The organism is Pseudomonas sp. R19M (assembly GCF_050312585.1).
Lineage (GTDB): Bacteria > Pseudomonadota > Gammaproteobacteria > Pseudomonadales > Pseudomonadaceae > Aquipseudomonas > Aquipseudomonas palleroniana.
This window is the reverse complement of the sequence record NZ_JBNPJV010000059.1, coordinates 1-57,671: the sequence shown is the minus strand read 5'-3', so window position 1 is coordinate 57,671 and position 57,671 is coordinate 1. Positions and strand designations below refer to the sequence as shown.

At 60.2% G+C, this 57,671-nt stretch carries 48 protein-coding genes and 1 tRNA gene (1 of these 49 running past the window's edge); 28 read left to right on the top strand and 21 right to left on the bottom strand.

Annotated features, from left to right (window positions below; genetic code table 11):
- The 8 genes from rpe to ACQRBT_RS11965 form a co-directional block, all read right to left on the bottom strand.
- On the bottom strand, positions 1-179 hold the 5' end (the start) of the coding sequence (rpe, locus tag ACQRBT_RS12000) for a ribulose-phosphate 3-epimerase (RefSeq protein ID WP_025857056.1). It extends 496 nt beyond the left edge of the window; the window shows 179 of its 675 coding nt (coding positions 1-179); it begins with the start codon at positions 177-179; the stop codon falls past the left edge of the window.
- An 83-nt stretch (positions 180-262) separates the two neighbouring features.
- Positions 263-1,411 (bottom strand): iron-containing alcohol dehydrogenase, encoded by a 1,149-nt coding sequence (locus ACQRBT_RS11995; RefSeq protein ID WP_060757294.1) that lies wholly within the window; start codon positions 1,409-1,411, stop codon positions 263-265.
- 85 nt (positions 1,412-1,496) lie between these two features.
- Positions 1,497-2,321 (bottom strand): ABC transporter permease, encoded by an 825-nt coding sequence (locus tag ACQRBT_RS11990; RefSeq protein WP_060757293.1) that lies wholly within the window; start codon positions 2,319-2,321, stop codon positions 1,497-1,499.
- 12 nt (positions 2,322-2,333) lie between these two features.
- Positions 2,334-3,566 carry an ABC transporter permease gene (locus tag ACQRBT_RS11985; RefSeq protein ID WP_090368513.1) on the bottom strand — a complete coding sequence of 411 codons (1,233 nt, stop codon included), beginning with the start codon at positions 3,564-3,566 and terminating at the stop codon, positions 2,334-2,336.
- A gap of 78 nt (positions 3,567-3,644) precedes the next feature.
- Positions 3,645-4,685: an ABC transporter substrate-binding protein gene (locus tag ACQRBT_RS11980; protein WP_161548728.1), complete on the bottom strand. Its 1,041-nt coding sequence runs from the start codon at positions 4,683-4,685 to the stop codon at positions 3,645-3,647.
- Between the two features lie 43 nt (positions 4,686-4,728).
- Positions 4,729-5,841: an ABC transporter ATP-binding protein gene (locus tag ACQRBT_RS11975; RefSeq protein WP_060757290.1), complete on the bottom strand. Its 1,113-nt coding sequence runs from the start codon at positions 5,839-5,841 to the stop codon at positions 4,729-4,731.
- A 226-nt stretch (positions 5,842-6,067) separates the two neighbouring features.
- Positions 6,068-6,697: a response regulator gene (locus ACQRBT_RS11970; protein ID WP_198763265.1), complete on the bottom strand. Its 630-nt coding sequence runs from the start codon at positions 6,695-6,697 to the stop codon at positions 6,068-6,070.
- 18 nt (positions 6,698-6,715) lie between these two features.
- Entirely contained in the window at positions 6,716-8,710 is a 1,995-nt protein-coding gene (locus ACQRBT_RS11965; protein ID WP_412047498.1) for a sensor histidine kinase, read from the bottom strand.
- A 77-nt stretch (positions 8,711-8,787) separates the two neighbouring features.
- Between ACQRBT_RS11965 and ACQRBT_RS11960 the strand changes: the two genes are divergently transcribed.
- Positions 8,788-9,759, top strand: coding sequence for an alpha/beta hydrolase family protein (locus ACQRBT_RS11960; RefSeq protein ID WP_060757287.1), 972 nt, complete (start codon positions 8,788-8,790; stop codon positions 9,757-9,759).
- Between the two features lie 3 nt (positions 9,760-9,762).
- Here ACQRBT_RS11960 and ACQRBT_RS11955 read toward each other — a convergent pair whose 3' ends face one another.
- From ACQRBT_RS11955 to ACQRBT_RS11945, 3 genes are read right to left on the bottom strand one after another with little or no spacing between them, the layout of a single operon-like run.
- Complete coding sequence (locus ACQRBT_RS11955) at positions 9,763-10,530, bottom strand: TerB family tellurite resistance protein (RefSeq protein WP_412047497.1); 768 nt, start codon at positions 10,528-10,530, stop codon at positions 9,763-9,765.
- Position 10,531: 1 nt separating this feature from the next.
- A complete protein-coding gene (gene murU, locus ACQRBT_RS11950; protein WP_090368505.1) occupies positions 10,532-11,206 on the bottom strand; it encodes an N-acetylmuramate alpha-1-phosphate uridylyltransferase MurU in 675 nt (224 codons plus the stop codon).
- Entirely contained in the window at positions 11,203-12,228 is a 1,026-nt protein-coding gene (locus ACQRBT_RS11945) for an aminoglycoside phosphotransferase family protein (protein ID WP_412047496.1), read from the bottom strand. The genes murU and ACQRBT_RS11945 overlap by 4 nt, the downstream gene beginning before the upstream one ends.
- A gap of 130 nt (positions 12,229-12,358) precedes the next feature.
- Here ACQRBT_RS11945 and ACQRBT_RS11940 point away from each other — a divergent pair, with 130 nt between their 5' ends.
- From ACQRBT_RS11940 to ACQRBT_RS11890, 11 genes are all read left to right on the top strand, one after another.
- Positions 12,359-15,172 (top strand): LPS-assembly protein LptD, encoded by a 2,814-nt coding sequence (locus ACQRBT_RS11940; RefSeq protein WP_412047495.1) that lies wholly within the window; start codon positions 12,359-12,361, stop codon positions 15,170-15,172.
- Entirely contained in the window at positions 15,147-16,487 is a 1,341-nt protein-coding gene (locus ACQRBT_RS11935; RefSeq protein WP_081087108.1) for a peptidylprolyl isomerase, read from the top strand. The genes ACQRBT_RS11940 and ACQRBT_RS11935 overlap by 26 nt, the downstream gene beginning before the upstream one ends.
- On the top strand, positions 16,484-17,473 hold the full coding sequence (gene pdxA, locus ACQRBT_RS11930; protein WP_244384990.1) for a 4-hydroxythreonine-4-phosphate dehydrogenase PdxA: 990 nt from the start codon (positions 16,484-16,486) through the stop codon (positions 17,471-17,473). Before ACQRBT_RS11935 ends, pdxA begins: the two co-directional genes overlap by 4 nt.
- A complete protein-coding gene (gene rsmA / locus ACQRBT_RS11925) occupies positions 17,470-18,282 on the top strand; it encodes a 16S rRNA (adenine(1518)-N(6)/adenine(1519)-N(6))-dimethyltransferase RsmA (RefSeq protein ID WP_412047494.1) in 813 nt (270 codons plus the stop codon). Before pdxA ends, rsmA begins: the two co-directional genes overlap by 4 nt.
- 129 nt (positions 18,283-18,411) lie before the next feature.
- Positions 18,412-18,792: a Co2+/Mg2+ efflux protein ApaG gene (apaG, locus tag ACQRBT_RS11920; RefSeq protein ID WP_060757279.1), complete on the top strand. Its 381-nt coding sequence runs from the start codon at positions 18,412-18,414 to the stop codon at positions 18,790-18,792.
- Positions 18,792-19,643 (top strand): symmetrical bis(5'-nucleosyl)-tetraphosphatase, encoded by an 852-nt coding sequence (locus ACQRBT_RS11915; protein ID WP_060757278.1) that lies wholly within the window; start codon positions 18,792-18,794, stop codon positions 19,641-19,643. The genes apaG and ACQRBT_RS11915 overlap by 1 nt, the downstream gene beginning before the upstream one ends.
- Before the next feature lie 9 nt (positions 19,644-19,652).
- A complete protein-coding gene (glpE, locus tag ACQRBT_RS11910) occupies positions 19,653-19,982 on the top strand; it encodes a thiosulfate sulfurtransferase GlpE (protein WP_090368494.1) in 330 nt (109 codons plus the stop codon).
- Between the two features lie 284 nt (positions 19,983-20,266).
- Entirely contained in the window at positions 20,267-22,189 is a 1,923-nt protein-coding gene (locus ACQRBT_RS11905) for a PrkA family serine protein kinase (RefSeq protein WP_104994845.1), read from the top strand.
- Between the two features lie 113 nt (positions 22,190-22,302).
- On the top strand, positions 22,303-23,574 hold the full coding sequence (locus tag ACQRBT_RS11900; protein ID WP_060757275.1) for a YeaH/YhbH family protein: 1,272 nt from the start codon (positions 22,303-22,305) through the stop codon (positions 23,572-23,574).
- The gene (locus tag ACQRBT_RS11895) at positions 23,571-25,136 is read left to right on the top strand and encodes a SpoVR family protein (RefSeq protein ID WP_060757274.1); all 1,566 of its coding nucleotides are present in this window, start codon (positions 23,571-23,573) and stop codon (positions 25,134-25,136) included. The genes ACQRBT_RS11900 and ACQRBT_RS11895 overlap by 4 nt, the downstream gene beginning before the upstream one ends.
- A gap of 63 nt (positions 25,137-25,199) precedes the next feature.
- On the top strand, positions 25,200-26,429 hold the full coding sequence (locus ACQRBT_RS11890; protein ID WP_412047493.1) for a multifunctional CCA addition/repair protein: 1,230 nt from the start codon (positions 25,200-25,202) through the stop codon (positions 26,427-26,429).
- A 75-nt stretch (positions 26,430-26,504) separates the two neighbouring features.
- Here the strand turns inward: ACQRBT_RS11890 and folK are convergent, their stop codons facing one another.
- On the bottom strand, positions 26,505-27,023 hold the full coding sequence (gene folK / locus ACQRBT_RS11885; protein WP_412047492.1) for a 2-amino-4-hydroxy-6-hydroxymethyldihydropteridine diphosphokinase: 519 nt from the start codon (positions 27,021-27,023) through the stop codon (positions 26,505-26,507).
- Positions 27,014-27,367 (bottom strand): dihydroneopterin aldolase, encoded by a 354-nt coding sequence (folB, locus tag ACQRBT_RS11880; RefSeq protein WP_244384987.1) that lies wholly within the window; start codon positions 27,365-27,367, stop codon positions 27,014-27,016. Before folB ends, folK begins: the two co-directional genes overlap by 10 nt.
- Positions 27,368-27,441: 74 nt before the next feature.
- On the opposite strand from folB, the gene plsY reads away from it, so the two are divergent.
- Positions 27,442-28,011, top strand: a complete 570-nt coding sequence (gene plsY, locus ACQRBT_RS11875; protein WP_060757270.1) for a glycerol-3-phosphate 1-O-acyltransferase PlsY — start codon at positions 27,442-27,444, stop codon at positions 28,009-28,011.
- 33 nt (positions 28,012-28,044) lie between these two features.
- Here plsY and tsaD read toward each other — a convergent pair whose 3' ends face one another.
- Positions 28,045-29,070: a tRNA (adenosine(37)-N6)-threonylcarbamoyltransferase complex transferase subunit TsaD gene (gene tsaD, locus ACQRBT_RS11870; protein WP_060757269.1), complete on the bottom strand. Its 1,026-nt coding sequence runs from the start codon at positions 29,068-29,070 to the stop codon at positions 28,045-28,047.
- 202 nt (positions 29,071-29,272) lie between these two features.
- Here tsaD and rpsU point away from each other — a divergent pair, with 202 nt between their 5' ends.
- The 14 genes from rpsU to pqqE all read left to right on the top strand — a co-directional run bounded on the left by rpsU (position 29,273) and on the right by pqqE (position 46,854).
- The gene (rpsU, locus tag ACQRBT_RS11865; protein ID WP_002551877.1) at positions 29,273-29,488 is read left to right on the top strand and encodes a 30S ribosomal protein S21; all 216 of its coding nucleotides are present in this window, start codon (positions 29,273-29,275) and stop codon (positions 29,486-29,488) included.
- A gap of 436 nt (positions 29,489-29,924) precedes the next feature.
- Positions 29,925-31,898: a DNA primase gene (gene dnaG / locus ACQRBT_RS11860; RefSeq protein WP_104994848.1), complete on the top strand. Its 1,974-nt coding sequence runs from the start codon at positions 29,925-29,927 to the stop codon at positions 31,896-31,898.
- Between the two features lie 67 nt (positions 31,899-31,965).
- Positions 31,966-33,813, top strand: coding sequence for an RNA polymerase sigma factor RpoD (gene rpoD / locus ACQRBT_RS11855; protein ID WP_060757267.1), 1,848 nt, complete (start codon positions 31,966-31,968; stop codon positions 33,811-33,813).
- 121 nt (positions 33,814-33,934) lie between these two features.
- Positions 33,935-37,675: an EAL domain-containing protein gene (locus ACQRBT_RS11850; RefSeq protein WP_412047491.1), complete on the top strand. Its 3,741-nt coding sequence runs from the start codon at positions 33,935-33,937 to the stop codon at positions 37,673-37,675.
- Between the two features lie 15 nt (positions 37,676-37,690).
- A tRNA-Ile gene (locus ACQRBT_RS11845) sits at positions 37,691-37,767 on the top strand.
- A gap of 86 nt (positions 37,768-37,853) precedes the next feature.
- Positions 37,854-38,300, top strand: coding sequence for an Lrp/AsnC family transcriptional regulator (locus ACQRBT_RS11840; RefSeq protein ID WP_161548719.1), 447 nt, complete (start codon positions 37,854-37,856; stop codon positions 38,298-38,300).
- A 146-nt stretch (positions 38,301-38,446) separates the two neighbouring features.
- Complete coding sequence (locus tag ACQRBT_RS11835; RefSeq protein ID WP_104994850.1) at positions 38,447-40,153, top strand: flavin monoamine oxidase family protein; 1,707 nt, start codon at positions 38,447-38,449, stop codon at positions 40,151-40,153.
- A gap of 10 nt (positions 40,154-40,163) precedes the next feature.
- Complete coding sequence (locus tag ACQRBT_RS11830; protein WP_060757263.1) at positions 40,164-40,958, top strand: carbon-nitrogen hydrolase family protein; 795 nt, start codon at positions 40,164-40,166, stop codon at positions 40,956-40,958.
- A 59-nt stretch (positions 40,959-41,017) separates the two neighbouring features.
- Positions 41,018-43,387: a pyrroloquinoline quinone biosynthesis protein PqqF gene (gene pqqF, locus ACQRBT_RS11825; RefSeq protein ID WP_412047503.1), complete on the top strand. Its 2,370-nt coding sequence runs from the start codon at positions 41,018-41,020 to the stop codon at positions 43,385-43,387.
- 158 nt (positions 43,388-43,545) lie between these two features.
- Positions 43,546-43,620, top strand: coding sequence for a pyrroloquinoline quinone precursor peptide PqqA (gene pqqA, locus ACQRBT_RS11820; RefSeq protein WP_003194766.1), 75 nt, complete (start codon positions 43,546-43,548; stop codon positions 43,618-43,620).
- Positions 43,621-43,690: 70 nt separating this feature from the next.
- On the top strand, positions 43,691-44,602 hold the full coding sequence (pqqB, locus tag ACQRBT_RS11815) for a pyrroloquinoline quinone biosynthesis protein PqqB (protein WP_244384971.1): 912 nt from the start codon (positions 43,691-43,693) through the stop codon (positions 44,600-44,602).
- A gap of 104 nt (positions 44,603-44,706) precedes the next feature.
- Complete coding sequence (gene pqqC, locus ACQRBT_RS11810) at positions 44,707-45,459, top strand: pyrroloquinoline-quinone synthase PqqC (protein ID WP_060757260.1); 753 nt, start codon at positions 44,707-44,709, stop codon at positions 45,457-45,459.
- Positions 45,456-45,731, top strand: a complete 276-nt coding sequence (gene pqqD, locus ACQRBT_RS11805; RefSeq protein WP_060757259.1) for a pyrroloquinoline quinone biosynthesis peptide chaperone PqqD — start codon at positions 45,456-45,458, stop codon at positions 45,729-45,731. The genes pqqC and pqqD overlap by 4 nt, the downstream gene beginning before the upstream one ends.
- Complete coding sequence (pqqE, locus tag ACQRBT_RS11800; RefSeq protein WP_060757258.1) at positions 45,724-46,854, top strand: pyrroloquinoline quinone biosynthesis protein PqqE; 1,131 nt, start codon at positions 45,724-45,726, stop codon at positions 46,852-46,854. Before pqqD ends, pqqE begins: the two co-directional genes overlap by 8 nt.
- Positions 46,855-46,859: 5 nt before the next feature.
- Here the strand turns inward: pqqE and ACQRBT_RS11795 are convergent, their stop codons facing one another.
- The 3 genes from ACQRBT_RS11795 to ACQRBT_RS11785 all read right to left on the bottom strand — a co-directional run bounded on the left by ACQRBT_RS11795 (position 46,860) and on the right by ACQRBT_RS11785 (position 48,986).
- Positions 46,860-47,018 carry a YqaE/Pmp3 family membrane protein gene (locus ACQRBT_RS11795; protein ID WP_003228885.1) on the bottom strand — a complete coding sequence of 53 codons (159 nt, stop codon included), beginning with the start codon at positions 47,016-47,018 and terminating at the stop codon, positions 46,860-46,862.
- 95 nt (positions 47,019-47,113) lie between these two features.
- On the bottom strand, positions 47,114-47,434 hold the full coding sequence (locus tag ACQRBT_RS11790) for a helix-turn-helix domain-containing protein (RefSeq protein ID WP_060757257.1): 321 nt from the start codon (positions 47,432-47,434) through the stop codon (positions 47,114-47,116).
- Positions 47,435-47,723: 289 nt separating this feature from the next.
- Positions 47,724-48,986 carry an aspartate aminotransferase family protein gene (locus tag ACQRBT_RS11785; RefSeq protein ID WP_412047490.1) on the bottom strand — a complete coding sequence of 421 codons (1,263 nt, stop codon included), beginning with the start codon at positions 48,984-48,986 and terminating at the stop codon, positions 47,724-47,726.
- A 209-nt stretch (positions 48,987-49,195) separates the two neighbouring features.
- On the opposite strand from ACQRBT_RS11785, the gene ACQRBT_RS11780 reads away from it, so the two are divergent.
- A complete protein-coding gene (locus ACQRBT_RS11780) occupies positions 49,196-50,095 on the top strand; it encodes a LysR family transcriptional regulator (RefSeq protein ID WP_090368407.1) in 900 nt (299 codons plus the stop codon).
- A 226-nt stretch (positions 50,096-50,321) separates the two neighbouring features.
- On the opposite strand, the gene ACQRBT_RS11775 is transcribed toward ACQRBT_RS11780, so the two are convergent.
- From ACQRBT_RS11775 to ACQRBT_RS11760, 4 genes are all read right to left on the bottom strand, one after another.
- Entirely contained in the window at positions 50,322-52,100 is a 1,779-nt protein-coding gene (locus ACQRBT_RS11775) for an acyl-CoA dehydrogenase C-terminal domain-containing protein (protein ID WP_244700816.1), read from the bottom strand.
- Positions 52,101-52,220: 120 nt separating this feature from the next.
- On the bottom strand, positions 52,221-53,993 hold the full coding sequence (locus tag ACQRBT_RS11770) for an acyl-CoA dehydrogenase C-terminal domain-containing protein (RefSeq protein ID WP_412047489.1): 1,773 nt from the start codon (positions 53,991-53,993) through the stop codon (positions 52,221-52,223).
- Between the two features lie 90 nt (positions 53,994-54,083).
- The gene (locus ACQRBT_RS11765; protein WP_412047488.1) at positions 54,084-55,373 is read right to left on the bottom strand and encodes a GGDEF domain-containing protein; all 1,290 of its coding nucleotides are present in this window, start codon (positions 55,371-55,373) and stop codon (positions 54,084-54,086) included.
- Positions 55,374-55,579: 206 nt separating this feature from the next.
- Positions 55,580-57,385, bottom strand: a complete 1,806-nt coding sequence (locus ACQRBT_RS11760; protein ID WP_060757251.1) for a phenylacyl-CoA dehydrogenase — start codon at positions 57,383-57,385, stop codon at positions 55,580-55,582.
- Between the last annotated feature and the right edge of the window lie 286 nt (positions 57,386-57,671).

The window sequence follows — 57,671 nt, the reverse complement described above, 5'->3', positions numbered from 1 at the left end:
CCGTACTTGCGCAACGCCGCGCAGACCATCGGCCCGATAGTCAGGTTGGGTACGTAGTGGTTATCCATGACATCGAAGTGCACGAAGTCCGCACCGGCGGCCAATACCTTGTCCACTTCCTCACCCAGGCGGGCAAAGTCGGCGGAGAGAATCGATGGAGCAATGACGAAGGGCTGCATGACGCACCTTTTTGAGCTAAATCACGATGGCGCGCATTGTATACCTCATGCTTTGTCGCGCGCACCGTGACCTGGCTCAATGGCTAGTACGCTGCGCGGTAGATTTTCTCGATATCCGCTGTGCTGAGCTGGCGCGGGTTGTTGCGCATCAGGCGTTCAATGCCTGCAGCTTCGGCAGCCATGGCCGGAATCGCGTCTTCGGGAATCCCGAAGCTGCGCAGGCCCGTGGGGATTTCCACGGCCGCGCACAGTCGTGTCATCGCCGCGACGGCCTGGTCGGCCGCGTCAACCAGACTCAAGCCGGTGACATTCACACCCATGGCCTCGGCAATGTCGCGCATGCGTTCGACACACGCCAGCTTGTTCCACTGCATCACATAGGGCAGCAACAGAGAGTTGCTCACGCCATGCCCGATATGAAAACGACCGCCCAACGGATACGCCAACGCATGCACGGCGCCCACCCCGGCGTTACCGAACGCCATGCCCGCCATCAGGCTGGCGGTGGCCATGTCGTCACGGGCCTGCAGATGCCCCGGGTTGGCGTACGCCTTGGGCAGTGCGTTGGCTATCAACTTGACCGCGCCTATGGCCAGGGCATCGGTAATCGGCGACGCGTTCAGCGACAGGTAGGCTTCAATGGCATGCACCAACGCATCCACACCGCTGGCGGCTGTCACGCTGCGCGGGCACGTGAGGGTCATTTGCGGGCTCATCAGTGCAACATCCGGCAGCAAGTAATCGCTGACGATGCCTTTTTTCAATTGCGCGACCTTGTCGGAAAGGATCGCCACATTGGTCACCTCCGAGCCGGTACCGGCCGTGGTCGGGATCGCGATCAACGGCGGCCCCTTGCGTGGCACCTGGTCGATGCCGAACAGATCGGCCAGCGCACCGTGGTAGCCGGCATACGCGCCGACGCATTTCGCGATATCGATGGAACTGCCCCCGCCGACACCAATCAAGCCATCATGCCCGCCGTCGCGGTAGGCCTGCATGCAGTCTTCGACGATGGCAATTTCCGGGTCGGGCTGCACTCGGTCGAAGATTTCATAGTCGCGCTCGCCCAAATGCTCGAGCGCCAGCGCCACGGTGCCGGACTTGACCAACGCCGCATCGGTGACGATCAGCGGGTTATCCACATCGAGGCGTGTGAGTTCGGCGGCCAGTTGCTCGATGGCACCTGCGCCGGTGAGCAACTTGTGGGCGATCTTGAATGAGGAAGTACTCATGTGCGCGGCCTCTTATTGAAGGATGGGCTGGCACAAGAGTAGCTCTCTATACGGGGTTGTCAGCCATTCAGCAGCTGAATGGTCATCATACCTGCGCAGTGCGCAGCTTCTCGCTACGCCCGCGCAACCATTCCAGAGTGAGCAACAGCAGCACCGAGAAGGCAATCAGCAAGGTGGCGGCAGCGGCAATGGTCGGGCTGAGGTTCTCGCGGATGCCGCTGAACATCTGGCGCGGCAGGGTCGCTTGCTCGGGGCCGGCGAGGAACAGCGTCACCACCACTTCATCGAACGAGGTGGCAAAGGCAAACAGCGCCCCGGAAATCACCCCCGGCGCGATCAACGGCAAGGTCACCCGGCGAAACGCGATCAATGGCGAAGCGCCCAGGCTCGCCGCCGCCCGCACCAGGTTATGGTTGAAACCCTGCAAGGTCGCCGACACGGTAATGATCACAAACGGCACACCCAGCACCGCATGCACAACGATCAGCGAGAAGAAGCTGTTGCCCAGGCCCAGTGGCGCAAAAAACAGGTAACTCGCCACGCCGATAATCACCACCGGCACCACCATCGGCGAAATCACCAGGGCCATCACCAGCGCCTTGCCGGGGAAATTGCCGCGCGTGAGGCCTATCGCGGCCAAGGTGCCGAATACCATGGCCAGCACCGTGGCGGCCGGCGCGACGATAATGCTGTTCTTCAACGCACGCATCCATTCGGCCGAGGCGAAGAAATCCTGGTACCAATGCAGCGAAAAACCTTGCAGCGGGTACACCAGGAAACTGCCGCTGTTGAACGACAGCGGGATGATCACTAGCACAGGCAATATCAGGAACAACAGGATCAAGCCGCACAGGATCCGCAGGCTGTAGAACCACAGGCGTTCGACGGGCGACATATAAGGGCTCAGCATCGCAAGGTCTCCTCAGCTCAGGCGCAGGCGGCTGGCGCCTACCAGCCGGTTGTAGATCAGGTACAGCAACACCGTCGCCAGCAGCAGCAAGCCGCCCAGCGCCGTGGCCATGCCCCAGTTGATGCTGGTGTTGGTGTAGAACGCCACGAAGTAGCTGACCATCTGGTCGTTCGGGCTGCCGAGCAGCGCCGGGGTGATGTAGTAACCAATCGCCAGGATGAACACCAACAGGCAGCCGGCGCCGACGCCGGCGTAGGTCTGCGGGAAATACACGCGCCAGAAGCTGGCGAACGGGTGGCAGCCCAGGGAAATCGCTGCACGCATATAGGTGGGTGAGATGCCTTTCATCACGCTGTAGATCGGCAGAATCATGAACGGCAACAGGATGTGCACCATGGAGATGTAGACCCCGGTACGGTTGAACACCAGCTCCAGGGGTTTGTCGATCAAGCCCATGCTCATCAAGGCGCTGTTGATCAGGCCACCGGATTGCAGCAGCACGATCCACGCGGCGACCCGCACCAGGATCGAGGTCCAGAACGGCAGCAGCACCAGAATCATCAGCAGGTTGCTTTTGCGCGCCGGCAGGTTGGCCAGCAGGTACGCCAAGGGATACGCCAGCAGCAGGCAGATGAAGGTAATCACCAGGCCCATCCAGAAGGTACGCGCGAAAATGTCCAGGTAAATGGCCTGGTCCGGCGTAGCCGGGGCCAGTTCGCCCAGGTCATTGATACGGTGGTCGACAGCCGCCAGCAGGTAGAACGGTGTGAGGCTGCTGGTATTGCGCCGGATCGCCTGCCAGTACGCCGGGTCGCCCCAACGTTCATCAAGGCTTTCCAACGCTTCTTTGTAAGAGCCGGGCGCCTCGGTAAAGGGCAGCGCCCGCGCGGTTTTGGTCAGCAGGCTGCGATAGCCGGCCAACTCCATATTCAAGCGCTTGGACAAGTCGCCCAGCGTCTGGTTTTTGCGCGCTTCGCCCAAGTCTTCGCTCAGCGCCTGATACACCGGTTCGCCGGGCAGGCCACGGCCATCCCAGGCCTTGACCGCCACCACGGTACGCGGCAAACCGCCCACCACTTCCTCGTTGCCGACGCTTTTGTAGAGCAGCGCAATGATTGGCACCAGGAACACCAGCAGCAAAAACAGCACCAGCGGTGCAATCAATGCCTGGGCCTTCCAGCGGTTGAGCCGTTCGGCACGCGCCAGGCGCTGCTTGAGGGTGGGGCTGGGAATGGCGATAGCCATGGCTGACTCCGGATCTTGAAAGGAAATGCAGAACCCTGGTGGGAGAGAGCAACGCCTCTCCCACTAGGGTAAGCGGTGTTATTTGGCAGCCCAGGAATTGAAGCGCTGCTCCAACTGCTCGCCGTTATCCGCCCAGAAGCTCACATCGATCTGCACCTGGTTGGCGATGTTTTCCGGGGTGGTCGGCATATCCTTGAGGATGTCCTTGGCCAGCAACGGAACCGCTTGGGTGTTGGCCGGGCCGTAGGCGATGTTTTCCGAGTAGGTCTTCTGCTGCTGCGGCTGTACCGAGAAGGCGATGAATTTCTTCGCGGCTTCGGCACGGTCTTTCGACAGGCCTTTAGGAATGGCCCATGCGTCAAAGTCGTAGATGCCGCCGTTCCACACCACCTTGAGGTTGCTTTCTTTCTGCACGGCGGCGATACGGCCGTTGTAGGCCGAACTCATCACGACATCACCCGAGGCCAGGTACTGTGGCGGTTGGGCGCCCGCTTCCCACCACTGGATCGACGGCTTGAGTTCGTCGAGCTTCTTGAATGCACGGTCCTGGCCATCTTTGCCGGCCAACACTTTGTAAACGTCCTTGGGCGCTACGCCGTCGGCCATCAGGGCGAATTCCAGGGTGTACTTGGCACCTTTACGCAGGCCGCGTTTGCCGGGGAATTTCTTGGTATCCCAGAAATCCGCCCAGCTGGTTGGCGCGGAAGCCAATTTGTCGGCGTTGTAGGCCAACACCGTGGACCACACGAAGAAACCCACGCCGCACGGCTGGATCGCGCCTTTTACGTAGTCCGCAGCATTACCGAACAGCTTGGGGTCCAGCGGTTCGAACATATCTTCGTCACACCCCCGGGACAACTCCGGCGATTCCACTTCCACCAGGTCCCAGGACACACTCTTGGTGTCGACCATGGCCTTGACCTTGGCCATTTCACCGTTGTACTCGCCGGCGACGATCTTGCCGTTGCCCGCGCTTTCCCACGGTGCGTAAAACGCCTTGACCTGAGCGGCCTTGTTCGCGCCACCAAAGGACACGACGGTCAGGTCCGGGCCGGCCATGGCCTGGGTCGCGCCGAACAAGCCGATAACCAGCGCTGAATACTTAAGGGATCTCAACATTGTTGTGCTCTCCACGTGCAGGGTTGGTGAAGCCATGGGGCGATCAATTCGCCTCTAGAAGTGGGTCGAGTGCGCGAACGTGCTCGACTTGCCAGCCAATCGGTACCACGTCGCCGACCGCCAGGGCCGGGTCCAGCTCGGCGATCGGTTGTTTCACAAAAAAATCGGTCTTGCCGCAAACTTCCAGACGCACGCGCACGTGGTCGCCCAGGTAGATGAATTCCGCCACCCGCCCCGAAAAACGATTGATGCAGCTTTCGCTGGAACCATTGAGGCTGACCCGCTCCGGACGCACCGACAGCGTGACCGGCCCGCCGACCTGACCCACGTTCACCGCCAGCGCCTCGACCTTCTCGCCGCGCGCCAGCTCCACGACGCAGCGCTCGCCGGTGTGGCTGTGCAAGCGGCCGTTGAGACGGTTGTTCTCGCCGATGAAGTTGGCGACGAAGGTATTTTTCGGTTCTTCATACAAGGTCCGCGGCGCAGCAATCTGCTGGATCTCGCCCTGATGAAACACCGCCACGCGGTCGGACATGGTCAAGGCCTCGCCCTGATCGTGGGTCACGTACACCACGGTCACGCCGAGACGCTGATGCAGGTGCTTGATCTCCATCTGCATGTGTTCACGCAGTTGCTTGTCGAGAGCACCGAGGGGTTCGTCCATCAACACCAGTTGCGGTTCGAACACCAGCGCACGGGCCAGGGCCACGCGCTGTTGCTGACCACCGGAAAGTTGCGCCGGGTAGCGTTGGGCGAAGGCGTCGAGCTGGACCATGCTCAGCACGCGCTTGACCCGCTCACTGATGTCGGTCTTGCTTAACGAGCGCACCGAGAGCGGGAACGCCAGGTTCTCGGCAACCGTCATGTGCGGGAACAGCGCGTAGTTCTGGAACACCATGCCGATATCGCGCTTGTGCGGCGGCACGTTATTGATGGAACGCCCGGCCAGGAGGATTTCACCGGCGGTCGGTGTCTCAAAGCCGGCGAGCATCATCAGGCTGGTCGTCTTGCCGGAACCCGACGGCCCAAGCAGTGTGAGGAACTCGCCCTTGCGAATCTCCAGGTTGAGGTCTTTGACGATCAGGTTCTCGCCGTCGTAGCTCTTCTGCACGCCACGAAAGCTGACCAGCACATCATTTGTATCCGCCTCGCTCATACCCGCACCTTTGTGTTTTGGACCGCAATGGAACAAGCGTAGTCCAGGCGCAAGCCCCCGGAAATCGGGGGCTGGGAGAGAATTGCATCAGCCGGTTGGAAGGTTGGGGGTAGGGATCGCCCTACAGCGATGGCGGGCACAGGACGGTGCAACTACAAGGGGTGAGCTGCAAGCGGCAAGAATGGGCTCGGTGATGTTTTACAGGGTGTCGCTAATGGGCATGTCGTCAGAGCAGCCTGTGCTCCATGGCGTACTTCACCAGTTCCGCCAGCGAAGTGATATTGAGCTTTTGCATCAACCGCGCCTTATGCGTGCTGATGGTCTTGCTGCTCAGCGCCAGTTGCTGGGCAATATCATTGACGTTGGCCCCCTGGGCCAGGCGTTCGAACACCGAGAACTCGCGCTCCGACAGCAACGAATGCAGCGGCCGCGTATCGGTCAGGCCGACTTCGAAGACCATACGGTCGGCCAGGTCGGGGTCGATGTATCGCCCACCCGCTGCGACCTTGCGAATAGCGGTCAGCAACAGCGCCGGGTCGCTGTCCTTGGTGGCATAACCCGCCGCGCCGACCTTGAGGGCGCGGGCAGCCATTTGCGCTTCATCATGCATCGACAACACCAGAATCGCCGGCGGATTGCCCAACGCCCGGATGCGCGCAATGGCCTCCAGGCCGTTCACGCCCGGCATCGAGATATCCAGCAGCACCACCTCGCACGCCACATGGCGCAAGGTTTCCAGCAACTGCTCGCCATTACTGGCTTCACCGACCACCTGCAGGTCTTTGGCCAGGCCGATCAATTGCTTGATGCCCTCTCGGACGATGGTGTGGTCTTCGGCTACCAATACGCGGATCACAGGCTTTTCCTCTTGTTGTCAGGCATCCAACGGCACCGTGACGCTCAGGGTGGTGCCTTCCCCCACTTCGCTCTGCAGGCTCAGTTGCCCGCCCATCATCAGCACTCGCTCGCGCATACCGACCACGCCGAAAGAAACAGGGCGGCCGGGGGTTTCGACGAAACCGACGCCATCATCGCTGATGGTCAACCGCAGGTCTGCCCCCTCAATCACCAGGGTCAGCTCAACGGTATGCGCCTGGGCATGGCGCATCACATTGGTCAGTGCCTCCTGCAGGACCCTGAACAAACCAATGGCCTTGGCGTCGCTCAGGGCCGGCAGGTTATCCGGAACCTGTACCAGGCAGGGGATTTGCGTGCGGGCTTCGAAGCGCCGGGCCTGCCATTCGATGGCCGAGGCGATGCCGGCGTCGAGGATCGGCGGGCGCAGCGCGGTGGCCACATCGCGTACCAGTTGGAACAGCTGGGCGATCAGGCGCTTCATGCTGTTGAGCCGTTCATTCAGGCCGTGGTCGAGCTGCGCATAGGCCAATTCGCACATCGAGGTTTCCAGCTTGAGCACCGTGAGCATCTGGCCCAACTCATCGTGTACCTCGCGGGCGATGCGGGCTTTTTCTTCTTCGCGCACGGTTTCCAGGTGGGCGGACAATTCGCGCAACTGCGCTTCGCTTTGCAACAAGGCGGCCACGTAACGGCGGCGTTCGGTGACATCGTTGAGGTACACCACCAGGTATTCGCCCTGAGCAAAACGCAGGAAACTCAAAGACACATCGGCGGGCAGGATACTGCCGTCGGCGCGCACGCAATCGGTGGCGAAGGTTTGCCCGCCCTCCTCGCTGGCGCGGGCGCGTCGCCACAGGTTGAGCCAGCGATCCATGTTCAAGGTCGGGTCGACCTCGACCAGCGGCCGCTCGATCAGCGCGCCCGGGGCGTAGCCGAGCATGCTTTCTGCCGCACGATTGGCGTAACGCACATGGCTGTCCCAATTGACCCACAGGATGCCGACCGTACTTTGATCGATGGAAAACTGCGTCAACCGCAGGGCTTCGGCACCGGCAGCGCGGGCGGCGCTTTCTTCCCGTGCCGCCAGCAAGTCGTGTTCCAGGCCGCGTTGCTGGCGACGCTGCCAGGCCACCATCGCGAGGCAGGCCAGCAGGCAGATTCCCAGCAACAGGCTGAGGTTCTTCCAGAAACCCGGGAATTCCGACAATCGCGGGTACTGGGGTTGCAGCCAGCGATTGTGCAACTGGTCCAAGTCTCGCGCGGGTATCGCCCGCAAGGCGCTCTGCATGAGGGTTGCCAGTTCCGGCCAGTCGCGACGCGTGCCCACCCGCAGCAACTGTGGCAAGCCGATATCACCGACCACCGCCAGCCCCGCAAATTCTGCTTCGCCGGACAAGCGGCTCAGTTGCGCCTCATCCACCACGGCATACCGCGCTTGTTGGCTTACCAGCAGCTGCAGGGCCTGGCGCTCCATGGGCACCCCTTGCAGGTTGAGGTTGGGATAGGTGCTGCGCAGGTAATCGGCCACAGCGCTGGGCATGCGCACGGCAATGCGCGATTGTTCGTCGAGTTTCTCCAGCTCCACTGCGCCGCCGCCTTCGCGGACGCCGACAATATGCTGGGGCACGCGCATGTAAGGGTCGGTGAATAACCACAGGCGCAAACCCGCCGGGGTTTGCTGCAGGCCGGGCGCAATATCCACTTCGCCGTCGCGCACAGCGGCCTCCAACTGCTCCTGATCGGGAAAATTGCGCCACAACAGTTCGATATTCAGCGCCTTGGCCAGCCACTGCATCAACTCCACATTGGCCCCGGACAAGCGTTGCAGGCGCCGATCGTATTGCGCGTAAGGCGCCTGCAGCACCAGCCCCACGCGCAGCTCCGGATGCAGGCTCAGCCACTCACGCTGCTGCGCATTGAGCTGTGCTTTCGGCGCAACGGGCGCAGGCGCGGCCGTTGCCATCAAGGCACAGCACAAACCGCCGATAATCAGCAGACAGCGAAAACCCATGATCCACGTCTCACATCACTGACAAATACTGACCAACCCATTAGGCTGCTGGAATCACTTCTGGCCGGGAATTAACGATGCCCTTTCACCACCGTTCGGCACTGCCAGCATTGTGCCTGTCGCTGCTATTTACCAGCGCCTTTTCTGTTCAGGCCGCTGACGCCCCCGCGCCCGCCGCCGAAAAACCTGCGGAGCGCCAAGCGCTGCCCGAGCGCAGCCAGGAAGAGGCCAGCGCGCTGGAGCGCAATATCCCACAACACGAGCAACAACAATTGCAGGCCGGCACCGATTCGTTCCTGGCCTTATGGAAACCCGCCAACAGTGCAGAACCGGAAGGGGTGGTGATTATCGTCCCCGGCGCCGGCGAAAATGCCGACTGGCCGCAAGCAATCGGCCCGTTGCGCCGCAAATTGCCGGATGCCAACTGGGGCAGCCTCAGCCTGTCGCTGCCGGACGTGAGCATGGACACCCTGCCGCCACGGGTGATCGAAGCGCCCAAGGCAACCGTCGACACCAGCAGCAAAGACGGCAGCACGGCCGCCAAGCCCATCGAACAAGCCGCCAGCGCCGAAGCCGAAGGCACCGACCCGGCGGTAGTGCCGGGTGCGGATGAACAGGACAAGACCGACGCCAAGCGTATTTTCGACCGGATCGACGCAGCCGTGGCCTTTGCCCAGACCCAGAGCGCGCGCAGTGTGGTGCTGCTCGGCCACGGTACTGGCGCCTGGTGGGCTGCACGTTACCTGAGCGAAAAGCAACCGGCGCAGGTTCAGAAGCTGGTGCTGGTGGCCGGCAAAACCCCGGTGGGCCGCCAACCGGATCTGCAACAAGTGGCCCCGGCCTTGAAAGTGCCGACGGCGGATATCTTCTATCAGGACAATGCCCTGGACCGTAAAAACGCCCTGGCGCGGCTTCAGGCGGCCAAGCGAGGGAAGAATGAAGGCTATAAGCAGGTGTCACTCAAGACCTTGCCCGGCAACAGCTCGGCCGAGCAGGAGCAGCTGTATCGGCGGGTTCGCGGCTGGTTGAGCCCGCAAACCGTCGACTGAGGCTTACCGGAAATCGCGCCGTTCGCGAATCAACGCATAGGCGTTGTGCAACTCGCGGGTTCGCTCGGTTGCCTCGCGCACTTGCGCGGGGCTGGCGCCGGTGCCGGCAATCTTGTCCGGATGGTGACGGCTGAGCAGGCGGCGATAGGCACGCTTGATCACGGACGGCTCCGTAGTTGCGGTTACCCCCAGGATTCGCAACGCCTCCTGATAGGCCCCCCCTCGGTTCACCAGCGGCTTGCGCTCGGGGGTGTAATCGGACGCCAGTGCGTGCAGTTGTTGCGGTGTCCAACCCAGCCACCTGCCCCACTGGTCAATCAGGTCGCGCTCGGCGTCATCCGCTCTGCCATCGGCCCAGGCCATACGCCAGCAGGCGCGCAGTACGCCCTCTGCCGCATGGGGCTGCGCCTTGAGCACGCGCAGATAGCTACGCACCCGATCACTGCCGGACTTGCCCCGGTTGAACGCCGTGATAGCGCGGCGCTGGGCGGGTTCGTTCATGTCCAGTGCACGCATTTCCAGGCGCGCCTGCTGGATATGCCCATCCACCACCCGGCCATTGCTTTTGGCCAGTCGGCCCAGCAGCACAAACAGCAATTCGTCATTGCGCAGCGCCGGCCGGCCGCCCAGACGTTCGCGCAATTGCGCCCAACTCTGCAGCTGTAAGCGGCGATCCAGCGCCTGCCCCAACAATGCCCCCAACAAAGCCCCCGGAATGCTGGCAATGGCAAAGCCAGCCCCGGCGCCGATCAGCGTCCCTGGCCACAACATCTTATCGCTCCGCAGTCAGCAGGGTTTCGACCTGCGCCAGGCGCTCCAATGTCCCCACATCAATCCAGCGTCCCGCCATGTGCTCCCCCGTTACCAGACCTTTGCTCATGGCCGCCCGCAGCAGCGGCGCCAATTTGAAGGCACCGGCACTGCAACCCGCGAACAGCTGGGGGTCGAGTACCGAAATGCCACTGAAGGTCAGGTTATCGGCACCGGGCGCGGCATCATGAAGCAAACCCTGGTCCAGGTAGAAATCACCACCCGAAGGGTGATGCGCCGGGTTATCCACCATCACCAGGTGGGCCAGGCCCTGAAGCGGCTGACGTAGCCGGGTGAAGTCGTAATCGGTCCAGATATCACCATTGACCACCAGGAACGGCTCATCCCCCAGCAACGGCAAGGCCTGGAAAATCCCGCCTCCGGTTTCCAGCGGTTCTCCTTCGGCCGAATACTGGATGCGCAGGCCAAACTGCGCGCCGTCACCCAGATAACTTTCGATCTGCTGACCGAGCCACGCATGGTTGATCACAATCTCGGTGAAACCGGCCTTCGCCAGTGCCTCCAGGTGATACTCGATCAGGCGCTTGCCGCCCGCTTGCACCAGCGGCTTGGGCGTATGCAGCGTCAGCGGGCGCATGCGCTCGCCTTTGCCGGCGGCCAGGATCATCGCCTTCATAGGCTCGCCTCGACCGGCTCGCGCAGGCTGGCAAGCAACTCACCCAGTTCGCGCAGTTCGGGCCGGTCTGCAAGCACCGCTTCTATATAAGCAAAGAAGCGCGGCACATCCGCCAGATAGCGCGGCTTGCCGTCGCGGTGGCAAATGCGCGCAAAGATGCCGATGACCTTGAGGTGGCGCTGCACGCCCATCAGGTCGCTGGCACGCAGGAAAGCCTCGAAATCGGCGTGCACGGGAATGCCCAACTGCACGGCACGCTCCCAGTAGCCGCGCAGCCATTCGCGCACGCGCGCCTGGGGCCAACTGAGGAATGCATCCTTGAACAGACAGGTGATGTCGTAGGTCACCGGGCCGTAGACCGCATCCTGGAAATCCAGCACGCCAGGGTTGGGCTCGCTGATCATCAGGTTGCGCGGCATGTAGTCGCGGTGTACCAGCACCTTTGGCTGGGCCAGGGCGCTGTCGATCAGTTGCTCGCTGACGCGTTGCCAAAGATCGCGCTGGCGAGTATCGAACTCGATACCCAGGTGCCGGCGAACGTACCACTCAGGAAACAATTCCAGCTCGCGACGCAGCAAGGCAACGTCATAGCTGGGCAGTGGCGCATCCATCGGCAACTGCTGAAAAGCCAGCAGCGCATCGATGGCATCGGTAAACAATTGATCGGCGTTGTCAGCGTCAATCACGTCCAGATAGGTTTTTCTGCCCAGGTCATTGAGCAAAAGGAAGCCGCGTGGCAAATCTTCTGCATAAATTTTGGGTACGTTTATCCCCGATTTCGCCAGTAGATGCGCAATTTCGACGAAAGGTTTGCAGTTTTCCTGGGGCGGTGGCGCGTCCATGACCACGAACGTATGCGCCCCTCCCTCCCAGCGGAAATAACGCCTGAAACTCGCGTCGCTACTGGCCGCGGTCAATGTGGCCGGGGGTACGGCACCCCAACCCTGGGCATTGAAAAGGATTGGCAATTGCTCATCCAGCCAGACTTCCAGCTGTTGTAAACGTAGATCTTGCTCGGGCATTACAAGGGTCTCCGACGGCGCTAGCCGTCAAGCGGGGCATGCTTTATTATCACGCATCTTTTTCAGACCATCGAGAGGCGTGCGGCCCAAACCGCGGGCAGATGGCACGCAGGAAGCCCGGACTAATAAGATGGCATTGAAATCCCCCGCGTTTCGTAGAAAATTTCCGTTGCTGGTAACCGGCAGTCTGCTGGCCATGCAACCTTTCGCCACCTCATTCGTGGTCGCCGCGGAACAGTATGACTGCTCAGTCTCTGCTTCGGGTGCCTGGGATTGCGCGCCGAAAACCGCCGCAGCCCCATTGCCGCCACGCCCGGTGCATGATGGCTCTGCCGTCAGCTCGGCAAACGGTACGCCACAAGGCGAAACCGGCGGCAGCGCCGACGCCGAACCCAAGACCATGCTGGTCACCGAAGCCAAGGGCCGTGGCCTGCGTTCGCGCAGCGCCGACTACAGCCACCTGGACTGGGTGCCTCGCGAGAAGCTGACCGCAGCCCAGTTGGCCGAAACCGGCCCTTATTGCGGCGGTGCGTACATCGAGCCGATGCGTCCAGGCATGAACGACAAGACAGCCAAGAGCGACGCACCGACGTTCATCGGCGCCAAGGCTTCTCGTTACGAGCAGGAACAACAGATCGCGACCTTGGCCGGTGACGTCGTCATGCGCCAGGGCAGCATGCAGATGGAAGCCCAGGAAGCCAGCCTGTATCAGGCCGAGAACCGTGGCGAGCTGAACGGCAACGTTCGCCTGCGCGACAACGGCGCCCTGATCGTGGGTGACCATGCCCAGGTACAGCTCGATACCGGTGCGGCTCAGATCGACAACGCCGAATACGTGATGCACAAATCGCGCATCCGCGGTAACGCCCTGTACGCCAAGCGCGCCGAAAACGCGATCATCCGTCTCAAGGACGGTACGTACACCACCTGCGAGCCAGACAGCAACGCCTGGCAGCTCAAGGGCAACAACATCACGTTGAACCCTGCCACCGGTTTCGGTACGGCAACCAACGCGACGTTGCGGGTCAAGAACATCCCGATCCTCTACACCCCTTACATTTATTTCCCGATCGACAACCGTCGTCAATCCGGCTTCCTGCCGCCGAGCTTCAGCACGGGTGGCGAGACTGGCTTTACCCTGGTTACGCCGTACTACTTCAACCTGGCACCGAACTACGACGCCACGTTGTACCCGCAATACATGACCAAGCGCGGCCTGTTGATGGAAGGCGAATTCCGCTACCTCACCAAGTCCAGTGAAGGTCAGTTCGGCGGCGCGTACCTGAACGATGACAGCGACGAGCGGAAAAATCAGACCGACTACGAAAAAACTCGCTATATGCTCAATTGGCAGCATAAAGGTGGGTTGGATTCACGCCTGACGTCCCAGGTCGACTACACGAAGATCAGCGACCCTTACTACTTCCAGGATCTCAAGACCTATGAAGAAGGGGTTCAGAACCGTGACTTCCTTAACCAGCAAGGCTCCCTGACGTACCGGGGCGACTCGTACCAGGCCCGCCTGAACGTTCAAGCCTACCAATTGGCGACGATTTCCCAGATCACGCCGTATGATCGACTACCGCAAATCACCTTCAACGGTATGTTGCCGTATCATCCGGGCGGATTGAATTTCACCTATGAGACGGAAGCTGCCCGGTTTGAGCGGAGCCTTGAAAATGGCACGTTCACCGATGAAAACGGCGTCGTATCACCGCGACTGGATACTTATGTTACAGGCCTGACCCGTGCTAACGGCACACGCCTGAACGTTGCGCCAGCCGTAGAGTACCCAATGAACTGGACCTACGGTTTCATTACGCCGAAGCTCAAGTACGTTTATACCAAGTACGATCTTGATCTGGATGGCACGGGTAAAAACCAGATCATCGCTGCGCAAGCTGCCGCAGCGGCTACTGGCACCCAATATGCCGGTGGCGAATACAAGAGCTCCCAGGACCGTGCAATTCCGGTCGCAAGTATCGACAGTGGCCTGTACTTCGATCGCAATACCAATTGGTTCGGCAAAGATTATCGCCAGACCCTGGAACCGCGTGCGTACTACCTTTATGTTCCCAACAAGGACCAGAGCGATATCCCAGTATTCGATACCAGCGAATACTCGTTCAGCTATGCCTCGCTGTTCCGCGACAACCGCTTCAGCGGCAATGATCGGGTCGGCGATGAGAACAAGCTCTCCCTGGGTGTGACCAGCCGCTGGATCGAAGAAAACGGCTTCGAACGTCAACGTGTGTCCGTGGGCCAAGCGTTGTATTTCAAGGACCGTGAAGTCCAACTGCCCGGCGTCTTGGCTGCCGACCGTGCCGACGCACAGTCGAACGTATCGCCTATCGCTCTGGACTATGAGTTCCGCTTCAATCGCGATTGGCGTGCGACTGCCGACTACAACTGGGACCCTGACAGCCACAGCCCTCGCTCCGGTAGCGCCATGTTCCACTACCAACCGGAAGACAACCCGAACAAGGTCGTCAACCTGGGTTATCGCTATCGCAACGACCAGGTGGTGTACAACCAGCTGACCGGCAAATGGCAGTTCGGTGGTGACTACGGGCAGCCAGGCGACCCGAATTTCGTGAAGGATTACTACAAAATCCAGCAACACGACTTCTCGATGATGTGGCCGATCGTTCCGCAGTGGAACCTGATCACCCGCTGGCAGTATGACTACGCCCGCAACCGTACCCTGGAAGCCTTCGGTGGTTTCGAGTACGACAACTGCTGCTGGAAACTGCGCGTTATCAATCGTTACTGGGTTTCCAACGACGAATATACCCAGATCGCCCCCCTTAACGAAAAGGGTGACCACGGGCTCTTCTTCCAGATCGTCCTTAAAGGACTCGGCGGCCTGACCGGCTCCAAGGTAGAGAGCTTCCTCGACAAAGGCATTCAAGGTTATCGTGAACGTGAAGATCAAGCTTTCTGATTGTCTGCGCCCGCTCGTGCTGGGCGCGCTGTTCCTGGGTACCGTATCGGCACACGCGGCCGTTCAACAGCTGGACAAAGTTGCGGCCATTGTCGATAACGACGTGATCATGCAGAGCCAGCTGGACCAACGGGTCAAGGAAGTGCAGCAAACCATCGCCAAGCGTGGCGGCGGTGTGCCACCGACCAGCGTTCTGGAGCCTCAGGTGCTGGAGCGCCTGATCGTCGAAAACCTGCAACTGCAGATCGGCGAACGTTCCGGCATCCGTATTTCGGATGAAGAGTTGAACCAGGCCGTCGGCACCATCGCTCAGCGCAACAACATGAGCATCGATCAGTTTCGCGCCGCCCTGGCTCACGATGGCCTGTCCTATGAGGACGCTCGTGACCAGATCAAGCGTGAAATGATCATCAGCCGTGTGCGTCAGCGTCGTGTGGCGGAGCGGGTCCAGGTTTCCGAACAGGAAGTGAAGAACTTCCTGGCTTCGGACCTGGGCAAGATGCAGCTCTCCGAGGAACTGCACCTGGCCAATATCCTGATCCCGACGCCGGACAGCGCCAACGCTGAGCAACTCAATGCCGCCGCGGCAAAAACCCAGGCCGTTTACGACCGCCTGAAGGCTGGCGCTGACTTTTCCCAGACCGCCATCGCCGTATCCGGCAGCGATAACGCCCTGGACGGTGGTGACATGGGCTGGCGTAAAGCCGCTCAGTTGCCGCCGCCGTTCGACCGCGAACTCAGCGCAATGCAAGTGGGTGATATCACCCAGCCTGCCCGTACGCCAGGCGGCTTCATCATCCTCAAGCTGTTGGGCAAGCGTGGCGGCGAGACCTCGCTGAAAGACGAAGTCCATGTTCGTCACATCCTGGTCAAGCCAAGTGAAATCCGCACCGAGGCACAAACCAAGGAGCTGGCGCAGAAGATCTATGACCGCATCGAAGGCGGTGAAGACTTCGCCACCCTGGCCAAGAGCTTCTCGGAAGACCCGGGTTCGGCGCTCAACGGCGGCGACCTGAACTGGATCGACCCGAAAGCCCTGGTGCCGGAGTTCCAGGACGTGATGGCCAAGACCCCGCAAGGCGTGCTGTCCAAGCCGTTCAAGACCCAATATGGCTGGCATGTACTGGAAGTCCTGGGCCGTCGCGCCACCGACAACACCACCCAGGCTCGCGAGCAACAAGCCCTGACCGTGCTGCGTAACCGCAAATACGACGAAGAGCTGCAAACCTGGCTGCGCCAGATCCGTGACGAAGCCTACGTTGAGAACAAGCTGCCAGGCGCCGAGCAAACAGGCACCAACCAGGCAAGCCAGTGAAACCCCAACGTTTTGCAGTCACACCCGGCGAGCCGGCCGGCATTGGTCCAGACCTCTGCCTGCTGCTCGCCTCGCAGCCCCAGCCACACCCCCTGATTGCCATTACCAACCGCGACCTGCTCCTTGAGCGGGCTGCGCAGTTGGGCGTGGCCGTCAACCTGCTGGACGTGGCGCCGGGCAACTGGCCTGATGTGCCGGCCCCCAAAGACAGCCTGTATGTATGGGATACCCCGTTGCCGGCCAAGGTGGTTGCCGGGCAACTGAACAAGGCCAACGCGGCCTTTGTGCTGGAAACACTGACCCGCGCCGGGCAAGGCTGCATGAACGGTGACTTCGCCGGCATGATCACCGCCCCTGTACACAAGGGTGTGATCAACGAGTCCGGCATCGCCTTCTCGGGCCATACCGAATTCCTCGCCGAACTGACCCACACCGCTCAAGTCGTGATGATGCTGGCGACTCGCGGCCTGCGCGTTGCCTTGGTGACGACGCATCTGCCGCTGCGTGAGATTGCAGACGCCATCACCGCCGAACGGGTGGAGCGTGTCACACGCATCCTGCACGCCGACCTGCAACAGAAATTCGGCATCGCCCAACCGCGCATCCTGGTCTGCGGGCTCAACCCCCACGCCGGTGAAGGCGGCCACTTGGGCCATGAAGAAATCGACATCATTGAACCGACATTAGAGCGCCTGCGCCAAGAAGGCATGGACCTGCGTGGCCCACTGCCTGCGGACACTCTGTTTACCCCCAAATATCTGGAGCACTGCGATGCAGTGCTGGCGATGTACCATGACCAAGGGCTGCCCGTGCTGAAATACAAAGGCTTCGGCGCCGCAGTCAACGTGACATTGGGCCTGCCGATCATCCGTACCTCCGTCGACCATGGCACCGCCCTGGACCTGGCAGGCAGCGGCAAGATCGATACCGGCAGCCTGCACGTGGCCCTGGAAACCGCCTATCAGATGGCCGAGACCCGTATATGACTGAGCATTACCAACACCGGGCGCGCAAGCGCTTCGGGCAAAACTTCCTGCACGACGCCGGCGTGATCGACCGCATCCTGCGCTCCATCCATGCCAAACCCGACGACCGCCTGCTGGAAATCGGTCCGGGCCAGGGCGCACTGACCCAGGGCCTGTTGGCCAGCGGCGCTCAACTGGACGTGGTTGAGCTGGACAAGGACCTGATCCCGATCCTCAACCAGCAGTTTGCCGGCAAGTCCAACTTCAACCTGCACCAGGGCGACGCCCTCAAGTTCGACTTCAACAGCCTCAATGCCGCGCCTAACAGCCTGCGTGTGGTCGGCAACCTGCCGTACAACATTTCCACACCGCTGATTTTCCATCTGCTGAACAACGCAGGGATCATCCGCGACATGCACTTCATGCTGCAAAAGGAAGTGGTTGAGCGTCTGGCAGCAGGTCCGGGTGGGGGTGATTGGGGTCGCCTGTCGATCATGGTCCAGTATCACTGCCGCGTGGAGCACTTGTTCAACGTCGGCCCTGGGGCGTTCAATCCGCCACCGAAGGTTGACTCGGCCATTGTGCGGCTGGTGCCTCACGCCGTACTGCCGCATCCCGCCAAGGACCATCGGTTGCTGGAGCGCGTGGTGCGTGAAGCATTCAACCAACGTCGCAAGACCTTGCGTAACACGCTCAAGGCGCTGCTGAGCAACGCCGAGATCGAAGCCGCCGGCGTCGATGGCGGCCTGCGCCCGGAGCAACTGGACCTGGCTGCGTTCGTGCGCCTGGCCGACCAGCTTGCCATCCAACCGCCGCTCGCCGCAGACTGAAGCCTGCCTCTGTGGGAGCCGGTTTACCCGCTCCCGCAGACAGCGAGTCTGGCCTAGTGCCCGCCTCATGGCCTAGACTGATCCGCATCTGCTGTCCTCCGCTTTTGCTTTTAAGGTAAGGCCTCTCGCATGTCCGATCCTCGCTACCAGATCGACGTCAGCGTCGTCACCCGCTTCCTCGCGGACCAATCGCAACCTGAACACAACCGTTTCGCCTTCGCCTATACCGTCACGGTGAAGAACAACGGGCTGGTGCCGGCCAAGCTGCTGTCGCGCCACTGGGTCATCACCGACGGTGACGGCCAGGTAGAGGAAGTACGCGGCGCGGGCGTTGTCGGCCAACAACCATTGATCGACAGCGGCGCCAGCCACACTTATAGCAGCGGCACGGTCATGACCTCCAAGGTCGGCACCATGCAAGGCTCGTATCAAATGAAGGCCACCGATGGGAAGTTGTTCGACGCCATCATTGCGCCCTTTCGCCTCGCGGTGCCGGGAGCCCTGCACTGATGGCGACCTACGCGGTCGGCGACCTGCAAGGCTGCCTGGAGCCTCTCAAGTGCCTGCTTGAACAAGTGGGCTTCGACCCGGTGAATGATCGCCTGTGGTTGGTGGGTGATCTGGTCAACCGTGGCCCACAGTCACTGGAAACCCTGCGCTACCTCTATCGTTTGCGCGACTCACTGGTGTGCGTACTGGGCAACCACGACCTGCACCTGCTGGCGGCGGGCAATAACATCGAGCGCCTGAAAAAGAGCGACACCCTGCGGGAAATTCTCGAAGCGCCCGATCGTGTCGAACTGCTCGATTGGCTCCGCCGACAAAAGCTCATGCATTATGACGAAGCCCGCAACACGGCCTTGGTCCACGCTGGCATCGCGCCGCAGTGGTCACTGAAGAAAGCCCTCAAGTGTGCCGCCGAAGTAGAAGCGGCGCTGGCCGATGACAACCTCTACACCGCCTATCTCGATGGCATGTACGGCAACGAGCCGGTGAAGTGGGACAACGACCTCAGCGGCGTCACCCGCCTGCGAGTGATCACCAACTACTTCACGCGCATGCGCTTCTGCACCGCCGAGGGCAAGCTGGACCTCAAAAGCAAGGAAGGCGTCGATACCGCGCTGCCTGGGTACAAGCCCTGGTTTGCCCATAAGGAGCGCAAGACCCGCGACACGAAGATCGTCTTCGGTCACTGGGCAGCCCTGGAAGGCAAGTGCGAAGAACCTGGCGTGTATGCCCTCGACACCGGTTGCGTGTGGGGCGGCGCCATGACCCTGATGAACATCGACACCGGCGAGCGCCTGAGCTGCCAGTGCCCACCCCCCGTGCCCGTCACACAGCCGACCGCCGCCAAGCCATAGGAGCCCGCCATGAGCGAATTCAAACGTATCCCCCCCGAACAAGCCCAGGCGTTGCGCGAGCAGGCCGCAGTGGTCGTGGATATCCGTGATCCCCAGGCGTACGCCGCGGGTCATATCAAGGGCGCCCAACACCTGGACAACCACAACATCGCCGATTTCATCCGTGCGGCCGACCTCGACGCGCCGGTGATCGTGGCCTGCTACCACGGCAATTCCAGCCAGAGTGCCGCCGCCTACCTGATCAGCCAGGGCTTCTCCGACGTCTATAGCCTGGACGGTGGCTTCGAGCTGTGGCGTACGACCTATCCTGCGGAAATTTCCTCAGGCGATTCGCAATAATTTTTTTCACACCCCGCTACCCCGCGTGACGCTTGGGCTCGCGCCGTTTCTGACGAACGGCGCAGCCAAACTAATTGCGCATCTCACCTTGACCTCCCGGATTCCGAACTATCCTTAAGCGCAGGCCATCCAAATCAGGGGAGAGCCGGTACACCGGCGTGCGGGTCATCGGTAGCGTTTCAGGGTGTTCTGGGGGGAAACAGTCATTGGCGTCCGCCAATGTCTGCCAGCATCGACTGATTGATCCGGCGTCGGCTCCACGTATCGAGCGAGGTGACGACGTCATGAGTATTTTTAGCCACTTCCAACAACGCTTCGAGTCCACACGGCAAGAAGAACTCACGCTGCAAGAGTATCTCGAGCTGTGCAAACAGGACCGCAGTGCCTATGCATCCGCCTCCGAGCGCCTGCTCTTGGCGATTGGCGAGCCGCAATTGATAGACACCTCAAGCAATTCACGCCTGTCGCGAATATTCTCCAACAAGGTGATCCGGCGCTACCCGGCCTTTGAAGACTTCCATGGCATGGAAGAATGCATCGACCAGATCGTCTCTTACTTCCGCCATGCCGCCCAAGGCCTGGAAGAGAAGAAACAGATCCTCTATCTGCTGGGTCCCGTCGGCGGCGGCAAGTCTTCCCTGGCGGAAAAACTCAAACAACTGATCGAGAAGGTGCCCTTCTACGCCATCAAGGGTTCGCCGGTCTTCGAGTCGCCTTTGGGCCTGTTCAACGCCACGGAAGATGGCGCGATCCTCGAAGAGGACTTTGGCATCCCTCGTCGCTATCTCAACACCATCATGTCGCCTTGGGCCACCAAGCGCCTGTCCGAGTTTGGCGGGGACATCAGCCAGTTCCGCGTGGTGAAACTCTACCCGTCGATCCTCAACCAGATCGGCGTAGCGAAAACCGAGCCAGGGGATGAGAACAACCAGGACATTTCCGCGCTGGTGGGTAAAGTCGATATCCGTAAACTCGAAGAATTCCCGCAGAACGACGCCGACGCCTACAGCTACTCGGGCGCCCTGTGCCGGGCCAACCAGGGCCTGATGGAGTTCGTGGAGATGTTCAAGGCACCGATCAAGGTGCTGCACCCACTGCTGACCGCCACCCAGGAAGGCAACTACAACAGCACCGAAGGCCTGGGCGCGATTCCGTTCAACGGTATCCTGCTGGCCCACTCCAACGAATCGGAATGGCACACCTTCCGCAACAACAAGAACAACGAAGCCTTCATCGACCGTATCTATATCGTCAAGGTGCCTTACTGCCTGCGGGTCAGCGATGAAATCAAGATTTACGACAAACTGCTGTTCAACAGTTCGCTGGCCAAGGCCCACTGCGCGCCCGACACCTTGAAGATGCTGGCGCAGTTCACCGTACTGTCACGTCTCAAGGAGCCGGAAAACTCGAATATCTATTCGAAGATGCGCGTATACGACGGCGAAAACCTCAAGGACACCGACCCCAAGGCCAAGTCGATCCAGGAGTACCGCGATACTGCAGGCGTGGACGAAGGCATGAACGGCCTGTCGACACGCTTTGCGTTCAAGATCCTCTCCAAGGTCTTCAACTTCGACCCTCACGAGATCGCCGCCAACCCGGTGCACCTGCTCTACGTCCTCGAACAGCAGATCGAACAGGAACAATTCCAGGCGGAAACCCGCGAACGCTACCTGCGCTTCCTCAAGGAATACCTGGCGCCGCGCTACATCGAGTTCATCGGCAAGGAAATCCAGACCGCCTATCTGGAGTCCTACAGCGAATACGGCCAGAACATCTTCGACCGCTACGTGCTGTACGCCGACTTCTGGATCCAGGACCAGGAATACCGCGACCCGGAAACCGGCGAGATCCTCAACCGCGTGGCTCTCAACGAAGAACTGGAGAAGATCGAAAAACCGGCCGGCATCAGCAATCCGAAGGATTTCCGCAACGAAATCGTCAACTTCGTGCTGCGCGCACGCGCCAACAACAATGGCAAGAACCCAACCTGGCTCAGCTACGAGAAGCTGCGGGTGGTCATCGAGAAGAAAATGTTCTCCAACACCGAGGATCTGCTGCCGGTCATCAGCTTCAATGCCAAGGCCAGCAAGGAGGATCAGCAAAAACACAACGATTTCGTCACACGAATGGTCGAGCGTGGCTACACCGACAAACAGGTGCGACTGCTCTCCGAGTGGTACCTGCGGGTTCGCAAATCGCAGTAAGGCAGCGACGGGCGCACACTGCCAGGCCTTTGGCCTGGCAGCTGACCGCTTGTCTCTAAGCTTCCAGCTCGCGGCTTGAAGCTTGTAACGTGAAGCTGCCCGGAGGGCTCCCCATGAGCTATGTGATCGACCGACGCCTCAATGGCAAGAACAAAAGCACGGTAAACCGCCAACGTTTCCTGCGGCGTTACCGTGACCACATCAAAAAGGCCGTTGAAGAGGCCGTCAGCCGTCGCTCCATCACCGACATGGAGCATGGTGAACAAATCAGCATTCCCGGACGGGACATCGACGAACCGGTGCTGCACCACGGTCGTGGCGGCAAGCAGACCGTGGTTCACCCCGGCAACAAGGAATTCACCACCGGCGAACATATCCAGCGCCCCCAGGGCGGAGGCGGCGGCAAGGGGCCGGGCAAAGCTGGTAACTCCGGCGAAGGCATGGATGAGTTCGTGTTCCAGATCACCCAGGAAGAATTCCTCGAATTCATGTTCGAAGACCTGGAACTGCCTAACCTGGTCAAACGCAACCTGACCGGCACCGACACCTTCAAGACCGTGCGTGCCGGCGTCAGTAACGAAGGTAACCCGTCCCGCATCAATATCATTCGCACCCTGCGCTCGGCGCATGCCCGGCGTATTGCCCTGTCGGGCAGCAGTCGCGCAAAACTGAAGGAAGCCAAGGAAGAACTGGCCCGTCTTAAACGTGAAGAGCCAGACAACTTCGGCGATATTCAGGAAATCGAGGCGGAAATCGAGAAACTCAGCGCGCGTATTCACCGTGTGCCGTTTCTCGATACCTTCGACCTCAAATACAACCTGCTGGTGAAGCAGCCCAACCCCAGTTCCAAGGCCGTGATGTTCTGCCTGATGGACGTGTCCGGCTCCATGACCCAGGCCACCAAGGACATCGCCAAACGTTTCTTCATCCTGCTGTACCTGTTTCTCAAGCGGAACTACGACAAGATCGACGTAGTGTTCATTCGACATCACACCAGCGCGCGGGAAGTGGACGAAGAAGAGTTTTTCTATTCGCGGGAAACCGGCGGCACCATCGTGTCCAGCGCCTTGAAACTGATGCAGGAGATCATGGCCGAGCGCTATCCAGCCAATGAGTGGAACATCTACGCCGCCCAAGCCTCCGACGGTGACAACTGGAATGACGACTCGCCAATCTGCCGCGACATCCTGATCAACCAGATCATGCCGTTCGTGCAGTACTACACTTATGTTGAAATCACCCCCCGTGAGCATCAGGCCCTGTGGTTCGAATACGAACGCATCGGCGAAGCCTTTGCCGACACTTTCGCCCAGCAGCAACTGGTCTCGGCCGGCGATATCTACCCGGTCTTCCGTGAACTCTTCCAGCGCAGGTTAGTGACATGACCGCCAAAAAAGAGCAAAAACGCCAACCCATATCCACGGGCTCCGAGTGGACCTTTGAACTGATCCAGGCCTATGACCGGGAAATCAGCCGTATCGCGGCGGGCTATGCCCTGGACACCTACCCCAACCAGATCGAAGTGATCACCGCCGAACAGATGATGGATGCCTATGCCTCGGTGGGCATGCCCTTGGGCTATCACCATTGGTCCTACGGCAAGCACTTCCTTAGCACCGAGAAATCCTACACCCGTGGCCAGATGGGGCTGGCCTACGAGATCGTCATCAACTCCGACCCGTGCATCGCCTACCTGATGGAGGAAAACACCATCTGCATGCAGGCGCTGGTGGTGGCTCACGCCTGCTACGGGCACAACAGCTTCTTCAAGGGCAACTACCTGTTCCGCACCTGGACCGATGCCAGCTCGATCATCGATTACCTGGTGTTCGCCAAGCAGTACATCATGCAGTGCGAGGAACGCCACGGCATTGATGCGGTAGAAGATTTGCTCGACTCCTGCCATGCCCTGATGAACTACGGCGTTGATCGCTACAAACGCCCGTATCCGATCTCCGCCGAAGAAGAACGCCTGCGCCAGAAGGAGCGCGAGGAGCACCTGCAGAAGCAAATCAACGACCTGTGGCGCACCATTCCCAAACGTGCCGGTAAAAACAGCGACAAAGACAATGCGCGCTTCCCCGCCGAACCTCAGGAAAACATCCTGTATTTCCTGGAAAAACATGCGCCGCTACTAGAGCCGTGGCAGCGGGAAATCGTGCGCATCGTGCGCAAGATCGCCCAGTATTTTTATCCACAGCGCCAGACCCAGGTGATGAACGAGGGCTGGGCAACGTTCTGGCACTACACCTTGATGAACGACCTGTACGACGAGGGGCTGGTCACTGACGGCTTCATGATGGAGTTCCTCACCTCGCACACCAGCGTGGTGTTCCAGCCGGGCTTCGACAGCCCGTATTACAACGGCATCAACCCCTATGCGCTGGGTTTTGCCATGTACCGCGACATCCGCCGCATGTGCGAGCACCCCACCGAGGAGGACCGCCGCTGGTTCCCGGAAATCGCCGGCAGCGACTGGCTGTCGACCATCAAGTTCGCCATGAGCAGCTTCAAGGATGAGAGCTTCATCCTGCAGTACCTGTCACCCAAGGTGATTCGTGACCTCAAATTGTTCAGCATTCTCGATGACGACCTCAAGGATGACCTGGTAGTCCCGGCCATCCATGATGAACCGGGTTACCGCACCATCCGCGAAACCCTGGCGGCGCAGTACAACCTGGGCAATCGCGAACCTAACGTGCAGATCTACAGCATCGACGTGCGCGGTGACCGCTCGCTGACGCTGCGTCACCAGCAGCACGATCGCAAACCCTTGGGTGAGTCCACCGAAGAAGTGCTCAAGCATCTGCATCGGCTGTGGGGCTTCGACATTCACCTGGAAACCCTGCAGGGCGATCAAGTGATGAAGACTCACCATGTGCCACCGCGCACCGATCACAACGACAACGACTACGGCCGCCTGGACCTGGCCGTCGTTCACCTCTGAAACGGCAAAGCCTCCATTGGTCCGGCACAGGCGGTATCCTGTGCGGCTAATGGAGGCTTTTTCATGAAAATCTACAAAGTCGGCGGTGCGGTACGTGACCGCTTGCTGGGCATATCGGTCACCGACATCGACCGCGTTGTGGTGGGCGCAACCGCCGAAGAAATGCTCGCCAAGGGTTATAAGCCTGTGGGCGCTGACTTTCCGGTGTTCCTGGACCCGAAAAACGGTGACGAATATGCCCTCGCTCGCACCGAGCGCAAAAGCGGCCGGGGCTACGGCGGCTTTGAGTTTCACGCCAGCCCCGAGGTCACGCTGGAAGAAGACCTGATTCGGCGCGACCTGACCATCAATGCCATGGCAGAGGACGATGAAGGCAACCTGACCGACCCCTACGGCGGCCAAAGCGATCTCGCTGCGCGCATCCTGCGTCATGTTTCCCCAGCTTTTGCTGAAGATCCCCTCCGTGTGCTGCGTGTTGCACGCTTTGCCGCGCGTTACGCTCATTTGGGCTTTACCGTGGCACCGCACACACTGGAACTGATGCGTCAGCTCAGCGAGTCCGGCGAACTGCAAGCGCTGACCCCGGAGCGTAGCTGGAAGGAAATATCGAGGGCGCTGATGGAGGATCAGCCAGAGGTGTTTATCCAGGTACTGCGCGACTGTGATGCGCTGAAAATCCTGATGCCGGAAGTGAACGCGTTGTTCGGCGTACCACAGCCTGAAGCCCATCACCCCGAAATTGACACCGGCGTACACACCTTGAGCGTGCTGGCACAGGCCGCCCGGCATCAACAACCCCTGACGGTGCGCTGGGCCTGCCTGCTGCATGACCTGGGCAAGGGCCTGACGCCTGTGGATAAGTTGCCACAGCATATCGCTCACGAGCACAAGGGCCTGAAGTTGATCAAGGCGGTCAACGAGCGTTTCAAAGTGCCGAAGGATTGCCAGGATTTGGCGCTGCTGGTTGGCCAGTACCACACTCACGGACATCGTGCACTTGAGCTGAAAGCCTCGACGTTATTGGAGTTGCTGCAAAGTTTCGATGTGTACCGTCGACCCCAGCGCTTTGAGGAGTTTGTGGTGGCATGTGAAATGGATGCGCGGGGCCGCAAGGGTTTCGAGCAGCGTAGTTATCCACAGGCCGACTACTTACGCGGCGCGGCAACGGCAGCGCGCGAAGTGGCGGTAGCGCCCCTGCTGGAGAAAGGTTTCAAGGGCCCGGAGCTGGGCGAAGCCCTCAAGCGCGAGCGGCTCAAGGCGTTGAAGCACTACAAAGAGCAATATTCAGTGTAGAAGCGAGCTTGCCCGTGAGGATCGTCACACGGACTGCCTGGATTAACTCGCCTCTTGCGCGAGCAAGCTCGGCGCTTACAGAAGAGCGTCCGAAGTGAGTTGCTGGCCCTGCCATTCAAACCCGACAGGCGCCAGTACCTGGTCGATCCGCGCATCACGCCACAGCTCAGCCAACGGCTTGCCCGCCTCCGGATGCACACGATCGGGGGCCATCAACGACAACGGCCACAATACAAAGGCGTTCTTCAGTATTTCTGCCCGCGGCAGGATCAAACCATCGAAATTACCCACCAACTCGCCATACAGCAGCACGTCAATATCCAACGGCAAGCCCTTGCGATCAGGCGCATAGCGGCCATTGTCGGCCTCGATGAATTTCAAACGACGGTCCAGCTCCATCAATGGCAGATCGGTGTAGCCCGACACCACCAGATTGAAGAACGGCCCGCTCTTGATACCCACCGGCTGGCTTTCGAACACCGCCGAACAACGCATATCGACCAGCAAACCCGCCAGCGCGTCCAGGCCGGCGCATAAGTGGGTTTCGCGCTCGATATTGCTGCCAAGGCCAAGGTAAACCTGAGTTAGCGACATCCGCGCTCGATCTCCACACCCACGCCCTTGGCGGCCGGCACGGCACCCGGCTTGGTCAGTTTGAGGTGCAGCCAGGGAATCTGGAACTCGCTCATCAGCACTTCGGCCAAGCGCTCGGCAAAGGTTTCCACCAGCTGGAATTGAGCCTGCTCGGCAAACGCCTGGATACGTGCGGATACGCTGGCGTAATCCAGCGCCAGGGTCAGGTCGTCGCCGGCCGCAGCCGGGCGGTTATTCCACGCGAAGCTCAGGTCCAGGCGCAGGCATTGCTTGATGCCGCGCTCCCAGTCGTAGGCCCCGATCACGGTGTCGACTTCCAGGCCTTCGATAAACACTCTGTCCAAGCACTCTTCTCCGCAGCACGACAAGGGCGCGATGCCCCGTTAGAATCAGGGCGTCCTCGCCCGGAATAGTTAGCATGTTTTGGTCACTGGCGATTCTCGCCTACCTGCTCGGCTCGCTGTCCTTTGCCATTTTGCTCAGCCGCCTGACGGGAAATCCCGACCCGCGAATGAGTGGCTCAGGCAATGCCGGTGCCACCAATATGTTGCGCCTGGCCGGCAAGAAACTCGCCGTGCTGACGTTGCTCGGCGATCTCTGCAAGGGCCTGTTGCCCGTGCTGATCGCCAGCCTTGTCGGTCTTTCCCTGCAACAGCAAGCCTGGGTAGGCGTGTGTGCCGTGCTGGGCCATCTGTTCCCGCTGTACTTTCGTTTTCGCGGCGGTAAAGGTGTTGCCACGGCGGCCGGCATGCTGCTGGGGATCTACCCGCCGGCTGCGTTGCTGGCCGTACTGGCCTGGCTACTGACCTTCTACCTGACCCGCACCAGCTCGCTGGCCGCGCTGATCGCCACACCGCTCACCCTGCCCCTGCTCGCATGGCAAGAGCCTGCGGCGCTGTTGCCGATGAGCGTGTTGACGCTGCTGATTGTCTGGCGTCACCGCGGCAATTTACGCGACCTGTTTGCCGGGCGCGAACGGCATTTTTAAATGCCGTCGATGAACCCGGCTCGCACCGCCCCCTTACAACGGTGAAAGCTGCTCCATCGGCCAACGCGCCTGCACGCTGATGGCCAGGCTTTCATGCTGCCCGGCCTGCAGACGCTGGCAACCGGCATAGGCGATCATCGCGCCGTTGTCGGTGCAGAACTCTGGCCGCGCATAGAACACGTCGCCCTGCATGTCGCCGAGCATTTTTTCCAGCGAGATACGCAATGCCTTGTTGGCGCTGACGCCGCCTGCAATCACCAGGCGCTTCATCCCTGCCTGTTTCAGGGCGCGCTTGCACTTGATGGTCAAAGTCTCCACCACGGCCTGCTGGAACGCCAGCGCAATGTCGCAACGGGCTTGTTCACTGTCGTCCCCGGCGCTGACGCTTTGCTGCCAGGTATTGAGCGCAGAGGTTTTCAAGCCGCTGAAGCTGAACATCAAGCCAGGGCGATCGCACATCGGGCGCGGGAACGTATGACGACCCGGTACGCCCTTTTCGGCCAGACGCGCAATTTCAGGGCCACCGGGATAGTTGAGGCCCATCATCTTCGCGGTCTTGTCGAAAGCCTCACCAGCAGCGTCATCCAGCGATTCGCCCAGAAGGGTGTATTGGCCGATGCCATCGACCTGAACCAGCTGCGTATGGCCGCCGGAAACCAACAAAGCGACGAACGGAAACTCTGGCGGTGTTTTTTCCAGCATGGGGGCCAATAAATGGCCCTCCATGTGGTGCACACCGAGGGCTGGAATGCCCCAGGCAAAGGCCAGCGCCTGAGCGCAAGAAGCCCCAACCAGCAAGGCTCCAACCAATCCGGGGCCTGCGGTGTAAGCAATTGCATCGATCTCGGTCGGCACACAGCCGGCCTCATCCAACACCTGGCGAATCAACGGCAGCATGCGTTTGACGTGATCGCGGCTGGCCAGCTCCGGCACCACGCCGCCATAGGCACGATGCAGGTCGATCTGACTGAACAGTGCATCGGCCAAAAGCCCGCGTTCACTGTCGTAAAGTGCGACGCCGGTTTCGTCGCAGGAGGTTTCAAGTCCCAGTACTAGCATGGGTTTGCGCCTTGTAGAGGCTGAATTCGAAGGCGCGCATAATAGTCGCCACTCCCCCTCCCGACTAGCGGTTTTCGATCAGAGGCTTTGCATTCCGGGCAATGAGGGGTTAACATCCGCAACCCTTAAAAACCGACGACCTCAGCCGCGAATGTTTTGCGACGAGAACGTTGATCCCGGTAATGAAAGAAGGTAGCTCTGGATGCCAGCCGTCAAAGTTAAAGAGAACGAACCCTTCGACGTAGCTCTGCGTCGTTTCAAGCGCTCCTGCGAAAAAGCCGGTGTACTGGCTGAAGTTCGTAGCCGCGAATTTTACGAGAAGCCAACTTCTGAGCGTAAGCGTAAAGCAGCAGCCGCTGTTAAGCGTCACGCCAAGAAAGTTCAGCGCGAACAGCGCCGCGCCGTTCGTCTGTACTAATACACAGACGATCGTAGCAAGCTTCTGCCAAAGCCCGGCCTTCAGCCGGGCTGCTGGCATTTGCGGATATCGCTTGATGCTTCACTGTTGACGCCGCACACGCGACCGATACACAGCTTCACACGTCAGGACTGGCTCTTTTGCCAGCGGTGCACGTCTCTTCTGACGAGCCTAACAAGGCTACTGACGAGCACACTTATTTTTCAACAGACGATCAATCGTATCGGCTGCGCCCCTTTTCCGAGGCCCACCATTGGCCAAGACCGGAAACCCGGGCAACATTTCCAAGCCGAAGACTGATAGAAATTAACGTCAGTGAATGCTCGGCAGATACACTTCCTGACAGCCCAAGCAGACAATTGTTGATCAAGCCGTGAATCCCTGTGCTTGAGCGCTTGATGGACCCTCATTTACACGCAGTGATGACGAGAACGCCATGGCCGGGCTAATTCCCCAGAGCTTTATTGACGACCTTCTGAACCGCACCGACATCGTCGATGTTGTCAGCTCGCGCCTGCAAATGAAGAAGGCCGGTAAAAACTACACCGCCTGCTGCCCGTTCCACAAAGAAAAGACTCCGTCGTTCAGCGTCAGCCCCGACAAACAGTTCTACTACTGTTTCGGTTGCGGCGCAGGCGGCAACGCCCTCGGCTTCATCATGGACCACGACAACCTGGACTTCCCCCAGGCCGTCGAGGAACTGGCGAAAGCCGCCGGCATGGAAATCCCCCGTGAAGAAAGTGGCCGCGCGCACAAACCCCGACAGCCCACCGACTCACCGCTCTACCCGCTGCTGACCGCCGCTGCCGACTTCTATCGCCAGGCACTTAAAAGCCATCCGCAGCGCAAGGCCGCCGTCGATTACCTCAAGGGGCGCGGCCTCACCGGCGAGATCGCCCGCGATTTCGGCCTGGGCTTTGCCCCTCCCGGCTGGGACAATCTGTACAAGCACCTGAGCAGCGATACGCTGCAGCAAAAGGCCATGATTGATGCTGGCCTGCTGGTGGAAAACGCCGAGACCGGCAAACGTTACGACCGTTTCCGCGACCGTGTGATGTTTCCGATCCGCGACAGCCGCGGCCGGATCATCGCCTTTGGTGGCCGGGTACTGGGGGACGACAAACCCAAGTACCTGAACTCGCCGGAAACGCCGGTATTCCACAAAGGCCAGGAGCTGTACGGCCTGTTCGAGGCGCGCAAGCACAACCGCAACCTTGATGAAATCATCGTGGTTGAAGGCTACATGGACGTCATCGCCCTGGCCCAGCAAGGCCTGCGCAATGCCGTGGCGACGCTGGGCACCGCCACCAGCGAAGAACATATGAAACGCCTGTTTCGCGTCGTGCCCAGCGTGCTGTTCTGCTTCGACGGCGACCAAGCCGGGCGCAATGCCGCCTGGCGCGCACTCGAAGCCACGCTGTCGAGCTTGCAGGATGGGCGTAGGGCGCGCTTTCTGTTCCTGCCCGAAGGCGAAGACCCGGACACACTGGTTCGCTCCGAAGGCACCGACGCGTTTCGCGCACGCATCAATCAGCACGCCCAGCCACTGGCGGATTATTTCTTCCAGCAACTGACCGAAGAAGCCGACCCGCGCTCCCTCGAAGGCAAGGCGCACATGGCCACCCTCGCGGCACCGCTGATCGACAAAGTCCCAGGCGCCAACCTGAAATCACTGATGCGCATGCGCCTGCTGGAAATCACCGGATTGAGCGGGGATGCCGTCAGCCAGCTGGTGCACAGCGCGCCACCGGACGCACCGCCGGCCTATGACCCAGGCATGGATTACGACGCCATGCCGGATTATTCCGACTTCCACCAACCGCAGGAGGCCTACACGCCCCAGCAGGAGTGGACAGCGAAGAAACCCGGCGCCGGCGGCAAGAAATGGGACAACAAGAAACCCTGGAGCAAGAACGGCAAGCGCGGCGACCGCGATGAAGCCTATGCGCCACGTACGCCCGTAGCGGTTGAAGCGCCCATGCTTATCGCGTTGCGCACGCTTATTCATCACCCGCAACTGGCGGGAAAGGTTGAAAGCGCCGACCACTTTGCCAATGAAAGCAACAGCTATGCTCAGGTACTGATCGCCTTGATCGAGGCGGTGCAGAAAAATCCCAAGCTAAACTCAATTCAATTGATGGCTCGTTGGCATGGCACCGAACAGGGGCGCCTCTTGAGAGCACTCGCGGAAAAGGAGTGGCTAATTGACGGCGATAACCTTGAACAACAATTTTTAGACACCATTACTAGGTTATCTGCGGGTCAGCACACGCAGACCCTCGATGACCTCATCAAAAGAGCAAGGCAGCCGGGATTGTCGGCTGAAGAGCAAATTCAGATAGCAAAACAGATGCGCGACCTCTTAAAACAGAACGTTTGCGCATCAAACCCGACCTCAGCTGGCGTGTGAGGTCATAGCTCGGGTATAATCCTCGGCTTGTTTTTTGCCCGCCAAGACCTTCAGTGGATAGGGTGTTATGTCCGGAAAAGCGCAACAGCAGTCTCGTATTATTGAGTTGATCAAACTGGGTCGTGAGCAGAAGTATCTGACTTACGCCGAGGTCAACGACCACCTGCCCGAGGATATTTCAGATCCTGAGCAGGTGGAAGACATCATCCGCATGATTAACGACATGGGGATCCCCGTACACGAGAGTGCTCCGGATGCGGACGCCCTTATGTTGGCCGACGCCGATACCGACGAGGCTGCCGCTGAAGAAGCGGCTGCCGCGCTGGCTGCTGTGGAGACCGATATCGGTCGTACCACCGACCCTGTGCGCATGTATATGCGTGAAATGGGTACCGTCGAGCTGCTGACACGCGAAGGCGAAATCGAAATCGCCAAGCGTATCGAAGAGGGTATCCGTGAAGTGATGGGCGCAATCGCGCACTTCCCTGGCACGGTTGACCACATTCTCTCCGAGTACAACCGCGTTACCAGCGAAGGTGGCCGCCTGTCGGACGTCCTGAGCGGTTATATCGACCCGGACGACGGCATTGCGCCGCCGGCTGCCGAAGTACCGCCGCCTGTCGATGCCAAGGTTGCCAAAGCGGACGACGACTCCGACGACGACGAAGCTGAATCCAGCGACGACGAAGAAGAAGCCGAAAGCGGTCCAGACCCGATCATCGCTGCCCAGCGTTTCGGTGCGGTTTCCGATCAAATGGAAATCACCCGCAAGGCCCTGAAGAAGCATGGTCGCACCAACAAGCAGGCAATTGCCGAGCTGCTGGCGCTGGCTGAGCTGTTCATGCCGATCAAGCTGGTACCGAAGCAATTCGAAGGCCTGGTTGAACGTGTTCGCAGTGCACTTGAGCGTCTGCGTGCTCAAGAACGCGCAATCATGCAACTGTGTGTACGTGATGCACGCATGCCGCGCGCCGACTTCCTGCGCCAGTTCCCAGGCAACGAAGTTGACGAAAGCTGGTCCGACGCACTGGCCAAAGGCAAGGCGAAATACGCTGAAGCCATTGGTCGCGTGCAACCGGACATCATTCGCTGCCAGCAGAAGCTGACCGCGCTTGAGACCGAAACCGGCCTGACCATTGCTGAAATCAAGGACATCAACCGTCGCATGTCGATCGGCGAGGCCAAGGCCCGCCGCGCGAAGAAAGAGATGGTTGAAGCGAACTTGCGTCTGGTGATCTCGATCGCCAAGAAGTACACCAACCGCGGCCTGCAATTCCTCGACTTGATCCAGGAAGGCAACATCGGCCTGATGAAGGCTGTGGACAAGTTCGAATACCGTCGCGGCTACAAGTTCTCGACTTATGCCACCTGGTGGATCCGTCAGGCGATCACTCGCTCGATCGCCGACCAGGCCCGCACCATCCGTATTCCGGTGCACATGATCGAGACCATCAACAAGCTCAACCGCATTTCCCGGCAGATGTTGCAGGAAATGGGTCGCGAACCGACCCCGGAAGAGCTGGGCGAACGCATGGAAATGCCTGAGGATAAAATCCGCAAGGTATTGAAGATCGCTAAAGAGCCGATCTCCATGGAAACGCCGATTGGTGATGACGAAGACTCCCATCTGGGTGACTTCATCGAAGACTCGACCATGCAGTCGCCAATCGATGTCGCCACCGTTGAGAGCCTCAAAGAAGCGACTCGCGACGTACTGTCCGGCCTTACTGCACGTGAAGCCAAGGTACTGCGCATGCGTTTCGGCATCGACATGAATACCGACCACACCCTTGAGGAAGTCGGTAAGCAATTTGACGTGACCCGTGAGCGGATCCGTCAGATCGAAGCCAAGGCGCTGCGCAAGCTGCGCCACCCGACGCGAAGCGAGCATCTGCGCTCCTTCCTCGACGAGTGATACCAGAACCCCCGGCCCAGGCCGGGGGTTTTGCTTTCTACAGATAAAACGCTCTGTCTCCTCCCTCCCCCGCAATGCCCGTCTACACTCGAAACATTCCCCGTGCCATAACGAGACCGTTATGCCCAGACTGCCGACTGTGTTACTGCTGTCGCTGCTGACCTGGACCGCAACGGCTGGCGCGTTGACTCTTTCTGATGATGAGCGTAGCTGGCTGGCGGACCATCAGGAGCTGCGCCTTGGGGTGGATGCCTCTTGGCCCCCCTTCGAATATCGCGACGAAAACGGTCGCTACCAGGGACTGGCTGCCGACTATGTGCGCCTGATCCAGGACCGCCTGGGCGTGCGGATCAATCTGATTGAGCCGGCGAACTGGACCGCCGTGCTTGAACAGGCCAAACACAACCAGCTCGACCTGCTGCCCGGCATCATGTCCACCCCGGAGCGGCAAAGCTACATAGCCTTTACGCGCCCCTATCTGGATTTCCCCATCGTCATCCTCGCCCATGTAGGGGGTGCCAAACCACGCGACCTCAAGGGTCTGTACGGGCTGAAGATTGCCGTGGTGGAAAACTATGCGCCCCACGAACTGCTGCGCACCCACCACCCCGACCTCAACCTGGTGGCGATGCCCAACGTCAGCTCGACACTGCAGGCCCTGGCCACCGACGAAGTGGATGCCGTGGTCGGCGATCTGGCTTCCAGCGTCTGGAGCCTGCGCCAGCTCAAGCTTGATGGCTTGTACGTCAGCGGCGAAACGCCCTACCGCTATCAACTGGCGATGGGCGTACCACGGGATGAAAAAATACTGGTGGGCATACTCGACAAGGTGCTCGCCGACTTGAGCCCCGATGAAACCGACGCGATCCAGCAACATTGGGTAGGCAGCGTCGCTGATCACCGGACTTTCTGGGTCGACTTGCTGACGTACGGCCTACCCGCCGTGCTGCTGCTGAGCACAGTCCTGGCCATCGTGATTCGGATCAATCGTCGGCTCAGTTCGGAAATTTCCCGGCGAGTCGCCCTTGAACAGGAACTGCGCAGCAGCGAATACCACTATCGCGGCCTGGTGGAGAGCCTGTCCGCCATTGCCTGGGAAGCCAGCATCACCGACTTCACCTACAGCTACGTATCGCCCCATGCCGAAGACCTGCTGGGTTACCCCCGCGCCCACTGGCTGATCCCCGGCTTCTGGCGCAACATCATCCACCCCGCCGACCTGACACGCGCCGAAGCCTATTGCTACCGCGAAACCCGCGCCAACCGCGACCATAGCGTGGATTATCGCGTGATCACCGCCGACGGCCGCTGCCTGTGGGTGCGTGACATTGTCAGCCTGATCGAACACGGCCATGAGCCAGTACTGCGCGGCCTGATGATCGACATCAGCGAAGCCAAGCGCACCGAAGAAGCGCTGCAGCTGTCTGAGCAGAAGTTTGCCTCTGTGTTTCAGCAATGCCCGGACATCCTGGTGATCGCGCGGATGTCCGATGGCTGCCTGCTGGAAGTCAACAAGGCGTTCGAGGACCAAATTGGCCTGACGGCCGAAGAGGTCGTGGGCAAAACCGCCACCGAACTGAATATCTGGGGCGTCCAAGGCGTCGGTCCCGACCTGCTGCAAAGGGCGCAGAACACCAGCATCCGCAACTTGGAGATGACCTTCCTGCGCAGCAATGGCCAGGCGTTTACCGGGCTGATCTCGGCCGAACCCTTCCAACTCGACACCACCGCAGCCCTGGTGGTAGTGGTGCGTGACATCAGCCAGCTCAAAGAAACTCAACAACAACTGCAAACCTCTGAAGAGAAATTCGCCAAGGCATTCCATGCCTCTCCAGATGGCTTGCTGTTGAGCCGCCAGCGCGATGGTGTGTTGATTGAAGTGAACGAGGGCTTCAGCCGGCTGACCGGCTTCACCAGTGCGACGCTTGACCAGTCATCCCTGGACCTGGGCATTTGGGTCGACCTCAACGAACGCAAGCACATGCTGGAGCTCATGCAGCGTGACGGGTTTGTGCGCGACTTTATCTGCCACATCCGCCGCGCCGACGGTTTGATTCGCCTATGTGAATTATCCAGCCGGCCCCTGCCCATCGGCGGTGAAGACTGCATGCTGACTATCGCCCGCGACATCACTGAGCGCCAGTTGATGCAGGAAAAACTGCAACAGGCTGCCACCGTGTTCGAAAGCACCGCCGAAGGGGTATTGATCACCGACACCCGACAGAACATCAGCGCCGTGAACCGTGCTTTCAGCGAAATCACCGGCTACAGCGAAGCCGAAGCCCTGGGCCAGACTCCGCGCCTGCTCGCCTCCGGCCTGCACGACAGCGCGTTCTACGCGGCGATGTGGCATCAGTTGACCGCGCATGGGCATTGGCAGGGCGAGATTTCCAACCGCCGTAAGAATGGCGAGCTGTACCCCAGTTGGCTGACCATCAGTGCCGTGCGCAACCGCGAGCAACTGATCACGCATTTCGTCGCGGTGTTTGCTGACATTTCCAGCCTCAAACACGCCCAGGCCCGCCTCGACTACCAGGCGCACCACGACCCGCTGACCGGCCTGCCCAACCGCACATTGTTTGAAAACCGCCTGCAGGCGGCGCTCAACACCCAACAGGAAATCGGCAACCAGGGCGCGGTACTTTTCCTCGACCTGGACCGTTTCAAGCACATCAATGACAGCCTCGGTCACCCCATCGGCGACCTGCTGCTCAAGGACATCGCCGTACGCCTCAAGGAACAACTGCGCGATATCGACACCGTCGCCCGGCTTGGCGGTGACGAATTCATCATCCTGCTGCCCGGCCTGCAACAAGCCAGCGATGCCGAGCATCTGGCCAATAAGCTGCTGGCCTGCTTTACCCCACCGTTCCAGGCCGGTGAGCACGAGTTCTTTATTACCGCCAGCATCGGCACCAGCCTGTACCCCCAGGACGGCACCGATGTCGCCACCCTGGTCAAGAACGCCGACGCTGCGATGTACCGCTCCAAAGCCAAGGGCCGCAACCGGGTCGAAAGCTATACCCGCGACCTGACTGCCCAGGCCAACGAACGTGTGGCGCTGGAACACGAATTGCGCCGCGCCATGGAGCGCGACGAACTGAGCCTGTACTACCAACCAAAACTCAGCCTTTCGACGCAAGAAGTGATCGGCGCCGAAGCCCTGATTCGCTGGCACCACCCGATCTTTGGCGATGTCCCGCCTGAACACTTCATCGCCCTGGCCGAAGAGAACGGCATGATCCTGCAGATCGGCGATTGGGTCCTGGAGCAAGCCTGCCGCCAGATGCATCTGTGGAAAGAAGCCTTCGAAGACTTCGGCCCACTCTCGGTCAACCTTGCCGGCGCACAGTTGCGCCATCCCAACCTGCTGGGGCGCATTGAACAGCTGCTACGCGACTACCGCCTGGAGCCGGGGCGCCTGCAATTGGAGATCACCGAGAACTTCATCATGAGCCAGGCCGAAGAAGCGCTGGAGGTGCTGCATCAACTCAAGCGCCTGGGCGTACAGTTGGCCATTGATGACTTCGGCACCGGCTACTCGTCCCTCAGCTACCTCAAGCGCCTGCCGCTGGACTTCCTGAAGATCGACCAGTCCTTCGTGCGCGGCCTGCCCGATGACCCTCACGATGCCGCCATCGTGCGCGCGATCATTGCCCTGGGCCACAGCATGCAATTCACCATCATCGCCGAAGGCGTGGAGAACCCCGCGCAGCAAGCCTTCCTGGCCGCCGAGGGCTGTGAGCAAATGCAAGGCTACATCGTCAGCCTACCCCTGCCGCCCGAGCTTTTTGCCGCAAGCCACCTTCACCTGCGTGTTTCAGAGTTTTCGGATGGCACAGCGGAGAATCCGTCGTTATAATCCGCGACCTGTTAAGGGCCTATAGCTCAGTTGGTCAGAGCAGAGGACTCATAATCCTTTGGTCCACGGTTCAAGTCCGTGTGGGCCCACCAACTCCAAAGCCGCGCATTGCGCGGCTTTTGTGTGTCTGGAAGCCTGTAACATGTAGCCCACTGCCCTCAGCACTGGAGTGCCCACTTTGCCCGTCCTCGATGAAATCGACCGTCAACTGATCGCCGCCCTGCAGATCAACGCTCGTGAAAGCGTGGCGATGCTTGCGCGGCAGCTGGGTATCGCGCGCACCACTGTGACGTCGCGCCTGGCACGCCTGGAGAAGACCCAAGTGATTACCGGTTATGGCGTGCGCCTGGGCCAGCGGGTAGTGGACGGCGGTTTGCAGGCTTATGTGGGGATTACCGTGCAAGCGCGCTCGGGCAAGGATGTGTTACGCAAGCTAAGTGCCATGGCGCAGGTCCAGCAGTTGTGTGCAGTCAGCGGTGAGTTCGATTACGTGGCGTGGCTGCGCACCGATTCGCCGGAACAACTGGATCAATTGCTGGACCAGATCGGCAGCGTCGACGGTGTCGAGAAAACCACCACCTCCATCATCCTCAGCAGTAAATTGGACCGCGGCCAGCCAATCTGACCACTTGCTTCGTCACTTTGACTAAAAACAATTCAATCCGACGACACTTTGCGTCTTATTAACGAACACTGCGCTCCCTAAACTGGCTGCCATCTTTTCCTATACTCCACGGGACGTGCCCCGCCGAGTCGCCAGCCAGGTGTGCCATGAACGAAGCCAACCAAAAGACTTTCCAAAAGCCCAATCGCCACCCTGCAGACGGCAAAAAGCCCATCACCATCTTCGGCCCGGACTTCCCGTTTGCCTTTGACGACTGGATCGAACACCCCGCCGGGCTGGGCAGTATTCCCGTCGCCCAGCATGGGGCTGAAGTCGCCATTGTCGGCGCCGGGATTGCCGGGCTGGTGGCCGCTTACGAGCTGATGAAGCTGGGCCTGAAACCCGTGGTATACGAAGCCTCGAAGATGGGCGGCCGCCTGCGCTCCCAAGCATTTGAAGGCGCCGAGGGCATCATCGCCGAACTGGGCGGCATGCGTTTCCCGGTGTCCTCCACCGCGTTCTACCACTATGTGGACAAGCTGGGCCTGGAAACCAAACCCTTCCCCAACCCGCTGACTCCGGCCTCCGGCAGCACCGTGATCGACCTCGAAGGCCAGACCCACTACGCGCAAAAACTCTCCGACCTGCCGGTGCTGTTCCAGGAAGTTGCCGACGCCTGGGCCGATGCCCTGGAAGCCGGCTCGCAGTTCGGTGATATCCAACAAGCTATCCGTGATCGCGACGTACCGCGTCTAAAGGAGCTGTGGAATAAGCTCGTGCCGCTGTGGGACGACCGCACTTTCTACGACTTCGTCGCCACCTCCAAGGCCTTCGCCAAGCTGTCGTTCCTGCATCGCGAAGTCTTCGGCCAGGTGGGCTTCGGCACCGGCGGCTGGGACTCGGACTTTCCCAACTCCATGCTGGAAATCTTCCGTGTGGTCATGACCAACTGCGACGATCACCAACACTTGGTGGTCGGGGGTGTGGCGCAGGTGCCCATGGGCATCTGGCGTCATGTACCGGAGCGCTGCGCCCACTGGCCGGCGGGTACCAGCCTCAGCTCGCTGCATCGGGGCGCGCCACGGGCCGGGGTGAAGCGTATTGCCCACGCCGCCGATGGCCGTTTCGCCGTCACGGATAACTACGGCGACACCCGCGAATACGCGGCGGTGCTGACCACCTGCCAGAGCTGGCTGTTGACCACCCAGATCGAGTGTGATGAAAGCCTGTTCTCGCAAAAAATGTGGATGGCCCTGGACCGCACCCGCTACATGCAATCGTCGAAAACCTTTGTCATGGTCGACCGCCCGTTCTGGAAAGACAAAGACCCGGAAACCGGCCGCGACCTGATGAGCATGACCCTGACCGACCGCCTGACCCGCGGCACTTACCTGTTCGATAATGGCGACGATAAACCGGGGGTCATCTGCCTGTCGTACTCCTGGATGAGCGACGCGCTGAAAATGCTCCCGCAGCCCATCGATAAGCGCGTAAAACTGGCCCTCGACGCCCTGAAGAAGATTTACCCGAAAGTCGACATCAAGGCGCGCATCATCGGCGACCCGATTACCGTGTCCTGGGAAGCCGACCCGCATTTCCTCGGGGCCTTCAAAGGCGCGTTGCCCGGCCACTATCGCTACAACCAGCGGATGTATGCGCACTTCATGCAGAAGGACATGCCCGCCGAACAACGTGGGATTTTTATCGCCGGCGACGATGTATCCTGGACCCCGGCCTGGGTGGAAGGCGCGGTTCAGACCTCACTGAACGCGGTGTGGGGCATCATGACTCACTTCGGCGGCCGCACTCATCCGGAAAACCCAGGCCCGGGCGATGTGTTCGATGAAATCGGGCCGATTGCTTTAGCGGATTAAGGAGTCAAGCATGCGTGTCGCCCTGTACCAATGCCCACCACGACCGCTGGATGTGGCCGCCAATCTCAAGCGGCTGCATCAAGTGGCGCACGAGGCCTCGGGCGCCGATGTGCTGGTGTTGCCGGAGATGTTTCTCAGCGGCTATAACATCGGCGCCGAAGCCGTTGGCGCACTGGCTGAAGCCCAGGACGGCGCGTCGGCACAGGCAATCGCCGCACTGGCCAAAAGCGCCGGGCTGGCGATTCTGTATGGCTACCCGGAACGGGCCGATGACGGGCAGATCTACAATGCCGTGCAGTTGATCGACGCCCACGGCCAGCGCCTGTGCAACTACCGCAAGACTCACCTGTTCGGTGATCTGGACCACTCGATGTTCAGTGCCGGGGAGGATGATTTCCCGGTAGTTGAGTTGAATGGCTGGAAGCTGGGGTTCCTGATCTGCTACGACCTGGAGTTTCCGGAAAACACTCGGCGCCTGGCCCTCGCCGGCGCCGAGCTGATCCTGGTGCCCACCGCCAATATGGTGCCATTCGACTTTGTCGCCGACGTCACCGTGCGGGCGCGGGCCTTCGAAAATCAATGCTATGTGGCTTACGCCAACTATTGCGGGCATGAAGACGAGATTCAATATTGCGGGCAAAGCAGCATTGCGGCGCCGAACGGCCAGCGAATCGCCCAGGCCGGGCTGGATGAAGCCTTGATTGTGGGCGAGTTGGATCGCCGCTCAATCCTGGAGGCCCGCGCCGCCAATCACTACTTGCAAGACCGTCGCCCGGAGCTCTACGGCGTGCTGAACAAACCCTGAGCCAGCCGGTTTGCCGGCGGTTTGTTAACATGTCCACACCCTACGTTTCGGAAGTGTCCATGCCTGCCCCGGCCCACCCTCATCATCGTCATCTGACCCTGGCCAATGGCCTGCAGGTTTCTCTACGCCATGCACCGCGCTTGAAGCGTTGCGCCGCAGCCCTGCGGGTGGCCGCCGGCAGCCATGATGCGCCTTTGGCGTGGCCGGGATTGGCGCATTTTCTGGAGCATTTGTTGTTTCTGGGCACCGAGCGTTTTCCCGCGAGCGACGCCTTGATGGCGTACGTGCAGCGTCACGGCGGCCAGGTCAACGCCAGTACCCGGGAGCGCACCACCGACTTCTTTTTCGAGTTGCCGGTGTCGACCTTCGCCGAGGGGCTTGAGCGACTGGCCGAGATGCTCGCTCATCCACGCCTTGCAATTGAAGATCAACTGCGTGAACGCGAAGTGCTGCACGCGGAGTTCGTCGCCTGGTCGCAGGATGCCCAGGCGCAACGGCAGGTCGCACTGCTCGAAGGTCTGGCCGATGATCATCCGCTGCGGGGTTTTCATGCCGGTAATCGCGACAGCCTGCCCGTGGAAAGTGAGCTGTTTCAGCAAGCGCTGAGGGCATTCCACACCGACTTCTATCAGAGTGGGCAGATGACCCTGAGCCTTGCCGGCCCCCAGCCGTGGGACGAACTCGAAGCGCTGGCGCGGCGGTTCAGCGAACAGCTGGCCGCCGGGGCTGGCCACCCACAGGCCGCTCCGCCGGCGCTGATGCGCGACCAGGCCACGAGTTATCAGCACACTGCCAATGGTCACCTGCACCACGTCATTGCCTGCGATGTACCACGCGAAGCCCTGGAGTTTCTCTGCACCTGGCTCAACAGCGCAGCGCCCGGCGGGTTGCTGGCTGAACTGAAAACTCGAAAGCTGGCCAGCACATTGCAGGCCTCAGTGCTTTATCAGTTCGCTGGGCAAGCACTGCTGGATATCGACTTTGCTCTCGACACCCACGCTGATTCGGCGACGCTGATCGAGATGTTGTTGCACGACTGGCTGAGCTTTTTCGCCCACAGTGACTGGACGTCACTGCGCGAAGAATTCGCCCTGCTGGCGGCGCGTCAACTTCAGGTCCAAGGCGCCCTGGCGTTGGCGCGGTACGAAAGCCAAGCGCTGTCGGAGCACAGCGTCAGTGCCTTGAAGGCCCTGCTTGATTCACTGCAGCTGAAGCCCGCCCAGCACACTTGGCAGTTGCCACCCGGCAACCCCTTCCTGCGCCCGCCCGTCAAAGAAGAACGCGCCGGCCTGATTCGCGGCCAAACCAGCGCCCATCGCGGCCTGCGCACCTTTGCCCAGGATCGTTCCCGAGGCCGACGCGAAGCCTCCGCGCTGACGTTCAGCAAAGCCTTGGCTGATGACACCGAGGAAGGTGCGCTCTATCTGCATTGGCAGTTTGATTCAAGCCTCCCTGCCGGGCTGGAAAGCGCATTGCAGCCGTTACGGGACAACGCCCATCAGGCGGGCGTCGAATTATCGTTCGAAACCCTCGCCAATGACTGGTGGGTGAAAATGACCGGCCTGCACGAACCGATGCCGGCCGTGCTCGAAGCCTTGGCGCATAACCTGAACCTGCCCGTGGCCCACGAGACGCCCTCCAACGCAGCGCCGCTGATTGCTATCCGAGCACTGCTCAAGGCGCTCCCGGCTTGCTGTGCCGGTGCTCGCAGCGAACCCCGCGTGACGCCGGCAGCGTGGAACACCGCACGCTGGCAAGGGTTGGGCCTGGGGTTGCCTGCCGCATGCGAAGCCGCGATCAAAACCGCTGCCGCTCGTTTGCCTGGGCAGCCCGCGAGCATCGAGTACCAACACCCGCCCATCGGTGGTCAACGTCTCTGGCACGAGATGGCAACGGCGTCCGACGAAGCGGCATTACTGCTGTTTTGCCCGGCACCCACACAATCCCTGGAGGACGAGGCCGCGTGGCGCCTGCTCGGGCATCTGTTGCAGGGGCCTTTCTACCAACGCTTGCGCGTCGAGCTGCAAGTCGGCTACGCCGTATTCAGCGGCGTGCGACAGATCAACGGGCAAACCGGGCTGCTGTTTGGCGTGCAGTCCCCCAGCGTTTCCCTCGCCGGTATCGTCGAACACCTGCAAACCTTTCTGACACAACTGCCGTCGTTGATCGAGGGCAGCGCCGACCTGGGGGGCCAGGACCTGGCCCGGCAGCTCACGGCACTTTCTGTCGCCCAAGCCGCCGAGCAGCTTTGGCACGCGCAGTTGGCCGGCCATTCGTCGGGTTATCTTGAGCGGCTTGAACAACTCATCCGATCTCGCACGCGTGAAGATTTACTGCAGGCCGCCCGGCAACTCAACAATGCCTCGGGCGGCTGGCGCTGTGTCGCCAACGGCCCACGTATCAGCGATCACTGGCAAGCCGCAGGCTGATCATTGCCAGGCCTGCAAAAGGCTTTTTCTTTCGAGACAGCGCTAACTTGAGAAGAATTGCGTAATATTCATACGCAGTATCTGAACATCTCCGACAGGAGGTGGACTATATGTAGTAGTTGGTAGTGAACGTCCCATCCTTTGGTAGGAGTATGAATATGACCTGGTCCAAACCTGCTTACACTGATCTGCGCATCGGTTTCGAAGTCACCATGTACTTCGCCAGCCGTTAATCCGCTGGGTAATACAACGCCTCGGTTCGCCCGGGGCGTTTTTGTTTGAGCTTTGCTTGATGGAGCGACCATGTTTGTCCAGATTCTAGGTTCCGCCGCCGGCGGTGGTTTCCCACAGTGGAACTGCAACTGCGTGAACTGCGCAGGTTTTCGTGATGGCAGTCTAAAGGCCCAGGCCCGCACCCAGTCGTCCATCGCGATCTCCGACGATGGCGTGAACTGGGTACTGTGCAATGCCTCGCCGGATATCCGGGCGCAACTGCAAGGCTTTGTCCCGATGCAACCCGGCCGTGCTCTGCGTGACACCGGCATCAGCGCGATCATCCTGATGGACAGCCAGATCGACCACACCACCGGCCTGCTGAGCCTGCGTGAAGGCTGCCCGCACCAAGTGTGGTGCACCGACATGGTCTTTGAGGACCTGAGCACCGGTTTCCCGTTGTTCACCATGCTCACCCATTGGAACGGCGGCCTGGTCAGGAACCGCATCGAGCTGGACACCGGCTTCACCATCCCGGCCTGCCCAAACCTGCGTTTTACCCCGTTGCCACTGCGCAGCGCTGCGCCGCCCTACTCGCCACACCGCTTCGACCCGCACCCAGGCGACAACATCGGCCTGATCGTCGAAGACCTGCGCACCGGCGGCAAACTGTTCTACGCCCCGGGGTTGGGCAAGGTCGACGCGCCGTTGCTGGAGATCATGGCCGGTAGCGATTGCCTGTTGGTGGATGGCACGATGTGGGATGACGATGAAATGCAACGCCGTGGCGTCGGCACTCGCACCGGCCGCGAGATGGGCCACCTGGCGCAGAACGGCCCCGGCGGCATGCTCGAAGTGCTTGCGCAGTTGCCTGAACAGCGCAAGGTACTTATCCACATCAACAACACCAACCCGATTCTCGATGAAGACTCCCCCGAGCGGGCCGAGTTGGTGCGGCGCAATGTCGAAGTGGCTTACGACGGCATGAGCATCGAACTGTAGGAGCTGGCTGCCCGCGAAAAATCCAAGGGCACCGCGCTCATTCAGAATGCCCCGTCATCGTTAACCACCTTCGCGAGCAAGCTCGCTCCTGCAGGAGACCTCTTATGACTGAAAGACCGATGAACACCGCAGAATTTGAAAAGGCCCTGCGGGCCAAGGGCGCCTTCTACCATATCCATCACCCGTACCACGTGGCGATGTATGAAGGCCGAGCCACTCGCGAGCAGATCCAGGGCTGGGTCGCCAACCGCTTCTACTATCAGGTGAATATCCCGCTGAAAGACGCGGCCATCCTGGCCAACTGCCCGGACCGTGAGATACGTCGCGAGTGGATTCAACGCCTGCTGGACCACGACGGCGCACCCGGCGAAGACGGTGGGATCGAAGCCTGGTTGCGCCTGGGCCAAGCGGTCGGTCTCGACCCCGATCAACTACGCTCCCAGGAATTGGTGCTGCCCGGTGTGCGTTTTGCGGTGGATGCCTACGTCAACTTCGCCCGTCGCGCCAGCTGGCAAGAAGCCGCCAGCAGTTCGCTGACCGAGCTGTTCGCCCCGCAGATCCACCAGTCGCGCCTCGACAGTTGGCCGCAGCATTACCCGTGGATTGATCCAGCCGGCTACGAATATTTCCGCACGCGCCTGGGCCAGGCCCGTCGCGACGTGGAGCACGGGCTGGCGATCACCCTGCAGCACTACACGACTCGCGAAGGCCAGGAGCGCATGCTGGAAATACTCCAGTTCAAACTGGATATTTTGTGGAGCATGCTGGACGCCATGAGCATGGCCTATGAACTCAACCGCCCGCCCTATCACAGCGTGACCGAGCAACGGGTGTGGCATAAAGGGATCACCCTATGAGCTTTGATCGCAGCAAAAAACCGACCTGGCGCCAAGGCTATCGCTACCAGTACGAGCCTGCGCAAAAAGGCCATGTGTTGCTCTATCCTGAAGGCATGATCAAGCTCAACGACAGCGCCGCCTTGATCGGGGGGTTGATCGACGGTGAGCGCGACGTCGCGGCCATCATCGCCGAGCTGGAAAAACAATTTCCCGGTGTGCCTGAACTCGGTGAAGACATCGAGCAATTCATGGAGGTCGCCCGTGCTGAGCACTGGATCAACCTTGCCTGAAAAACCCGCTGTCGGCCTGCCGCTATGGTTGCTCGCCGAGCTGACTTACCGCTGCCCGTTGCAATGCCCGTATTGCTCCAACCCGCTGGATTTTGCCGAGCAGGGCAAGGAGCTGAGCACCGAGCAGTGGATCAAGGTGTTTCGCGAAGCGCGGGAAATGGGTGCGGCACAACTGGGGTTTTCCGGCGGTGAACCGCTGGTGCGCCAGGATCTCGCAGAGCTGATCGCCGAGGCACGCCAGTTGGGGTTCTACACCAACCTGATCACCTCCGGCATCGGCCTCACCGAACAGAAAATCAGCGACTTCAAAAAAGCCGGCCTGGACCATATCCAGATCAGCTTCCAAGCCAGCGATGAACAGGTGAACAACCTGCTGGCCGGCTCCAAAAAAGCCTTCGCGCAAAAACTGGAAATGGCCCGTGCGGTCAAGGCCCATGGCTATCCGATGGTGCTGAACTTTGTCACCCATCGGCACAATATCGACAAGATCGACCGTATCATCGAGCTGTGCATCGCGCTGGAAGCCGACTTCGTCGAACTCGCCACCTGCCAGTTCTATGGCTGGGCACAGCTCAATCGCGTGGGGTTGCTGCCGACTAAAGAGCAGTTGGTGCGCGCCGAACGCATCACTAACGAATACCGTGCCAAGCTTGAAGCCCAAGGGCACCCCTGCAAGCTGATCTTCGTGACCCCGGATTACTACGAGGAGCGCCCAAAAGCCTGCATGAACGGCTGGGGCAGTCTCTTTCTGACGGTGACACCGGACGGTACCGCCCTACCCTGCCACGGCGCCCGACAGATGCCGGTGCAATTTCCGAATGTGCGCGATCACAGCATGCAGCACATCTGGTACGACTCGTTCGGCTTCAACCGCTTTCGCGGCTACGACTGGATGCCCGAACCGTGCCGTTCGTGTGACGAAAAGGAAAAGGACTTCGGCGGCTGCCGCTGCCAGGCCTTTATGCTGACCGGGGATGCGAGCAATGCCGACCCGGTGTGCAGCAAGTCCGAGCAGCACGGCATCATCCTGCAGGCGCGGGAGGAGGCCGAACACGCTACTCAGACCATTGAGCAACTGGCCTTTCGCAACGAGCGCAACTCACGACTCATCGCCAAAGGCTGACGGCCTCAGCGCTTGGCGATGATGTACACCGCATGCACGATGCCCGGGATGTAGCCGCACAGGGTCAGCAGGATATTCAGCCAGAACGCGCCGCCGAACCCCACTTGCAGGAACACGCCCAGTGGCGGCAACAGGATGGCAATGATGATACGAATGAAATCCATAGGGTCAGCTCCAAGAAATCGGCTCGTGTGAGCCGTGTAGCTAATCGACCGTGGGGGTTTGCGAGGGTTCAGTGGGTTCTGGCATTGGGCCATCTTCAAGCCAGAATTTCCAACCCGTGCTTCTTTACGATGCTCAGCAACTTGAGCGCCATGCCGCTGGGCTGTTTCTCACCAGATTCCCATTTTTTGACCGTGGAGGCACTGGTGTTCAAGTAACGCGCGAAAACAGGTTGGCTCACATGGCTGCTTTCACGCAGCTGCTTGATCTGTTCGGCTGGAATTTGCGCCGGGACCGTTGCAAGGCACATCTCGTCGAACTCACGTAGAGTGGTTTTGCTGATTGCCCCTATCGAGTGCAGCGCCTGGGCCGATTTATGAACAGATTCCAGCGCTTCACTTTCATACTTTTTGATCATGATGTATCTCCACAAACTCCTTGAGGTCCAGTAGTTGCTGGACTTGTGCCGCGCTTAAAGCTTCCCACAAACATACCACTCAGTGGTATAGACTAGAAACGCGGGCACGCAAAATCTCTCTGCCCCCTCGTCGGCAGTCCTTGCCGACGCTTGCCAAAAAGCCATTGTTTTCACTGATGCTCAATCAACAATTTCAGTCCAAAAATTTCGCAGACAAAAAAACGCCCCCAGCCAAAAGAATCAGGCTGGAGGCGCCGCGTAGGCCGCGAGACGGTTCAGGAATAAGGGATTAAACGGCGATGCCCTTGCGGCATTGCAGTTGTGCGGTACGCACGCGAGAAAAGGCGCGGGCCAGACGCAGGAGCATTTCGTCGATGTTGCCTTTGCTCACGGTCAGCGCCGGAGTGAAGCGCAGGCAGTTGGGTTGCGGGGCATTGAGGATCAGACCTTCGTGCAGGGCGGCCTTTACGACGGCATCCGCAGAATCATCCGACAACGTCAGGCCCCACATCAGACCCTGGCCGCGTAATTGGCCGTGGTCGTAACGGTAGGCCAGGCGGGCGAGACCTTCGCCGAGGTAACAGCCAGACTCACGCACCTGCTCCAGGAAACCGTGCTCCAGCACCGTATCGAGAACCGCCAGACCGGCCGATGCCATCAGCGCATTACCATGATGCGTGCCCTCCAGCTCGCCGACCTCGAAGCAGCAGGCTTTGCCGCGCGCCAACAAGGCCGCCAGCGGCACGCCACCGCCCAAGCCCTTGCCGAGCATGATGATGTCGGCGCGTATACCGTACTGCTGTTCAGCAAGTAAGGCGCCACAGCGACCGATGCCCGTTTGCACTTCATCAAGAATCAGCAGGATGCCCAGCTCACGGCATAGGCGCTCAACCCCCTTGAGGTAGTGCTCGGTGGCGGGAATCACGCCGGCTTCGGCCTGGATAGGTTCCAGCATGATGGCGACAGTACCGGCATCCACGGCGGCGTGCAGGGCGGGTAGATCGTTGAACGGCACATGGCTGAACCCAGGCAACTGCGGTTCGAAACGGTTGTCACAGCCGCCCGACGACGCCGACATGGCCGCGAAGCTGCGGCCATGGCAGCCGTTGCCGGCGGTGATGATGCGATAAGCACTACCCCGATGCAGTTGGCCCCATTTGCGCGCCAGCTTGATCGCCGCTTCGCAGGCTTGCGCGCCGCTGTTGAGCAGGTAGCCCTGGTCGCTGCCGGTGTGTTCGCACAGGCGGTCGACGAGGTTGAGTTGCAGGCGGTTGTACAGGCCATTACCCGGGTTGATCAGTGCTTGAGCCTGATCCGAGAGCGCCTTGATCAATACCTGCGGGCTGTGGCCGAGGCTGTTGGCGGCACCGCCCTGGCTGAAATCGAGGTAGGCGCGGTCATCACTGTCCCAGAGCCAGGAGCCCTGGCCACGTACGAACACCTGCGGCGGGCGCGCAACGGTGGGCATCAGGCGCGCGCTGGAAAGGTCATTGCCGGCAGTGTCCAGAATCAGATCGTCCAGGCTCGGCGCGGGGCGACGGAACAGATTCACAGCTCACCTCCAATAGCAACCCGACCTTGATCGGTGCAGGGTGCCGACGCTGCCTTGCGGTTTTTTGTCTTGCCTATGTAAACGCTATCAACATAAACGCTGTTCATTGCCCGATCCGGCCCTGTACGCCCTGTGAATAGGCGCTAGACTAGGCGTCTGCAGGGCCGACGGCCATTTCGATTTTCCAGCTTTTTCGATAAGTAAGTCTTATGGATTTCAAGCAACTGCGTTATTTCGTCGCGGTGTATGAGGAAGGCCACGTAGGCCGTGCCGCTGAACGCCTTTCGATCTCTCAACCGGCGTTGTCGCAACAGATCCGCCAGTTGGAACAGAACCTGGATGTGGGCCTGTTCGAGCGCAGCAGCAAGCGCCTGTTACCTACCCTGGCCGCTCATACGTTGTACAACCATGCCTTGCCGCTGATCGATGGCATGCAGCAAGCCGTTGAAGCCTTGGGCAACTTCAAGGGCCAGGCGATGCGTACCTTGGCCATCGGCGTGCTGCAGACGGTGCACACCAGCCTGGTTCCGCAAATGCTGGAGCGTGTGCGCAAGGCGCAGCCTCATTTGGTCGTGCAAATCTACGAACTGACGGGGCTTGAAATTGAACGGCGCCTGCTCAACGGTTCGTTGGACATTGGAATCAGCTATCTGCCGCCACGCCAGCCGGGGCTGCACGGCACGCTGCTGTATGAGGATGAATTGAAGGTGGTGATCCCCGAAGACCACCCCCTGCGCGAGTTCAAGAAAGTCTCGCTGAAACAGGCGGCCGAATTACCGATGTTGCTGTTGGGCGAAGAGTTTCAAGTGCGCCAGATCTGGCAAGGCCAACTGTCCAACCTCGGGCGGCGCCCGCAAGTGCAGGCAGAGCTCAACACCATGGTGGGCATTCTCGACAGCCTGCCCCACAGTAAATTGGCCACGGTGCTGCCAGGGCGCTCCCAGGACGAGCACAACAGCAAGGCCTTATTGTGGAAACCCTTGAGTGAACCCAGGGTACCACTGAAAGTGGGCTTGGTGTGCCGTGATCTACAACGACAGCAGGCGACCGTGGCCTTGCTGCGCACGCTGCTGGAAGGCGTGATGAATGCCCCGCAGGCAAGCGCCTGACTTTTTCGCGGGCAAAAGAAAACCCCGCCGAAGCGGGGCTTTGCAGACTGTTTCCCTGACATCCATTTCACTCCGCCGTCCTGGCAGAATCCTACGTGTCCGTGTTGTTGCTTTGCGCTTCCTGCGCGACGTCCATGTGAAGTAGATTATCGGTGGATCCAATTTGGCGATAGAGGACGAATAGCAGCACGTCATGTAAGAGATTGCTTACACGCCCTCCAAGCCGTTAGAACTGTGCCTCATCCAGCAAATACAGCGATTCGCTGCCCGCTTTTACCGACGCGCTCAATGAGTGGATACGCGGCAACAGGCGTGCAAAGTAAAAGCGCGCCGTGCCCAGTTTGCTGGCGTAGAAATCTTCTTCAGCCTCTTTGCCCAGCGCTGCCTTGGCCATGCGTGCCCACATGTAGGCGTAGGCCATGTACCCAAACGCGTGCAGATATTCCACCGACGCCGCGCCGATCTCATTCGGGTTGGTCTTGGCGCGGTCCAGCACCCAGGCGGTCAATTCATCCAGGTTATCCACCGCCGCGCTCAGTGGGCGGGTGAACTCGGCCAGTTCGGCATTCGCCGTGGCGATGAACTGACGGACTTCGTCGGCGAACAGGCTGTAGAACTTGCCACCGCTGCCCACGATCTTGCGCCCCATCAGGTCCAGAGCCTGAATGCCATTGGTCCCTTCGTAGATCTGGGTGATGCGTACGTCGCGCACCAATTGTTCCTGGCCCCACTCGCGGATGTAGCCATGGCCGCCGAACACTTGCTGGCCGAGTACGGTAGTTTCCAGGCCCAGGTCGGTGAGAAACGCCTTGGCGACCGGGGTCAACAACGCCACCAGGTTATCGGCGCGTTCGCGAGCGGCGGCATCTTCGCTGAATTTGGCGATATCCAACTGCGTCGCCACATAGGTGGAGAACGCACGGCCGCCTTCGTTCGCGGCCTTCATGGTCAGCAGCATGCGCCGCACGTCCGGGTGCACGATGATCGGGTCGGCGGCCTTGTCTTTGGCTTGGGCTCCAGTCGGTGCACGGCTTTGCAGGCGATCGCGGGCGTATTCAATCGCGTTCTGGTAGGAGCGCTCGCCGGACGCCAGGCCCTGGATACCCACGCCCAGACGCTCGTAGTTCATCATGGTGAACATCGCCGCCAAGCCACGGTTTGGCTCGCCGACCAGGTAGCCCACGGCTTCGTCGAAGTTCATCACGCAGGTCGCAGACGCCTGGATGCCCATCTTGTGTTCGATCGAGCCGCAAGTCACCGGGTTACGCGCGCCCAGGCTGCCGTCGGCATTGACCATGAACTTCGGCACTAGGAACAGCGAAATCCCCTTGGGCCCCGCCGGTGCATCCGGCAGCTTGGCCAGCACCAGGTGGATGATGTTTTCGGTGAGATCGTGCTCGCCACCGGTGATGAAGATCTTGGTGCCGCTGACCTTATAGGAACCGTCCACCTGAGGCTCGGCCTTGGTGCGGATCATCCCCAGGTCCGTACCGGCATGGGCTTCGGTCAGGCACATGGAGCCGGCCCACTCACCGGAATACATCTTCGGCAGGTAAGCGGCTTTCAGCTCTTCACTGGCATGGGTATTGATCGACACGCAGGCGCCGGAAGTCAGCATCGGATACAGGCCGAACGCCAGGCTCGACGAGTTGATCATTTCTTCGACTTGCGCCGACACGGCTTTGGGCATGCCCATGCCGCCGAAGACAGGGTCACCCCCGACACCAACCCAGCCGCCTTCAGCGTAGGTTTTGTAGGCCTGTGGGAATCCATCCGGCGTGCTGACCGCACTGTCCGCCCAGCGGCAGCCTTGCTCGTCGCCACCCCGGCTGAGCGGCGCGATGGACTTGGCGGTCACCTTGCCGGCCTCTTCGAGAATGGCCTCAACAGTTTCGGCATCCACGGTGTCCGCCAATGCCGGCAATTGGGCCCAAGTATTGGCGACCTCAAACACTTCGTTGAGGACGAAGCGCATATCACGCAGCGGCGCTTTGTAATCAGCCATGGCAAACCTCGTGAGAACGTGAAAAGTGATTCGATAGGGATCGGTTTTATGAGCCCTGAGTGTACCCGAACAACTTTTAAGACACATAGGGTCCACTTGTGACTGATTGGTATTTTTAAGTCACTCCAATGCAAATGCTTGCGCAGACAGACTCATCAGGCACTCGCTGCCGGCTTCCACGGCGGCGCGGTGGCCCGTTGTACGGGGCAGCAGGCGCTTGAAGTAGAAGTCGCAGGTGCCCAGCTTGGCCTTGGCGAACTCGATGTCGTCTTGCGCTTGCGCGGCAATGGCCATACGCAGCCACAGGTACGCCAGGATGATGTAGCCGCTGTACATCAGGTAATCCACGGCCGCAGCGCCCACTTCATCCGGGTTTTTCAGCGCCGCCATACCGACTTTCATCGTCAACTCGCCCCACTGCTGGTTCAACTGGTCGAGCTGCTCCACATGGGCCTTGAGCTGCGGATGTTCGGCATGCGCCGCGCAGAACTTATGCACAATCCTGGTAAAGCCACGCAATAACTTGCCCTGGCTGCCGAGCACCTTGCGCCCCAGCAAATCCAGCGCCTGGATGCCGTTGGTGCCTTCATAGATCGGTGCAATCCGCGCATCCCGCGCCAATTGCTCCATGCCCCACTCGCGGATGTAGCCATGGCCGCCGAACACCTGCATACCGTGGTTGGTCACCTCCAGCCCGGTCTCGGTCATGAAGGCTTTGCAGATCGGGGTAAGGAAGGCCAACAGGTCTTCAGCGGCCTGGCGCTGCTCGGCGTCGTGGCTCAGATGCGCGGTGTCGAGCAATTGCGCGGTGAAGTAGGTCAATGCGCGGTTGCCCTCGTTGAAGGCTTTCATGGTCAGCAGCATGCGCCGCACGTCGGGGTGCACGATGATCGGGTCGGCGGCCTTGTCCGGTGCCTTGGCGCCGGTCAGCGAGCGCATTTGCAGGCGGTCGTTGGCGTATTTGATCGCGCCCTGGAAACTCGCTTCACCGTTGCACAAGCCCTGCATGCCGGTGCCCAGCCGTGCGTGGTTCATCATGGTGAACATGCAGTTGAGGCCTTTGTTGGCCTCGCCAATCAGAAAGCCCCTGGCACCGTCGAAGTTCAACACACACGTGGCCGAGCCCTTGATCCCCATCTTGTGTTCGATGGAGCCACAGTGCACCGCGTTACGCTCACCCGAGTCCGCATGGAACTTGGGCACGATAAACAAGGAAATACCTTTAGTGCCCGCTGGCGCATCGGGCAGCTTGGCCAGCACCAGATGGATGATATTGGCGCTCATGTCGTGCTCGCCGGCCGAGATGAAGATCTTGCTGCCGGTGACCGCATAGCTGCCGTCCGCCTGTGGCACGGCGCGGGTCTTGATCAGGCCCAGGTCGGTGCCGCAGTGGGCTTCGGTGAGGCACATCGTGCCGGTCCACTCGCCGGCGGTGAGTTTGTTCAGGTAAGTGGCTTTCTGCTCGTCGGTGCCATGGGCGTGGATCGCCGTCATGGCACCATGGGTCAGGCCGGGGTACATGCCCCAGGACGTGTTGCTGGAGCCGATCATTTCGCTCAGCACCAGGCCCAAGGATGGCGGCAGGCCCTGGCCGCCGTAGGCCGGATCGGCCGCCACGCCGTGCCAGCCGCCGTCCACATACTGGGCGAAAGCTTCCTTGAAGCCCTTGGGGGTGGTGACCACGCCATTGTCGAAATGGCAGCCCTCTTCATCACCGCTGCGGTTGAGCGGTGCGAGCACGTTTTCGCAGAATTTGGCGCCTTCTTCGAGGATCGCACTGACCATGTCCGGCGTGGCATCAGTAGCCCCCAGCGCCGCATAGTGGCCATGGAAATCAAACACGTTGTCGATCAGAAAGCGCATGTCGCGCAGGGGAGCTTTGTAGTCAGGCATGGCGATGTCTCCGGCAGCAGATACTTTCAACCTACTGCCGGCCAAGACTGCAAACAATCACTGTAGAACCGCTGAATACGGCGCCATCACTCAACCGGCAGCGCGCTCCATACGCACCGCGCCACGCCGGGTCTGCCCGGCCGCGACCACGCAATTACGCCCGGCCCCCTTGGCGGAGTACAGGGCTTCGTCGGCGGATTTGAGCACCTCTTCCGGCGTGCGCTGCTCGGCCTGGCGCTCGGCCACGCCGATGCTGACGGTCACCGACACACTGGACGCCCCGCTGCCTGTGCGACGCTGACGGCCCTGATGATCGTCATGGGGACGGTCCGGGTTGCGCAACTTGATGTCGTAGTTGGCAATGATCTCGCGGATCTCTTCCAGGTGCGGCATGCACTCATCCAGGGTCTTGCCGGCAAACACCACGGCAAATTCTTCACCGCCATAACGGTAGGCACGCCCGCCGCCATTGACCTTGGACAGCTTGCTGGCGACCAGCCGCAGGACCTGGTCGCCCACGTCGTGGCCATGGGTGTCGTTGAAGCGCTTGAAGTGGTCGACGTCGCTCATCGCCAACACATAGTTGCGCCCCAGTCGCTGCATGCGTTCGTTGAGCGCGCGCCGCCCGGGCAAGCCGGTCAGTTCATCGCGAAACGCCATTTGATAGGCCTCATGGGCCACACCGGCGGCAATCATCAGCATCACCTGGCTGCACATGATGTTCAGCGTGAACGGCAGGATGAAGGTTTGCGGCAACATCCAGAACATTCCCAACAACCCGACCAACTGCGCGGCGTGCAACGGACGCGGCTGGTACCAGTACTGGGCGGCCAGGGTCAGGAAGCCGACCAGGAACATCGGGTAAGAGAGTTGGATCAGGCTCATCCAGCTGCCATGCAGCGCCGGCCAACGAATTTCCGCCAGCCAGCTCAGCAAGGCCTGCGGGAAACTCTGCTCCAGGGCCAGCGCAACGCTGCCCACGGCGATCAGCACCGCACACCGGGCAATGAAGTCGCGAAACAGGTGGGTCTTTTCCTGCCACAACGCGTAGATGCTGAACAACAGCGGCAACAGCAGGCAACACAGATGAAACACCACGGCGGCATCTTCACGCACGCGGCCATTATCACGGTAAAAGTCCGTCTGGGTGTCCAGCAAGAAGTAGGTGATATACACCGTGATCATCAGGAACAGTTCACGCTGGCGCCGATACACCGCGCAATACGAACCACCGAGCAACAGCACCAAGGTCGGCAGCACGTTGAACAGCGAAGTGAAGAAGACATTGAGGTCTTTGACATACGCAGCCGAGAGCCCGGCCAGCAATAGCAGCAACGAGGGGAGAAAATGGCTGAAACGTACAGCGGACGCGCGTGACAAGGGTAAAGCTCCGACCCGCCGATAAAGATGGCACAGTGCCTTCACTGCGCACAGTTAAGCACATTCAATGTGACCTGTATCACATTGCCATCACTGTAACGGCAGCCAACCCCAATCCCTGAGTGCTGCGCTGTGTTTTTTATCGCACCCAATAAAAAACCGCCACTCCCGAAGGAGCGGCGGTTTTCAGGAGAACCCGGTAAGGCTTAGTAAGCCAGGCCGAAGTTCTCTTCTTTCATGTCCATCAGGTTGTTGGCGCCCGACAGCATGGTTGCAACGTGAGTGCGGGTACGCGGCAGGATGCGCTGGAAGTAGAAGCGCGCAGTCTGCAGCTTGGCGGTGTAGAACGCCTCTTCGGTGGTGCCGGCAGCCAGTTTTTCGGCGGCCAGGCGCGCCATGTCGGCCCAGAAGTAAGCCAGGCACGCGTAACCGGAGTACATCAGGTAGTCCACCGAGGCGGCACCGACTTCTTCACGGTCTTTCATCGCGGCCATGCCGACCTTCATGGTCAACTCGCCCCACTCTTTGTTCAGTGCAGCCAGCGGTGCGACGAACTCTTTGACGGCTTCGTTGCCTTCGTTGGCCTGGCAGAACTTGTGCACGATCTTGGTGAAGCCTTTGAGCGCTTCGCCTTGGGTCATCAGCACTTTACGGCCGAGCAGGTCCAGGGCCTGGATGCCGGTGGTGCCTTCGTACAGCATCGAGATGCGGCTGTCGCGAACGTTCTGCTCCATGCCCCACTCGGCGATAAAGCCGTGGCCACCGTAGATCTGCACGCCGTGGTTGGCCGCTTCAAAACCGACTTCGGTCATGAACGCCTTGGCGATCGGCGTCATGAAGGCCAGCAGGCCATCGGCCTGTTTCTTGGCTTCGTCGTCGGTGCCGTACTTGACGATATCCACTTGCTTGGCGGTGAAGTACACCATCGCACGGTTGCCTTCGGCGAAGGCTTTCATGGTCAGCAGCATGCGGCGCACGTCAGGGTGCACGATGATCGGGTCGGCCGCTTTGTCCGGCGCTTTCGGGCCGGTCAGGGAGCGCATTTGCAGGCGGTCACGCGCATATTTCAGGCCGCCCTGGAAGCCGATTTCAGCATGGGCCAGGCCCTGCAGTGCGGTTCCCAGGCGAGCGGTGTTCATGAAGGTGAACATGCAGTTCAGGCCTTTGTTCGCCGGGCCGATCAGGAAACCGGTGGCCGCGTCGAAGTTCATCACGCAGGTAGCGTTGCCATGGATGCCCATCTTGTGTTCCAGGGAACCACAGGTCACGGCGTTGCGCTCACCGATCGAGCCGTCTGCATTCGGCAGGAACTTGGGCACGATAAACAGCGAAATACCTTTGGTACCGGCCGGTGCGTCCGGCAGGCGCGCCAGGACGATGTGGACGATGTTATCGGCCATATCGTGCTCACCGGCCGAGATGAAGATCTTGGTGCCGGAAACTTTGTAGGAGCCATCAGCCTGAGGTTCGGCCTTGGTGCGCAGCATGCCCAGGTCGGTGCCGCAGTGCGGTTCGGTCAGGCACATGGTGCCGGTCCACTCGCCCGATACCAGCTTCGTCAGGTAAGCCTCTTGCTGCTCAGGCGTGCCGTGTTCGGAGATGGTGTTCATTGCACCGTGGGACAGGCCAGGGTACATGCCCCACGACCAGTTGGCCTCACCGACCATTTCGCTCACGGCCAGGCCCAGGGACTCCGGCAGGCCTTGGCCACCGTGCTCCACATCATGGGCCAGGCTTGGCCAGCCGCCCTCGACGAACTGCTTGTAGGCTTCCTTGAAACCAGTAGGGGTCTTAACGCCTGACTCGCTCCAGGTACACCCTTCGATGTCACCCACGCGGTTCAACGGTGCCAGCACTTGCTCACAGAACTTGGCGCCTTCTTCAAGAATGGCGTCAACCATGTCCGGGGTAGCGTCCTGGCAAGCCGGCAGGCTCTGATAGTGCGCTTCATAACCGAGCAGTTCGTCACGAACGAAGCGAATATCACGCAAGGGGGCCTTGTAGTCAGGCATAGCGATAAACCTCTGCTGATGTATCTGGGATGAACAACCGCGTGGATTTGTTGTGGCGGTCAAACAGGTGTTTGAAACATACGTTTACGACCTGGGGTTGTCAAGCATCGTCCAGGCGCCATTTGTCATGACACGCATCAACGACACGCACGGCAGGGCCTGCGGCGTGTTGCCACTGTCAAAGGAGTTTAGAAGTTCGTCAGGATGACGTAGAACAAATGTGGGAGCGGGCTTGCTCGCGAAAGCGGTGTGTCAGTCAATCCATCAAAGACTGATCCACCGCTTT

Bases quoted from the DNA above. Each gene is read 5' to 3' on its own strand.
- ACQRBT_RS11955 (WP_412047497.1), bottom strand. From the start codon at position 10,530: ATGTTGTGGCCAGGGACGCTGATCGGCGCCGGGGCTGGCTTTGCCATT.
- ACQRBT_RS11830 (WP_060757263.1), top strand. From the start codon at position 40,164: ATGCGTGTCGCCCTGTACCAATGCCCACCACGACCGCTGGATGTGGCC.
- ACQRBT_RS11775 (WP_244700816.1), bottom strand. From the start codon at position 52,100: ATGGCTGATTACAAAGCGCCGCTGCGTGATATGCGCTTCGTCCTCAAC.
- ACQRBT_RS11975 (WP_060757290.1), bottom strand. From the start codon at position 5,841: ATGAGCGAGGCGGATACAAATGATGTGCTGGTCAGCTTTCGTGGCGTG.
- ACQRBT_RS11985 (WP_090368513.1), bottom strand. From the start codon at position 3,566: ATGGCTATCGCCATTCCCAGCCCCACCCTCAAGCAGCGCCTGGCGCGT.
- ACQRBT_RS11965 (WP_412047498.1), bottom strand. From the start codon at position 8,710: ATGGGTTTTCGCTGTCTGCTGATTATCGGCGGTTTGTGCTGTGCCTTG.
- ACQRBT_RS11795 (WP_003228885.1), bottom strand. From the start codon at position 47,018: ATGGATTTCATTCGTATCATCATTGCCATCCTGTTGCCGCCACTGGGC.
- ACQRBT_RS11960 (WP_060757287.1), top strand. From the start codon at position 8,788: ATGCCCTTTCACCACCGTTCGGCACTGCCAGCATTGTGCCTGTCGCTG.
- ACQRBT_RS11770 (WP_412047489.1), bottom strand. From the start codon at position 53,993: ATGCCTGACTACAAAGCTCCCCTGCGCGACATGCGCTTTCTGATCGAC.
- ACQRBT_RS11900 (WP_060757275.1), top strand. From the start codon at position 22,303: ATGAGCTATGTGATCGACCGACGCCTCAATGGCAAGAACAAAAGCACG.
- pqqB (WP_244384971.1), top strand. From the start codon at position 43,691: ATGTTTGTCCAGATTCTAGGTTCCGCCGCCGGCGGTGGTTTCCCACAG.
- ACQRBT_RS11905 (WP_104994845.1), top strand. From the start codon at position 20,267: ATGAGTATTTTTAGCCACTTCCAACAACGCTTCGAGTCCACACGGCAA.
- ACQRBT_RS11760 (WP_060757251.1), bottom strand. From the start codon at position 57,385: ATGCCTGACTACAAGGCCCCCTTGCGTGATATTCGCTTCGTTCGTGAC.
- tsaD (WP_060757269.1), bottom strand. From the start codon at position 29,070: ATGCTAGTACTGGGACTTGAAACCTCCTGCGACGAAACCGGCGTCGCA.
- rpsU (WP_002551877.1), top strand. From the start codon at position 29,273: ATGCCAGCCGTCAAAGTTAAAGAGAACGAACCCTTCGACGTAGCTCTG.
- rpoD (WP_060757267.1), top strand. From the start codon at position 31,966: ATGTCCGGAAAAGCGCAACAGCAGTCTCGTATTATTGAGTTGATCAAA.
- pqqC (WP_060757260.1), top strand. From the start codon at position 44,707: ATGACTGAAAGACCGATGAACACCGCAGAATTTGAAAAGGCCCTGCGG.
- folK (WP_412047492.1), bottom strand. From the start codon at position 27,023: ATGTCGCTAACTCAGGTTTACCTTGGCCTTGGCAGCAATATCGAGCGC.
- pqqD (WP_060757259.1), top strand. From the start codon at position 45,456: ATGAGCTTTGATCGCAGCAAAAAACCGACCTGGCGCCAAGGCTATCGC.
- ACQRBT_RS11915 (WP_060757278.1), top strand. From the start codon at position 18,792: ATGGCGACCTACGCGGTCGGCGACCTGCAAGGCTGCCTGGAGCCTCTC.
- murU (WP_090368505.1), bottom strand. From the start codon at position 11,206: ATGAAGGCGATGATCCTGGCCGCCGGCAAAGGCGAGCGCATGCGCCCG.
- rsmA (WP_412047494.1), top strand. From the start codon at position 17,470: ATGACTGAGCATTACCAACACCGGGCGCGCAAGCGCTTCGGGCAAAAC.
- ACQRBT_RS11945 (WP_412047496.1), bottom strand. From the start codon at position 12,228: ATGCCCGAGCAAGATCTACGTTTACAACAGCTGGAAGTCTGGCTGGAT.
- dnaG (WP_104994848.1), top strand. From the start codon at position 29,925: ATGGCCGGGCTAATTCCCCAGAGCTTTATTGACGACCTTCTGAACCGC.
- apaG (WP_060757279.1), top strand. From the start codon at position 18,412: ATGTCCGATCCTCGCTACCAGATCGACGTCAGCGTCGTCACCCGCTTC.
- ACQRBT_RS11850 (WP_412047491.1), top strand. From the start codon at position 33,935: ATGCCCAGACTGCCGACTGTGTTACTGCTGTCGCTGCTGACCTGGACC.
- pqqF (WP_412047503.1), top strand. From the start codon at position 41,018: ATGCCTGCCCCGGCCCACCCTCATCATCGTCATCTGACCCTGGCCAAT.
- ACQRBT_RS11990 (WP_060757293.1), bottom strand. From the start codon at position 2,321: ATGCTGAGCCCTTATATGTCGCCCGTCGAACGCCTGTGGTTCTACAGC.
- ACQRBT_RS11940 (WP_412047495.1), top strand. From the start codon at position 12,359: ATGGCATTGAAATCCCCCGCGTTTCGTAGAAAATTTCCGTTGCTGGTA.
- ACQRBT_RS11790 (WP_060757257.1), bottom strand. From the start codon at position 47,434: ATGATCAAAAAGTATGAAAGTGAAGCGCTGGAATCTGTTCATAAATCG.
- ACQRBT_RS11995 (WP_060757294.1), bottom strand. From the start codon at position 1,411: ATGAGTACTTCCTCATTCAAGATCGCCCACAAGTTGCTCACCGGCGCA.
- ACQRBT_RS11895 (WP_060757274.1), top strand. From the start codon at position 23,571: ATGACCGCCAAAAAAGAGCAAAAACGCCAACCCATATCCACGGGCTCC.
- ACQRBT_RS11780 (WP_090368407.1), top strand. From the start codon at position 49,196: ATGGATTTCAAGCAACTGCGTTATTTCGTCGCGGTGTATGAGGAAGGC.
- ACQRBT_RS11835 (WP_104994850.1), top strand. From the start codon at position 38,447: ATGAACGAAGCCAACCAAAAGACTTTCCAAAAGCCCAATCGCCACCCT.
- ACQRBT_RS11890 (WP_412047493.1), top strand. From the start codon at position 25,200: ATGAAAATCTACAAAGTCGGCGGTGCGGTACGTGACCGCTTGCTGGGC.
- ACQRBT_RS11980 (WP_161548728.1), bottom strand. From the start codon at position 4,685: ATGTTGAGATCCCTTAAGTATTCAGCGCTGGTTATCGGCTTGTTCGGC.
- glpE (WP_090368494.1), top strand. From the start codon at position 19,653: ATGAGCGAATTCAAACGTATCCCCCCCGAACAAGCCCAGGCGTTGCGC.
- plsY (WP_060757270.1), top strand. From the start codon at position 27,442: ATGTTTTGGTCACTGGCGATTCTCGCCTACCTGCTCGGCTCGCTGTCC.